This is a genomic window from Streptomyces sp. NPDC002785 (genome assembly GCF_040295565.1).
In the GTDB taxonomy this organism is placed as follows: Bacteria; Actinomycetota; Actinomycetes; order Streptomycetales; family Streptomycetaceae; genus Streptomyces.
On record NZ_JBEOVN010000035.1, the window covers coordinates 1 to 46,996 of the forward strand.

43 protein-coding genes, 1 tRNA gene and 5 pseudogenes are annotated in these 46,996 nt (G+C 69.8%); 15 read left to right on the forward strand and 34 right to left on the reverse strand.

Annotation, left to right across the window (positions count from 1 at the left end; translation table 11 throughout):
• Positions 1-41: 41 nt before the first annotated feature.
• From ABTZ94_RS11800 to ABTZ94_RS37820, 3 genes and pseudogenes are all read right to left on the reverse strand, one after another.
• Positions 42-328 (reverse strand): annotated as a pseudogene (locus tag ABTZ94_RS11800) (hypothetical protein).
• A 15-nt stretch (positions 329-343) separates the two neighbouring features.
• Positions 344-880: pseudogene (locus ABTZ94_RS11805) on the reverse strand (sodium:solute symporter family transporter); the annotation flags it as partial.
• Entirely contained in the window at positions 841-969 is a 129-nt protein-coding gene (locus ABTZ94_RS37820) for a hypothetical protein (protein WP_502967227.1), read from the reverse strand. The gene ABTZ94_RS37820 and the pseudogene ABTZ94_RS11805, both read right to left, overlap by 40 nt.
• Before the next feature lie 194 nt (positions 970-1,163).
• On the opposite strand from ABTZ94_RS37820, the gene galT reads away from it, so the two are divergent.
• Genes galT through galK form a run of 3 tightly spaced genes read left to right on the forward strand, consistent with a single transcriptional unit; the run spans position 1,164 to position 4,347 of the window.
• Entirely contained in the window at positions 1,164-2,207 is a 1,044-nt protein-coding gene (gene galT, locus ABTZ94_RS11810) for a galactose-1-phosphate uridylyltransferase (protein WP_351200011.1), read from the forward strand.
• Positions 2,204-3,184: a UDP-glucose 4-epimerase GalE gene (gene galE / locus ABTZ94_RS11815; RefSeq protein ID WP_351200013.1), complete on the forward strand. Its 981-nt coding sequence runs from the start codon at positions 2,204-2,206 to the stop codon at positions 3,182-3,184. The genes galT and galE overlap by 4 nt, the downstream gene beginning before the upstream one ends.
• Positions 3,181-4,347, forward strand: coding sequence for a galactokinase (galK, locus tag ABTZ94_RS11820; RefSeq protein WP_351200015.1), 1,167 nt, complete (start codon positions 3,181-3,183; stop codon positions 4,345-4,347). Before galE ends, galK begins: the two co-directional genes overlap by 4 nt.
• Here the strand turns inward: galK and ABTZ94_RS11825 are convergent.
• The gene (locus ABTZ94_RS11825) at positions 4,340-4,783 is read right to left on the reverse strand and encodes a GNAT family N-acetyltransferase (protein WP_351200017.1); all 444 of its coding nucleotides are present in this window, start codon (positions 4,781-4,783) and stop codon (positions 4,340-4,342) included. The two genes, galK and ABTZ94_RS11825, sit on opposite strands and share 8 nt — an antisense overlap.
• Positions 4,784-5,046: 263 nt before the next feature.
• On the opposite strand from ABTZ94_RS11825, the gene ABTZ94_RS11830 reads away from it, so the two are divergent.
• Positions 5,047-5,850, forward strand: coding sequence for a LuxR C-terminal-related transcriptional regulator (locus ABTZ94_RS11830; protein WP_351200019.1), 804 nt, complete (start codon positions 5,047-5,049; stop codon positions 5,848-5,850).
• Here the strand turns inward: ABTZ94_RS11830 and ABTZ94_RS11835 are convergent.
• On the reverse strand, positions 5,809-6,306 hold the full coding sequence (locus ABTZ94_RS11835; protein ID WP_351200020.1) for a MarR family winged helix-turn-helix transcriptional regulator: 498 nt from the start codon (positions 6,304-6,306) through the stop codon (positions 5,809-5,811). The two genes, ABTZ94_RS11830 and ABTZ94_RS11835, sit on opposite strands and share 42 nt — an antisense overlap.
• 87 nt (positions 6,307-6,393) lie before the next feature.
• Between ABTZ94_RS11835 and ABTZ94_RS11840 the strand changes: the two genes are divergently transcribed.
• Positions 6,394-7,191, forward strand: coding sequence for a trans-aconitate 2-methyltransferase (locus tag ABTZ94_RS11840; RefSeq protein WP_351200022.1), 798 nt, complete (start codon positions 6,394-6,396; stop codon positions 7,189-7,191).
• 109 nt (positions 7,192-7,300) lie between these two features.
• On the opposite strand, the gene ABTZ94_RS11845 is transcribed toward ABTZ94_RS11840, so the two are convergent.
• From ABTZ94_RS11845 to ABTZ94_RS11900, 12 genes and pseudogenes are all read right to left on the reverse strand, one after another.
• Positions 7,301-7,903: a Uma2 family endonuclease gene (locus tag ABTZ94_RS11845; RefSeq protein ID WP_351200086.1), complete on the reverse strand. Its 603-nt coding sequence runs from the start codon at positions 7,901-7,903 to the stop codon at positions 7,301-7,303.
• Positions 7,904-8,041: 138 nt separating this feature from the next.
• On the reverse strand, positions 8,042-8,545 hold the full coding sequence (locus ABTZ94_RS11850; RefSeq protein WP_502967228.1) for a DUF6247 family protein: 504 nt from the start codon (positions 8,543-8,545) through the stop codon (positions 8,042-8,044).
• 155 nt (positions 8,546-8,700) lie between these two features.
• On the reverse strand, positions 8,701-9,303 hold the full coding sequence (locus tag ABTZ94_RS11855; RefSeq protein WP_351200024.1) for a hypothetical protein: 603 nt from the start codon (positions 9,301-9,303) through the stop codon (positions 8,701-8,703).
• Positions 9,300-10,640 (reverse strand): DUF58 domain-containing protein, encoded by a 1,341-nt coding sequence (locus ABTZ94_RS11860; RefSeq protein ID WP_351200026.1) that lies wholly within the window; start codon positions 10,638-10,640, stop codon positions 9,300-9,302. Before ABTZ94_RS11860 ends, ABTZ94_RS11855 begins: the two co-directional genes overlap by 4 nt.
• Positions 10,637-11,644, reverse strand: coding sequence for an AAA family ATPase (locus tag ABTZ94_RS11865; RefSeq protein ID WP_351200028.1), 1,008 nt, complete (start codon positions 11,642-11,644; stop codon positions 10,637-10,639). The genes ABTZ94_RS11860 and ABTZ94_RS11865 overlap by 4 nt, the downstream gene beginning before the upstream one ends.
• Before the next feature lie 65 nt (positions 11,645-11,709).
• The gene (locus ABTZ94_RS11870; RefSeq protein ID WP_351200030.1) at positions 11,710-12,246 is read right to left on the reverse strand and encodes a hypothetical protein; all 537 of its coding nucleotides are present in this window, start codon (positions 12,244-12,246) and stop codon (positions 11,710-11,712) included.
• Positions 12,243-13,205: a DUF4129 domain-containing protein gene (locus ABTZ94_RS11875; protein WP_351200032.1), complete on the reverse strand. Its 963-nt coding sequence runs from the start codon at positions 13,203-13,205 to the stop codon at positions 12,243-12,245. The genes ABTZ94_RS11870 and ABTZ94_RS11875 overlap by 4 nt, the downstream gene beginning before the upstream one ends.
• A gap of 364 nt (positions 13,206-13,569) precedes the next feature.
• Entirely contained in the window at positions 13,570-13,998 is a 429-nt protein-coding gene (locus ABTZ94_RS11880; protein WP_351200034.1) for a hypothetical protein, read from the reverse strand.
• Positions 13,995-16,082, reverse strand: a complete 2,088-nt coding sequence (locus tag ABTZ94_RS11885) for a hypothetical protein (RefSeq protein WP_351200036.1) — start codon at positions 16,080-16,082, stop codon at positions 13,995-13,997. Before ABTZ94_RS11885 ends, ABTZ94_RS11880 begins: the two co-directional genes overlap by 4 nt.
• Positions 16,079-17,851 carry a hypothetical protein gene (locus tag ABTZ94_RS11890; RefSeq protein ID WP_351200038.1) on the reverse strand — a complete coding sequence of 591 codons (1,773 nt, stop codon included), beginning with the start codon at positions 17,849-17,851 and terminating at the stop codon, positions 16,079-16,081. The genes ABTZ94_RS11885 and ABTZ94_RS11890 overlap by 4 nt, the downstream gene beginning before the upstream one ends.
• 91 nt (positions 17,852-17,942) lie before the next feature.
• A complete protein-coding gene (locus tag ABTZ94_RS11895) occupies positions 17,943-19,280 on the reverse strand; it encodes a tyrosine-type recombinase/integrase (RefSeq protein WP_351200091.1) in 1,338 nt (445 codons plus the stop codon).
• A gap of 432 nt (positions 19,281-19,712) precedes the next feature.
• A pseudogene (locus ABTZ94_RS11900) lies at positions 19,713-20,174 on the reverse strand (nucleotide sugar dehydrogenase); the annotation flags it as partial.
• A gap of 64 nt (positions 20,175-20,238) precedes the next feature.
• Here ABTZ94_RS11900 and ABTZ94_RS11905 point away from each other — a divergent pair.
• The 3 genes and pseudogenes from ABTZ94_RS11905 to ABTZ94_RS11915 all read left to right on the forward strand — a co-directional run bounded on the left by ABTZ94_RS11905 (position 20,239) and on the right by ABTZ94_RS11915 (position 22,070).
• Positions 20,239-21,012, forward strand: a complete 774-nt coding sequence (locus tag ABTZ94_RS11905) for a glycosyltransferase family 2 protein (protein WP_351200040.1) — start codon at positions 20,239-20,241, stop codon at positions 21,010-21,012.
• 18 nt (positions 21,013-21,030) lie between these two features.
• Positions 21,031-21,450: pseudogene (locus tag ABTZ94_RS11910) on the forward strand (NsdA family TPR-like regulatory protein); the annotation flags it as partial.
• A gap of 14 nt (positions 21,451-21,464) precedes the next feature.
• Positions 21,465-22,070: a GNAT family N-acetyltransferase gene (locus ABTZ94_RS11915; RefSeq protein WP_351200044.1), complete on the forward strand. Its 606-nt coding sequence runs from the start codon at positions 21,465-21,467 to the stop codon at positions 22,068-22,070.
• A 178-nt stretch (positions 22,071-22,248) separates the two neighbouring features.
• On the opposite strand, the gene ABTZ94_RS11920 is transcribed toward ABTZ94_RS11915, so the two are convergent.
• Positions 22,249-22,935 (reverse strand): TetR family transcriptional regulator, encoded by a 687-nt coding sequence (locus ABTZ94_RS11920; protein ID WP_351200046.1) that lies wholly within the window; start codon positions 22,933-22,935, stop codon positions 22,249-22,251.
• Complete coding sequence (locus tag ABTZ94_RS11925; protein ID WP_351200048.1) at positions 22,932-23,918, reverse strand: acyl-CoA desaturase; 987 nt, start codon at positions 23,916-23,918, stop codon at positions 22,932-22,934. Before ABTZ94_RS11925 ends, ABTZ94_RS11920 begins: the two co-directional genes overlap by 4 nt.
• A 341-nt stretch (positions 23,919-24,259) precedes the next feature.
• Between ABTZ94_RS11925 and ppc the strand changes: the two genes are divergently transcribed.
• Positions 24,260-26,989, forward strand: coding sequence for a phosphoenolpyruvate carboxylase (ppc, locus tag ABTZ94_RS11930; protein ID WP_351200050.1), 2,730 nt, complete (start codon positions 24,260-24,262; stop codon positions 26,987-26,989).
• Positions 26,990-27,015: 26 nt separating this feature from the next.
• On the opposite strand, the gene ABTZ94_RS11935 is transcribed toward ppc, so the two are convergent.
• The 6 genes from ABTZ94_RS11935 to ABTZ94_RS11960 form a co-directional block, all read right to left on the reverse strand.
• A complete protein-coding gene (locus tag ABTZ94_RS11935) occupies positions 27,016-27,486 on the reverse strand; it encodes a hypothetical protein (RefSeq protein WP_351200052.1) in 471 nt (156 codons plus the stop codon).
• A gap of 111 nt (positions 27,487-27,597) precedes the next feature.
• Positions 27,598-28,191 (reverse strand): aminoacyl-tRNA hydrolase, encoded by a 594-nt coding sequence (gene pth, locus ABTZ94_RS11940; RefSeq protein ID WP_114244947.1) that lies wholly within the window; start codon positions 28,189-28,191, stop codon positions 27,598-27,600.
• Positions 28,192-28,469: 278 nt separating this feature from the next.
• Positions 28,470-29,048: a 50S ribosomal protein L25/general stress protein Ctc gene (locus ABTZ94_RS11945; RefSeq protein WP_351200054.1), complete on the reverse strand. Its 579-nt coding sequence runs from the start codon at positions 29,046-29,048 to the stop codon at positions 28,470-28,472.
• Between the two features lie 182 nt (positions 29,049-29,230).
• Positions 29,231-30,205: a ribose-phosphate diphosphokinase gene (locus tag ABTZ94_RS11950; RefSeq protein WP_351200056.1), complete on the reverse strand. Its 975-nt coding sequence runs from the start codon at positions 30,203-30,205 to the stop codon at positions 29,231-29,233.
• A 120-nt stretch (positions 30,206-30,325) separates the two neighbouring features.
• The gene (glmU, locus tag ABTZ94_RS11955; RefSeq protein ID WP_351200058.1) at positions 30,326-31,774 is read right to left on the reverse strand and encodes a bifunctional UDP-N-acetylglucosamine diphosphorylase/glucosamine-1-phosphate N-acetyltransferase GlmU; all 1,449 of its coding nucleotides are present in this window, start codon (positions 31,772-31,774) and stop codon (positions 30,326-30,328) included.
• Between the two features lie 109 nt (positions 31,775-31,883).
• Positions 31,884-31,954 (reverse strand) — tRNA-Gln (locus ABTZ94_RS11960).
• 458 nt (positions 31,955-32,412) lie between these two features.
• On the opposite strand from ABTZ94_RS11960, the gene ABTZ94_RS11970 reads away from it, so the two are divergent.
• Positions 32,413-33,726: a sensor histidine kinase gene (locus ABTZ94_RS11970; RefSeq protein WP_351200060.1), complete on the forward strand. Its 1,314-nt coding sequence runs from the start codon at positions 32,413-32,415 to the stop codon at positions 33,724-33,726.
• 161 nt (positions 33,727-33,887) lie between these two features.
• Here the strand turns inward: ABTZ94_RS11970 and ABTZ94_RS11975 are convergent, their stop codons facing one another.
• Positions 33,888-34,421: an SUKH-3 domain-containing protein gene (locus ABTZ94_RS11975; RefSeq protein WP_351200062.1), complete on the reverse strand. Its 534-nt coding sequence runs from the start codon at positions 34,419-34,421 to the stop codon at positions 33,888-33,890.
• Between the two features lie 10 nt (positions 34,422-34,431).
• Positions 34,432-34,956, reverse strand: coding sequence for a YwqJ-related putative deaminase (locus tag ABTZ94_RS11980; protein ID WP_351200064.1), 525 nt, complete (start codon positions 34,954-34,956; stop codon positions 34,432-34,434).
• A 302-nt stretch (positions 34,957-35,258) separates the two neighbouring features.
• On the opposite strand from ABTZ94_RS11980, the gene ABTZ94_RS11985 reads away from it, so the two are divergent.
• From ABTZ94_RS11985 to ABTZ94_RS11995, 3 genes are all read left to right on the forward strand, one after another.
• Positions 35,259-36,236 carry an HNH endonuclease gene (locus ABTZ94_RS11985; RefSeq protein ID WP_351200065.1) on the forward strand — a complete coding sequence of 326 codons (978 nt, stop codon included), beginning with the start codon at positions 35,259-35,261 and terminating at the stop codon, positions 36,234-36,236.
• A 5-nt stretch (positions 36,237-36,241) separates the two neighbouring features.
• The gene (locus ABTZ94_RS11990; RefSeq protein WP_351200067.1) at positions 36,242-38,764 is read left to right on the forward strand and encodes an SUKH-4 family immunity protein; all 2,523 of its coding nucleotides are present in this window, start codon (positions 36,242-36,244) and stop codon (positions 38,762-38,764) included.
• A gap of 185 nt (positions 38,765-38,949) precedes the next feature.
• Positions 38,950-39,849: a coiled-coil domain-containing protein gene (locus ABTZ94_RS11995; protein WP_351200069.1), complete on the forward strand. Its 900-nt coding sequence runs from the start codon at positions 38,950-38,952 to the stop codon at positions 39,847-39,849.
• Between the two features lie 273 nt (positions 39,850-40,122).
• Here ABTZ94_RS11995 and ABTZ94_RS12000 read toward each other — a convergent pair whose 3' ends face one another.
• From ABTZ94_RS12000 to ABTZ94_RS12015, 4 genes are all read right to left on the reverse strand, one after another.
• Positions 40,123-40,509 (reverse strand): PIN-like domain-containing protein, encoded by a 387-nt coding sequence (locus ABTZ94_RS12000; protein WP_351200071.1) that lies wholly within the window; start codon positions 40,507-40,509, stop codon positions 40,123-40,125.
• Complete coding sequence (locus tag ABTZ94_RS12005) at positions 40,499-41,155, reverse strand: DUF433 domain-containing protein (protein ID WP_351200073.1); 657 nt, start codon at positions 41,153-41,155, stop codon at positions 40,499-40,501. Before ABTZ94_RS12005 ends, ABTZ94_RS12000 begins: the two co-directional genes overlap by 11 nt.
• A 136-nt stretch (positions 41,156-41,291) precedes the next feature.
• Positions 41,292-41,519: a DUF397 domain-containing protein gene (locus tag ABTZ94_RS12010; RefSeq protein WP_351200075.1), complete on the reverse strand. Its 228-nt coding sequence runs from the start codon at positions 41,517-41,519 to the stop codon at positions 41,292-41,294.
• A complete protein-coding gene (locus ABTZ94_RS12015; protein WP_351200077.1) occupies positions 41,516-42,340 on the reverse strand; it encodes a helix-turn-helix domain-containing protein in 825 nt (274 codons plus the stop codon). Before ABTZ94_RS12015 ends, ABTZ94_RS12010 begins: the two co-directional genes overlap by 4 nt.
• Before the next feature lie 151 nt (positions 42,341-42,491).
• Here ABTZ94_RS12015 and ABTZ94_RS12020 point away from each other — a divergent pair, with 151 nt between their 5' ends.
• Positions 42,492-43,718 (forward strand): RNA-guided endonuclease InsQ/TnpB family protein, encoded by a 1,227-nt coding sequence (locus ABTZ94_RS12020; RefSeq protein WP_351200079.1) that lies wholly within the window; start codon positions 42,492-42,494, stop codon positions 43,716-43,718.
• 119 nt (positions 43,719-43,837) lie between these two features.
• Entirely contained in the window at positions 43,838-44,359 is a 522-nt protein-coding gene (locus ABTZ94_RS12025) for an ATP-binding protein (protein WP_351200081.1), read from the forward strand.
• 77 nt (positions 44,360-44,436) lie between these two features.
• Here the strand turns inward: ABTZ94_RS12025 and ABTZ94_RS12030 are convergent, their stop codons facing one another.
• From ABTZ94_RS12030 to ABTZ94_RS12040, 3 genes and pseudogenes are all read right to left on the reverse strand, one after another.
• Positions 44,437-46,026 carry a sodium/solute symporter gene (locus ABTZ94_RS12030; RefSeq protein ID WP_351200093.1) on the reverse strand — a complete coding sequence of 530 codons (1,590 nt, stop codon included), beginning with the start codon at positions 46,024-46,026 and terminating at the stop codon, positions 44,437-44,439.
• A gap of 26 nt (positions 46,027-46,052) precedes the next feature.
• Complete coding sequence (locus tag ABTZ94_RS12035; protein WP_351200083.1) at positions 46,053-46,517, reverse strand: DUF485 domain-containing protein; 465 nt, start codon at positions 46,515-46,517, stop codon at positions 46,053-46,055.
• Positions 46,518-46,686: 169 nt separating this feature from the next.
• Positions 46,687-46,869: pseudogene (locus ABTZ94_RS12040) on the reverse strand (MFS transporter); the annotation flags it as partial.
• Between the last annotated feature and the right edge of the window lie 127 nt (positions 46,870-46,996).

Consider the following 46,996-nt stretch of genomic DNA (forward strand, 5'->3'; position numbering starts at 1 on the left):
GCATCGGGTGATGCCGCCGGGCCCCTGCTGAAGGCGGTACGTCAGCCGTCGGCCGGGTCCGGGCCGTCAGCCGGCGCCTGCGCCGGGCGCAGCTTCAGCCAGACCAGGAAGAACAGCCCGAGGGCCAGCATGGCCAGGCCGGTCCACAGGTTGATGTGGACGCCCTGGGCCTTCTTCAGGTCCGATCGGACGGGTTGATCCCGGCGATGGTGACGATCACGCCGTAGACCACGAAGAGGCCGCCGATGATCCGCCGGATGTCGAAGAGACGGGCCGCGGTCGCGGACTTCTGCTCCAGTTCGGAGACTTCCTTGTGCAGGTCGGACATGGTGAGTTCCTCCGATCAGAACGAGTAGGGGACGTAGCACAGGGCGGCGAGGACGATCGCGCCCCAGCCCAGCAGGGCCGGCTTGCGGTACCAGGCGTTGTCGCCCTCGGCCGGTGCCTCCTCGGCGTCCGGGGACTCGGTTCCGTAGACCAGACCGGCCAGTTCGGCCTCGGGCTTCGGGGCCGTGAAGAATGTGACGGCGACCATGACCACCGCACCGGCGACGAAACCGACGATCGCGGAGACGAAGTTGGCGCCCTGGTCGGTGGGGATGTCGATGACGCCCTGCTTGTAGATCACGAAGTAGTTGACCATCGCGGCGGTGGTGCCCGCGACCAGGCCCCAGACACCGGACTTCATCGAGGCCCGCTTCCAGAACATGCCGATGATGAAGACCACGAACATCGGGACGTTGAAGAAGGAGAACAGCGTCTGGAGGTAGCTCATGATGTTGGAGAAGCTGGCGGCGATGAAGGCCGTGCCGATGGAGGCCAGCACCCCGATCGCCGTGATCAGCCGGCCGAAGCGCAGGTAGTACGCGTCCGACTGGTCCACGAGACACCGTACTGCGCGCCGGTCGCCGCCATGCCGAGGATCTCGGTGGCACCGAGGTTGGCCGCGACGAAGGCGAGCCCGGTCACCCAGGCGGGCAGTGACCGCTCTTGTGTTCAAAAAATGAACACTCTTCCTGGGGTTCTTTGTTTGATTGTGATCGCATCGCCGATAAATCCAGGCAGGAAGCGGGAGAGATCCTGCTCACATGTGCCCCGTTTGCGCCATTGACGGTCCTGTTGAGTTGTGATTCATTGTGTTTGGTTATGTTTGGAGGAATCTGGTGAAGAAGACGGTTACGACGCTCGCCGACGGCCGGGAGCTGCTCTACTACGACAGCCGCGACGACGTCGTGCGTGACGCCGTCGACCGACGGCCCCTCGATGCCGTCTCGACATCGTCCGAGATCCGCCGTGACCCGTTCCTCGGTGACAGCGTCGCCATCGCCTCGCACCGCCAGGGCCGCATCTACCACCCGCCGGCCGACGAGTGCCCGCTCTGCCCCTCGCGGGACGGCCGACTGAGCGAGATCCCCGACGCGGACTACGACGTCGCCGTCTTCGAGAACCGCTTCCCCTCGCTCGCCGGTGACTCCGGCCGCTGCGAGGTCGTCTGCTTCACCTCCGACCACGACGCGTCGTTCGCCGACCTCGGCGAGGACCAGGCCGCCCTGGTCCTGGAGGCCTGGACCGACCGCACCGCCGAACTCGCCGAGCTCGACCAGGTCGAGCAGGTGTTCTGCTTCGAGAACCGGGGCGCCGAGATAGGCGTCACGCTCGGCCATCCGCACGGGCAGATCTACGGCTACCCCTTCGTCACCCCGCGCACCGAGCTGATGCTGCGCTCGATGGAGGCCCACCGCGCCGAGACCGGCCGCAACCTCTTCGACGACGTGGTGGCCGGCGAGGAGAAGGACGGCTCGCGGATCGTCATCAGTGGTGAGCACTGGGTCGCCTTCGTGCCGTATGCGGCGCACTGGCCGTACGAGGTCCATCTCCACCCCCGCCGCCGCGTCCCCGACCTGCGCGGGCTCGACGAGGCGGCGCGCACGGAGTTCCCGCGGATCTATCTGGAACTCTTGAGGCGATTCGACCGGATCTTCGGCCCCGGCGAGCCGCCGACCCCGTACATCTCGGCTTGGCACCAGGCGCCGTTCCGTGCCTCCGGGCGGGAGGACTTCGGGCTCCATCTGGAGCTTTTCACCATCCGACGCACCTCGGGCAAGCTGAAGTTCCTCGCGGGTTCCGAATCCGGCATGAACGTGTTCATCAACGATGTGCCGCCGGAGGCCGCGGCCCAGCGACTGCGAGAGGTAGCGAGCGAGTGAGCAAGCCCCAGAAGAAGTACCTGGTCACCGGTGGCGCGGGTTATGTCGGCAGCGTGGTCGCCCAGCATCTGCTGGAGGCCGGTCACGCGGTCACCGTCCTCGACGACCTGTCGACCGGGTTCCTGGAGGGCGTCCCTGCCGGGGCCGAGTTCATCGAGGGCCGCATCCAGGACGCGGCCAAGTGGCTGGACGCCTCCTACGACGGGGTGCTGCACTTCGCCGCGTACTCGCAGGTCGGCGAGTCCGTCGTGGCCCCGGAGAAGTACTGGGTGAACAACGTCGGCGGCTCCGTGGCGCTGCTCGCCGCCATGCGGGACGCCGGGGTGCGGACGCTGGTCTTCTCCTCCACCGCCGCGACCTACGGCGAACCGGTCACCACCCCCATCACGGAGTCCGACGCGACCGCGCCCACCAACCCCTACGGCGCCACCAAGCTCGCTGTCGACCACATGATCACCGGCGAGGCGGCCGCGCACGGGCTGGCCGCCGTCTCGCTGCGCTACTTCAACGTGGCCGGGGCGTACGGCAGTTGCGGGGAGCGGCACAGCCCCGAGTCGCACCTCATCCCGCTGGTCCTCCAGGTCGCCCTCGGGCAGCGCGAGTCGATCTCCGTGTACGGCGACGACTACCCGACCCCCGACGGCACCTGCGTCCGCGACTACATCCATGTCGCCGATCTCGCCGAGGCCCACCTGCTGGCCCTGGACGCGGCCACCGAGGGCGAGCACCTGATCTGCAACCTCGGCAACGGCAACGGCTTCTCGGTGCGCGAGGTCATCGAGACCGTCCGTGAGGTCACCGGCCACCCGGTCCCCGAGACCGCGGCCCCGCGCCGGGCCGGTGACCCCGCCGTGCTGGTCGCCTCCGCCGCCACCGCCAGGGACCGGCTCGGCTGGACGCCGTCGCGCGCGGACCTGACCGGAATCGTCTCCGACGCCTGGACGTTCGCCCGCCGAGAGGAGCCCACCGCCCCATGACCGGGAACAGCGAGCCGACCGCCGCCTTCACCGAGCTGTACGGGAGTGCTCCCGAAGGAGTCTGGGCGGCGCCCGGCCGGGTGAATCTGATCGGCGAGTACACCGACTTCAACGACGGTTTCGTGATGCCTCTCGCGCTGCCGCACACCGCGCGGGCAGCCGTCGCCCGCCGCACCGACGGCGAGCTGCGGCTCCACTCGGCCGACGTACCGGGTGGTGTCGTCCGGCTCCGGGTCGACGAGCTGGCCCCGCATCAGGGGCACGGCTGGGCGGCGTATCCGGCCGGAGTCGTCTGGGCACTGCGCGAGGCCGGTCACCCCGTCACCGGGGCGGACATCCAGCTGACCTCCACCGTCCCCACCGGCGCCGGGCTCTCCTCCTCCGCGGCCCTCGAAGTCGTCACCGCGCTGGCTCTGAACGACCTCTTCGAACTGGGGCTCTCCGCCTCGGAGCTGGCGGTCATCGGCCAGCGTGCCGAGAACGCCTTCGTCGGCGTGCCGTGCGGGGTCATGGACCAGATGGCGTCCGCCTGCTGCACCGAGGGCCACGCCCTGTACCTCGACACCCGTGACCTGACCCAGCGCCAGGTCCCCTTCGACCTGGCCGCCCACGGGCTGCGGCTGCTGGTCGTCGACACCCAGGTCAAGCACGCGCTCGGCGACGGCGCGTATGCCGAGCGGCGGGCCGGCTGCGAGGCGGGGGCCGCCGTGCTCGGCCTGCGGACGCTGCGCGAGCTGTCGTACGAGGGGCTCGGCGCGGCCCTGGACACCCTGGCCGAGGCCGGTGTCGACGAGTCCGTGGTGCGTTACGTGCGCCATGTGGTCAGCGACAACGAGCGCGTGAAGCAGGTCATCGCGCTGCTCGACGCGGGCGATGTGCGGGCCGCGGGCCCGGTCCTGGACGCGGGGCATGCCTCGCTCCGCGACGATCTGCGGGTCTCCTGCCCCGAGTTGGACCTGGTGGTGTCGGCGGCGGGTGAGGCCGGGGCGCTCGGTGCCCGGATGACCGGCGGCGGCTTCGGCGGCTCGGCGATCGTGCTGGTGGACGAGGCGCAGGCGGACACGGTCGCCAAGTCCGTGCTGGAGGCGTTCGCTTCGGCGGGGTACGCGGCGCCGCGGATCTTCCCCGCCGTTCCCTCGGCGGGTGCCCGGCGTCTCAGCTGAGGTTCTTGATCAGGATGAACTCGGTCACTCCGGGCGGGTAGTTCTCGACCTGCCCGATCACCTCGTAGCCCCGCTTCCGGTAGAAGTCCGGAGCCTGGAAACCCCAGGTCTCCAGCCGGGAGCGGGTGCAGGCCCGGTCCGCCACGGCCACCCGTTCCGCCTCGGCGAGCAGCCGTGAGCCGAGGCCGCAGCCGCGGTGGCGGGCGTCGACCCAGAGCTGGTCCACATGGAGCCAGTGCCCCCAGGTGCGGCCGGTCAGACCACCGGCGACGGCGCCCAGCTCGTCCAGCACCCATACTTCCAGGGGAAGTTCCTGCCCGGCGGGATCGGTGCGCAGCGCGCGGAGCTCAGGGGAACCGGCTGTGTTCTCGTCGCGCAGTCGCCGGCTCAGCAGGGTACGCCGCCCTTTGTCCACTTCTGTCTCAAGACGGAACATGCACCACAGCCTACGGAGCAGAGCAGGTCAGTTCTGCGAATCGGCTTCCGTAGCGGCGCCCCGGCCGTACTCTGATGCACAGCACCGGTGGGGGCCGGTGCTGATTCAGGGGTACGAGACAGTCGGGTACGGCGCCCGGGGCGGGTTGCAGTCGAAACACGGCGGCGGCCGTGGGACTGCGGTCCATCTCCCCGATCCGGGCGGCCGTACCCGCGCCGTTCCGACCCTCGGCGGGCCGGGGGTGGCCCGGCAACAGACGCGGCATGGGGGTGCCTGTGGTTCGTATCCGGGTTCTCGTGGTGGATGACCACCGCATTTTCGCCGAGTCGCTCGCAACGGCACTCGCGGCCGAGCCGGACGTCGATGTGGCGGCGGCGGGCAGTGGCCCCGCCGCGCTGCGCTGTCTGGAGCGAGCGGCCGCCGAGGGGCGGGGCTACGACGTGATGCTGGTCGATGCCGAACTGGGCATCCTGGCCGCGGCGAGAGGCCGCCGGGCACCCGTCCCGGTCCCCCGCGGCGGTCAGGACGGCCCGGTGGACGGCATCTCGCTGGTCGCCGGGGTCCGTTCGGGTCGGCCTTCGGTGCGTACGGTGGTGCTCGCCGAGAAGGACGACCCGCTCCGGGCCGCGCTGGCGCTGCAGGCCGGGGCCTCGGGCTGGGTCGCCAAGGACTGCTCGCTGCAACGGCTGCTCACGGTCGTGCGGGGGGTGCTGCGCGACGAGACGCACCTGCCTCCGGCCCTGCTCACGGGCGTGCTGCGGGAGCTGACGGCAGCGCGCAAGCACCGCACCGAGAGCGAGGAGCTGGTCGAGTCGCTGACCCCGCGCGAGCGCGAGGTGCTGCGCTGCATGGTGGCGGGCCTGGGCCGCAAGGCGGTGGCGGAGCGGCTCTACCTCTCCCCGCACACGGTGCGCACGCATATGCAGAACGTGCTGGGGAAGCTCGGCGTGCACTCGACGCTGGCCGCGGTCGCACTGGCCCGACGGGCGGGTGTCGGACCGGTCGATCTGGAGCCGACCCGGGTCCTAGCCGGGGATGTTGTCGAACGGAGCGGTCAACTGGCGTAGCAGTCCGGCCAGTTCACCGCGCTGCTGGGTGGAGAGCTCGCCCAGGATGGCGCGCTCCTGGGCCAGCAGGCCGGCCAGCGACTGGTCGGCCTTGTCGCGCCCCTCGGCGGTGAGCCGGACCAGTACGCCGCGGCGGTCGCTGGGGTCGGGGAGCCGCTCGACGAGGTTCTTCTTGGTCAGCCGGTCGATGCGGTTGGTCATCGTGCCCGAGGTGACCAGGGTCTGGGTGAGCAGCTGACCGGGGGACAGCTGGTAAGGAGCGCCCGCGCGACGCAGCGACGTCAGTACGTCGAACTCCCACGGCTCCAGATTGTGCTCGAAGAAGGCGATCCGGCGGGCCCGGTCCAGGTGGCGGGCCAGGCGCGAGACGCGGCTGAGCACCTCGAGTGGTTCCACGTCGAGGTCGGGGCGCTCGCGGCGCCATGCAGCGACCAATCGGTCGACCTCGTCCTCCATGTGGATCAGTGTAGAGGGTCTGTCGACATGAAGTCTCTTGAATTCAAGTGTCTTGACATCAAGATACTCTCACGTGATCCTGGTCCCATGACCGCACCCACCTGGGATCCGCACCAGTACCTGCGCCACGCGGACCATCGCACCCGCCCCTTCCGCGATCTCCTGGCCCGCATCGCCGAGCCCCCGGCCGCCCCCGCACCCCGTGTCGCCGACCTCGGCTGCGGAGCGGGGAACGTCACCGTCCTCCTTGCCGACCGCTGGCCGAAGGCCCGGATCACCGGCTACGACAACTCCCCGCAGATGCTGGAGCAGGCCCGGGCGCACGCCGGCCCCCTCCTGGAATTCGCCGAGGCCGACGCCACGACCTGGACCCCCGCGGAGCCGTACGACCTGATCGTCTCCAACGCCCTGCTCCAGTGGGTCCCGGACCACGCCTCCCGCTTCCCGGTCTGGCTGGGCGCGATCACGCCCGGCGGTACGTTCGCCTTCCAGGTCCCCGGCAACTTCGACCAGCCCAGCCACGTCCTGATGCGGGAGCTCGCCGAGTCCCCGCGCTGGCGCGAGCGTCTGGCCGGCGAGCTGCGTCACGCCGACGCGGTACTCAGCCCCGCCGCCTACCTCGACGCGCTGACGGCCCCCGGCATCGTGGCGGACGTCTGGGAGACCACGTATCTGCATCTGCTGCACGGCGAGGACCCGGTGCTCGACTGGGTGAAGGGCACCGGCCTGCGCCCCGTCCTGAGCGCCCTGGCCGATGACCCCGAGGCCCGCGAAGCGTTCCTCGCCGAGTACCGCGATCTGCTCCGCGCCGCGTACCCGGCGGGCCCGCACGGCACGGTCTTCCCGTTCCGCCGCATCTTCGCCGTGGCCCGCAAGGAGAAGTGATGGCGCCGAGGTGAACTGGGACGACGACCTGCCGGGGCACCGGCGCTTCTTCAGCCACGACCCGGTGGGGAACCGGCTGGAGGTCCTGGAGCGGGTGGGCGGCTGAGCATCACAGCTCGTTCAGCGCGTCCAGAGTGATGTCGATGTCGACCGGAAACGGGACACCGGTCTTGAGCCGGTCGTGGTGGATCCCCGTCAGCGCGTACGCCTTGGTCACCGGGTCCAGCTCATAGACCCGCACCACCGGGTGCCGGTCGGTGCCGGCCATCTCGACCAGCCAGAAATTCGGGATACCGGCCGCGGCGTACTTCTGCGGCTTGGCGTTGCGGTCGCGGGCCTCGGAGTCGGGGGAGACGACCTCGACGGCGAGGAGGACGTCGGCGGCCTGGAAGCGGGTGAGGTCGGGCCCGGTGACGGCGTCGGCGCGGACGACGGAAATGTCGGGCTCGGGGCCGTTGCGCCGGTCGAGCACCACGGTCATCTCCCGGCGAATCTTCACCCCGGGCGACGCCGTGCTGCGCAGCCCGGCCATCAGCAGATCGATCACCGTGCTGTGGAAATCTCGCTGCGGACTCACGAAAACCAGGCTCCCGTCGATCAGCTCTGTGTGCGGCGGGAGATCGGGCAAGGTGAACAGGTCGTCCACCGTGTATCCGTCCTGGGGCGGCACCGGCCAGCGGCTGCTGTGCCCGGCGATCGGCTCGGCGGTCATGGTTCCTCCCATGGACGGGATTCTTGGCCTGCTCCCCCACGGTAGCGGCCGGAATCGAGCGGCGTCATCGCAAAGAGTGACGCCGGGCCGGTGTCGTGATGTGCTCAGCGCTGGGGTTGCAGTCCCAGGTCCAGTCAGTCACAGACTCGCCTCTGCCTCAGCTTCTTCTCGAATCAGACGGATCTTGGCAATGGCGTCCGTCGGGTCCTGTTCGCCCGCATCCACGATGTGTTCCAACTCGCGGAGTCGTGCGGCGCGCTCCGGGTGCCGCTCGATAGCGATGAACACCGCCCAGGAGTGGATGAACGCGCGTAGCGGGGCGAGGCTCTGGGTCTCCTGCGCGTTCGTCGTCGCTTCGAACAAGTGCTGGGTGAGTGCGGGCACCCTGCTCGGAGCGATGCGGGCGACGGTGGCCCGCAACGCGGCGGGGGTGAGTTCCGGCATAGGGATCAGAGGTCCGCACGGACCGCCGGGCTGCATGCTCACGGTGACCTCCGGTGCGGGTGGATCGGTCTTCGTACCGTACCGGCGGAGCCGTAGGCATGGTGCCTGCTGGCTGTTCACCGGATCGCGTCCGGTGATCCGGCTGCGTGCTGTCGCGCCTCGCTGCTGGTCCAGTGCGTCGCCCGCGTACGTCTCCAACCGTCGTTCTCCAGAATTCGATGTGTCTCATGAGACAGGTCGGCAGTTGGCTTCTGACAACGAGACCTGGCCCCCTGGCAGTGAGATTCGGTCCCACTTGACGATCTTTGGGGTGTCGCCGGGATAAGCGCCAAACCCGCCAGTGGTCTCGGCGGTCAGCCGGGCGGGCTGCGACGGGTGCGCAGCGCCAGTACTAGGCAAACCGTGGTCGCGGCGATGGCGAGTGAAGCGGGCAGACGTGCCCATGAAGTGCTCGCGACCGGCGCTTGGGCGGCGAGCAGCACCACTGCGGTCGCGGCGGCGGCCGCGAGTGCGGGTGTCGCCTGCGGGGGACCGGGCGGGGCGGTGACACCGGCTGTCCAGGCGTCGGTGACGAGCAGGTAGGCGAGCAGCAGGGCGGCGATGCAGGCGACTAGCCAGAGAGGGGGGCCGGTGGCCGCGGCGACCGCGATCGCCGTGGCCGGCAGCACGGTCGTCCTGCGGCGGGCCGCGACGGTCCGCCAGCGCATGGAGGTCGAGACGGGGCGGGCGTCGACCATCGGAGCGGCCCACCACGCGGCCGCCGCCGCCCCCAGGACCAGCATCCTGACCAGCAATGGTGCGTGCAGGGCGGCTGGCGGGTTGCAGGCGGCGACGGCAAGGGCCGTTCCGAGCAGTCGGTCGGTGATGCGGGAGGTGAGACGTGCGATGAGCAGGGCGGCTCGGCTGCCGGCGGGGCGGGGGCCGAGCCTGGCGATCCGGGCGGGGCTGGTGGTCATCGGGTCCCCCTGTGGATGCGGGTGCGGAGCAGCGGCGCGAGGGCGAGGTCGAGGGTCTCGCCGGGCTGGTGGATGACGACCGCGATGCCGCGTTCCATCAAGGCGAAGCGCATGGCGTCGCGGTCGGCCCGCCACAGCCGCAGCGCGAGTTCGGCTTCGGTGTCGCCGGGTTCCACGGCTGGGTCGCCGGTGGGGATCTCGACCACGATCATCGGGTTGGCCCGTCCGCGCACCTGGTGCAGGATGTCGAAAATCCGCTGGTCGGTCAGCGGCGTGATGACGTACACCAGCGCTCCTTCGGGCAACGCGGGCGGTGGGAGCAGGCTGAGTCCCTCCGTGCGGTACGCGCGGTCCTTGCGGACCTCCAGCACACTCTCGACGATGCGGTAGAAGTACCCCTGGCCGCTGCCCGGTTGCAGCCAGCGGGTCGCGCCACCAACCGATACGACGCCGACCCGGTCGTGGGTGCGCAGGTAGGCGCGGACCAGCCCGGCAGCGGCCCGAAAGGTCTCGTCGAGCGTGGACGCGCCGGTGACTGGGTTGACTACGTCGGCGAGCACATCCAGCAGCACCACGGTGTCGACGGTGCGCTCCGCGGCGAACTGGTGGACCTGCAGGGTGCCGCGGCGGGTGGTGGCCGGCCAGTGGATCCGCCGCTGTCGTTCGCCGCGCACATGCGGGTGCACGCCGGTGACCTCGACGCCCTCGCCGCGGTGCGCGGCGGTGTGCTCGCCGAGCCGTTGCGGCAGCCGGACCGGGATGGGCGTGAGACCGGCGTGTTCGGGCAGCGGGAAGACGGCGATCTCACCGAGTTCGGCTCGTACGGTGCGCCGGGCCAGCCCGCCGAGGTCGTAGACGTCGACGTCGACCGTGCCGAGCGTCCAGCGGCCCCAGCGCTGCACGGTCAGGACGAGATCGACTCGGTGCGGACCGACCGCGAGGTGGTCGAGCCGGACCCCGTGACCGAGGGTGACGCCGGGGTCCAGGCGGCCGGTCTCACCGTCGTAGGACACCGTGATCCGCACTGTCACCTGCTCGCCTTCGAAGCACCGCCGCGGCTCCACCTCGGCCTCGGCCGTCACCGCCTCCGGGCACGGCCCGCTCGGCAGGGCGAGGGCGAGCAGCACCAGGGGCGCGGCGGCGAGAGCAAGTACCCAGGGGCGCCCGGTGACCAGCGCGGCGGCCAGCGCGACGACGCCCAACGTGCCCAGCCGCAGGGCGCGTTCACCGGCGCGCCAGCCGGGCGGCGGCGGAGGTTGGGCGGTCACGTCGTGGCGGCCGTCCAGGGCCCGTTGAACGGCGGCGGCCGCTCTGCGGGCCAGCATGGGCTCTGTCATGACGCGATCGGCGTGCGCGGCAAGGTCTGCGGGGCGGGCACGGATTGCACGATCTCGCGCATCACGTCGTCGCCGTCGATCTGCCGGACCCACAGCTCTGGCTTGAGGGTGACCCGGTGCGCGAGAGCCGGCATCGCCACGGACTTGACGTCTTCCGGGGTCACATAGTCCCGCAGGTCCAGGACGGCACGGGCGCGGGCGAGCTGCACCAGGGCCAGGCCGCCGCGTGGAGAGGCGCCGACCTGGATATGAGGGTGGGCCCGGGTGGCGCGGACCAACGCGACGACGTACTCCAGCAGGTCGTCGTCTACCTCGACGCGTTCGACGGCGGCCCGCATGGCCAGCACCTCGCCCGGGCCGCTGAGCGTGCGCAGCACAGCCTCGGGCGCCGCCCGATCGACACGCGCGCGCAGCATGCCTGCCTCCTCGGACGCCGCCAGATAGCCCATGCGAACCCGCAGCAGGAACCGGTCGAGCTGGGCCTCGGGCAGGGTGTACGTGCCCTCGTACTCGATGGGGTTGGCGGTGGCGACGACCACGAAGGGCTTCGGCAGCGACCGGGTACTTCCATCGATGGACACCTGGGACTCGGCCATCGCCTCCAGCAGCGCGGCCTGGGTCTTGGGCGGGGTGCGGTTGATCTCGTCGGCGAGCAGCAGTTGGGTGAAGACCGGTCCGGGCCGGAAGACCATGTCGGCGGTCCGCTGGTCGTAGAACGGAGCTCCGGTGACGTCGGAGGGCAGCAGGTCGGGGGTGAACTGGATGCGGCGGAAGTCCAGGCCGAGAGTGGTGGCGAAGGAGCGTGCCAGCAGCGTCTTCCCGAGTCCCGGCAGGTCCTCGATGAGGACGTGGCCGCCGGCGAGGACGCCGAGCATCACCAGCGCCAGCGGTTCCGCCTTGCCGACCACGGCCGTGCGGATCTCGTCGAGCACGGCCGCAGCCCTTTCGCCCGCCTGTCGGGGAGTCAGGGTGTCGTGGTCCGGAATGGGTTGCGGGCTGGTCACGGTCGGTTCCTCACGGGGCAGGGGTCGGGGTGCGCGGGCTGCGGGGTCGGCCGCAGCGCCACCGGTCAAAGGGCTTCCAGGCGGTCGAGCAGGGAGCGCAGGACGGGCTCGGGGAGTGTGGGCTGCGGAGTGGTCGCCTCGGGATCGATCCACGGCCACAGCTCAGCTCCGACCAGTGCCCGGGCCCGCTGCGGGTTCCGGTACATCGCCACGCCGTGCCGTTCGGCCAGCCGGGCGGCGAACAGCCGCTGCAACTGGGGCCGCATGACGGTGTCGAGGTGCGCTGCGCCGTCGTCCGCGAAGGTGCTGGCAACGATGCGCTGCCATCCGTCGAGGGCCGGGGCCCGGCTGTCCAGCAGGCGCATCGGTTTGCGATAGCCGCTGTCTTGGGCGGCACCGCCCGCGGCATAGCACCCCAGGGCCAGCGCGACTGCGGTGATGAGGGCGAGGCCGGTGGCGGCCGCGGCGGCACCGTCGGCCAGGGCGAGCAGCACTTCACTCGCGACTGCGACGATGCCCAGTACGGCCAGCGAGTGCCGTAGCGAACCGGGCGTTTTGAGTACGGAGTTGACGATGGCCCGTATCCGGGCGGGCGCTTTCATGAGGTACCCGTCACGGCTTCGGGTTCAGGCGTCCGCGAGCGCAGGCCGTCGGCGATATCGGCGAGCGCGGCCGCGGCCCGGTCGCGGTGGCTGCCGTCCATCAGGTGTGTGGAGTAGCGGGCCTCGCGGAACAGCGCGGTGAGCGCGGCGGCGGCCGCCCCCGTGGGCAGGCCGCCGGCGACGGCCCGCTCCAGCAGATCCTGCGGGCTGTCCGAGGCGCGCCGGGTTACGCCGGAGTCGGCGAGCGACTCCTCCATGGCGGCATAGCAGGCGATGACGGCCGCGCGGGCGTCGGTTCCGTCCAGCAGGGCACGGCGCCCGGAGTCCACGGCCTGGGCCAGGCGTTCCCGCTCGTCGTCGAGCGTCGCGTACGTCGCCGGGGCCTCGGGCGCCGGCGGCCGGGTCAGATACCGCCACAGATGCAGCCCTGCGATCATGACGACCACGACAAGCAGGGCGATGCCGAGACCGAGCAGGATGCGCGTCAGCCCGAAGTGCATGCTGTGGCCAGCGTGCCCGGCATGCTGTGCGGGTGGCGGGGTGGGTACCGGGTCTTGCCGCGGGCTGGGAAGCGGTAACGACTCGTGGCCGCCCCCGTGGCTGCTGCCGGATGAACCGAACTGGTGCAGGACCATGACGAGCAGTGGGACGACCAGCGTCGCGGCCAGCAGGACGCGGCTCACGCCGTCAACCATCCGCTGTTCCACCGGGTTGAGTTCCCGGGCGGCGCCTACCTGCTCCTGGTACTTCTCGCGCAGCGCCAAGCCGCCAAGCAGTGACAGCAGGGCGAGGCCGACCACGAGGACGGGGTTGCCGCCGAGCGGCCCACGGCCCTTGGTTAACAGGCCCGTGTCGGGGTGCAGCAGCAGTGCTCCAAGGGCCACTCCGCCCACCACCAACACGGCCAACGCGGCCTGTGCGGCGCCGATCGTGCTGTGCCGCCGTCGCTGCAGCCGCACGCCACCCCCCTCCCTTGTGATCGGCCAGGCCATACGCGCCGTTCCCAGTCACCGGTCGCCGATCCCCGACTTGACGGAATCCTGACACGAGAGGCGCGCCGCTTCATTGCCGATTTACGGCAATCCTTACGGACCTTTTCCTGCCGTCTCTCGGCCACGGCCGGACGGGCACGCAGCGGCGGTGTCCGGCGTGAAGGCGACGCCACACCTGTGTGAGGAGGTGGGTGACCGGGTTGGTCATCATGACGAACAGGCCCGCGAAGAATGCGCGCGTTGCCCACGGAGAAGGCCCCCGAGTGCGCGCGTTGAGGTGTAGCTGAGGGCTGACAAACAAGCGCCTACGGCCTGTAGGGCCAAGGCGTCTTCACTCAGAAATGAAGTGGGCGCGGTCGAGGGGGGTGATGACGGCCGATTGTTTGGTGGCCTGCTCGCGAAGGGCTGTGTTCTCCGCAAGCAAGACGGCGATGACGGTAGCGGCTGCGTCGACCTGGTCCTGGAGTTGCTGTCGCTCTTGCCGGTTGTTCTTGAGTTGGCGGCGAAGGTCAGCGACTTCCCGAGTTTGCCGTTGGTCGTGGAGACTTGCCGGGCTCTGGCCGATATGGTCGTCCCAGTCAGCAAGCACGTCGGTGGCGCGGTTCATGGTGGCTCGGCTGACGCCGGCCTCCCGCCAGAGGTTGTTCTTTGTCAGCTTGCCGTCGGTACGGGCCGGTCGGCCGGTGAAAAGTCGCTCCATAGCTTCCCGCAGTGCCTTCTCGGCCCGTGCAGAGACCTTGAGCTGAGAGGCCTCCCTCATGCGCCCTCTGCCTTCCTGAGCGCGAGTTCGACGTCACGGATCTGTTCGTCGATGGCAGCTCGGCGGTTCGGGGGCAGCCGTGGCTGGTCACGGAGCCGGCTCAGCGAATCGCGCTCGGCCTTCCAGATCGGCAGGTGTTCGGGGGCGATGATGCTGTTGCTGCAGCGTGCGGGCTGGCAGCGGTCGATGAGTGGCCCTCGGTGCCCCGGAGGCACGATGGCATCTTCCAGGCACTTCGCGCCGACGGGGTTGTTCTCGTCCATGGTGCAGTGATTGAGCTTTCCGAACCGGATCGACAGGTGCGTGCGCTTGAGCAGGCCATGTTCGACGCGAACGTCCCCTCGCTGGGCCTTCCCACTCGCTCGGAGGGCTTCGGCCTTCTCCCGGACGGCAGCGAAGGCCAAACGCATCTGGTCAGCGCCGGGCCCGAAGCCGATAGCCTCGCCGCGGCTGTCGGCGTCGAAAAGGTCCCTCACCCGTTCCAACCGACGTTCGGCGATGGCGGTGGTGAGGAGACGGGCCCAGGAGGGATCGTGATCCATATAGCCCTGGGTCCAGCGATTGGCCAGGGCTCGGGTGGCTGCGTGCTTGAGCTGCATCCCGACAGCGATTTCCGATCCAGGATAGTCGCGGGTGAGCATGGCCATGGTCCGGCGGAACATGTGCGGAGTGACCTTGCTGGAAGGGATCTCGGCAAGGCCCGTGCTTCTCCGGTGACGGTTGACGTGCTGGATGAAGCACCTGATGGCGGTCTGGCTGGTGAAGCCACTGCCGTGGAAGCGCGGGGTGACCGCCGCGAAGGCGAGGGTGTCACTCATCGACAGGTGCATGGCGGTCTCGATGGCCTGGGCAACCGGTGCGATGATCCACCAGTGGGCGGTGGGCAAGTCGGGGTCGAGCTTGCGTTTGACCGACTTCACCGCCGGGGTGCCGAAGTACTCGGTGAGAGCCTCTTTGGTGATCTCGCGGATCTCGCGGATCTCGCAGTCACGCATCATCGACAGCGCGGCGACGAAGACGTAGCAGGCATTGCGCAAAGCCAGGCACTCGACCGCGAGTTCGCGGGGCTGGAGACTGTCGTGCCAGGGGCCGCGGCTGCCGTCCGGCTTGGACACCTCGCGCAGTCCGTCGACCAGATTGGTGCGGATGCGGCCCTCGGCAACGAGCCGTTCGGCGGTGGCCCGGCGGGCCAGGCCAGCGCGGTTCTGCTTGGTGAAGAAGGCCATCTTGCGGGACTCGAACCCGATCAGAAAGGTCAGCAGCTGCCAGTTCACGGTTGTTCTCCCCGTGAGCTGGTGCACTGGGACCTTGTTGCCGGGGTCGGCGACCCACGCGGTGAAGCGGGTGTCCGCCTCGGCCGTGGACAGCGGGCGGGCTTCGGCCTGAAGACGGCGCCAGTATTCGAGTGCTCGCAGGATGTCGGGGCCAAAGTCGTTGATGTAGGTCCATGCAGCGCGGACGAGCGGGAACCATGTCTCCGGCCCGATCACCGGGGTTTTCAGTTCGGGGACGGTGGGGTGGTCGACGACGGCGTTCGTGCTGGTGTCGGGCCAGGGATCGCGCATCAGCCCGCTGGCCAGTGTTCCCCGGAAGCGGTGCAGGGTCTTGATCACGTGGACGTGTCCGGTGGCGCTGGCCGCTTCGCCCTGCTGGCAGCGGTGCTCGATGTAGGTCTTGAAGTCGTCGTCGCGCCAGTCGCCGACCCATGGGGGAAGCTGTCGGGAGACGCCGTAGGCGTGCAGGGCTCGCAGGTGTCCGATGCGCTGGGAGACCGTGTGCGGTGCCACCGGGTCGGGCGGAAGATGCAGCCCGTGGGCGAGTACGGCTGGGTGGCGCGGGTTGAACCAGATCATGGCCATCTCGCGGGCCAGGAGATTCCAGTGAGGGTCCAGCTCGCGGAAGATCACGCGGAAGCCGGCGGCAGCCAGGTTCGGGGCCCTGCGGACGGTGCCGTTCAGGTCCCAGCAGCCGGTGTTGCCGAACAGTGGCGGACAGGCGCCTTCCAGGACGGGGTGGGACTGGATGACGGGTTCGTCGTCCCGGAAGATTGAGACGGGCAGGGCGAGCGGCAGGCGGCTGGTCATGCGTCGAACTCCACGTGTGCCGAGAGGGGGAGAGGCAGGGCCGCTGTGCCGTCGGCGATCTGGCGGCGGGCCTGAGCGATCTCTGCGTCGGTGCGGGCCTTGATCGCTTCGGTGACGTTGACGCGGCTCTGTCCCCAGAGCGTGTGGAAGAGCTGAGGCGACAGCCGCAGCTGGAGGCGTTCGAGATGGTCGGAGAAGAGCAGAAGCTGGGGCAGGTTCGAGGGCAGTACGAACGCGTTGCGGCATTCGAGGCAGCGGGTGGGGGCGACCGGGCAGAGCTGGCCGGCGCGTCCGTAGGGAGAGGCGAAGGGGTCCCTGCAACTGGAGACGCCCATGTCGAGCTGCCCGGTACGAAGCTGTTCGACCTCTTCCTCCGACAGCCCCAGGGCCTCGGCAGAACCCGGCTGGCCCAGCGACTGCTCGGCTTCCTCGCCCAGCACGACGGGACCGGCCACCGCTTTGTCGAGCCAGCACGTCTGCGCTGCGGTGATTACGCTGCCGGCGATCACCTTCAAGGTCGTGCCGTGCGCGTAGTGGCGGTGGAAGGTCTGGACCGAGTGGTCGTCGGCGATGTCACTAACGCGGCCCTTGAAGGTGATGGCCTTCTCGACCTTGCTGGACTTGCGCAGACGCCGGATGTCCGGCTGGCCGTCGACTGACAGCCCTCGCTCTCGCAGCCAGCCGGCGAAGGTCGACGTCCGGTCGAGCCTGGCGGGCGTGACCTGCGGCCAAAACATTGCCGCCCGCAGGAACAGCGGGATGGGGGAGATGCCGAACCGCTCGGCCAGCGGCCTGTTCAGTTCCAGCAGCCGACGGCAGATCTCCCCGGCATCGAGCCGGGGCCGGGCCGGGTGCAGCAGAGCCGGGCTCTCCGCCTCCGGTGTGCTGAATGCCTGGCGCATTCGGGCACGGGCCCGACCCTTGCTGAAGTCGATGGTCACGCTGGAGGAGCCGAACTCGATGTCGTGCTCGGTGAGCGCGGCCACTTCCTCCGGGGCCCGGCCAGTGGCTGCCATCAGCAAGATCCGATAAGCCTGCAGATCGGAGTTGTGCAGGAACAACTGCCTCACCAGGCCCCTGACGACAGCAACCTTGGCGGCGACCGGCTGGGTGCCGGCCGGTGCCAGCTGCCGCAGGCTCACCGGCATGTCCCGCCAGGACGGAAGAGCCTTGCTGATCTCCGTGCAGTTCAGGGCATCGTGGGCGATCACCCACAGGAGGTTGGCCTCCTCGGTCCAGCCGCCCTCGCGTGGATCACGGCCGCGGGCCACGAGGTCCCAGCCGCGAGCGAGGCGTCTCTCGACGTCCAAGCGGGCGGCCCATGCGGCCTGGACAATCTTCTTCCTGTCGGCCCGGGAGAACTCGTCCAGCTCAGTGGTCTCCCCCCGACGCAATCCCAGGGCGCCTTCGAGCCAGCCGTGCAAGTGCCCAGCAACCACACGCTCGGCGTGGAGCGACCGCCGCCCGATCAGTGTCCTCAGCCGACCCGCATGCCAGGCCGGACTTCGCGAGCCGGGCCTGTGCCGGGAGGGCAGCAGACGGACCCATTCCGTCACCGCGTGATGCAGGTCCGGTTCGGTTCCCGCCAGACTCGCCAGGTGCGGCCGGGGGACCGTGGCATCGACGTGCGTGCAGAACGCCTCGATCGTCTGACGGTAGTGCGTCGCCGACGTCGGCCCGTAACGGGCGTCCTCCACCAACTCCACCCACTCATCCGCGAGTTCCCCGGCCAGCTTCGCGCAGGTGAAGCGTGCCGGATCGAACGTCACCGTCCGAGGGCGGCCCTGACCGTCGACCGTCGACACCCCGCGAACGCCGACCCGGGCCGGGGCCGCAGGGCGAGGAACAGGAGCGGGGAAATCACGGGTGTAATGGCCGCGACGGGGCATGGCCAGCGTCCTCCAAGTCCATCAGGCTGCGGGCGATCGTGATGTAGGAGGCACCGCCGGCGGCCGTCCACTCGCGGAAGGCGTCATCGACCTCCCGTATCGGGTCCTTCAGGTAGCGGATGTAGCGGTAGGTGGTCGACGGGTGCGCGTGGCCAAGACGGCGCTGCACCACCAGCAGCGGATTGCCAGTCATGTGGTCCAGCAGCGTGGACATCGGCAGCCCCTGATCCTCAGCGTCGTTCAGGGCTTCCCGCGTCAGAAAGATCAAGAGCCGCAAGGCGAAGGTGTGCCGAAGGTCGTGATAGACCCAGCACCGCCTGGGCAGCACCGGCGCCTGCCGGTCGCCAGCCCACGCCTTTATCCGGTCCCAGGCCCTCCAGCGGGTCTTGTCCCAAGCCGAGAAGGTGAGCATCTTGCCGCCCTGACCGATGAACAGCGCCAGCGGATCCAGGCCGTCACCGGTCTCCAGCACCGCCAGACGTCGCAGGTCCGGCTTCATGTTCTTGATCGTGCGCGTGATCGTCCGGCCGTCGAGCACCCCGCGGACCCTCGTGCCGTCGGCCTCCAGGCGCTGGATCACGAACAGCTCTCGGTGCCGCCGTCGAAGTGAGCGCTGGGCCTTCGCCACGATCTCCGGACGTTCGAGCAGCAGGTAGGGATCGAGCAGTTCCATCGGGTCCGGCGCGACATAGACCGAGCGCGGCCGTCCGAACTTGGCGCAAGCCTTCAGCTCGACGTCCGCGAACGCCGGCCGCAGGCCATCTACCAGACCGACCTCGGGCAGGAGCAAAGTGGACCACTCCTGGATCCGCATCCCCGTCATCAGCGCCAGTTCGCAGGCAGCGCGGTTTCGGTGCGGCCGCCAGCCCCGGAACGAGACATCCAGCCCGGCGTCCGGAGCCAGTCCCCCGAATCCGACGTCCCTCAGGTAAAGGTACTGGTCAAGCTCCATGTGCCGTACGCGCAGGTCAGGGCGGATTCTGCTGGCGAGGTTGTCACGCTGCGGTGTCGCCCGCCAGGGCTGCCGGGTGACGACACCGATCCGGATCAGATACCGGTAAAGAGACTCGATGGCGGCCCAGTCCCGGTCCCAGGCGGCGTCACCGACCACCTCCTCTGCCTCGTCCTGCCGCCACAGACGAAACTCCCGAAGGTCTGTCTCCGTGACTGACTGCAGATCCCTCTCACGGGCCAGCAGGAAGTGCAGCAGCATCAGCACGGAGTACGCGTACGAACGCATCGTCTTGGCGTCCTTGCGTTCCAGCGCCAGCGACCGGAACCACGATGACACCGGCTCGACCGGTCGCATCGCCTCATCCAGCAGGATCGGCGTACCCGAAGGCACCAGACGCCGGGTGAACAGAGCTGACAGCTCTGCCTGACTCAATCCAGCGACCTGGCCGACCTTCCAGACCTTCCGCTGGTCGGTGAAGAACAGCTGCACGTGACCCCACAGGCATGCGTCACCACTCTGGCAACGTGCAGTCTTTCGGTGCCGGTCGGAGGTGTGCTGGGAGATGCCGCGATGTCACTCGGATGAGACAACTTCAAGTGTCTGGAGAACCGGTCGGTGATCACGTACGCCCCGGAGTAGAAGCCCTTCGGCGCGGCCGGGTCGGCCAGGCCGGCCCTCCAGCGCCGTCGCTCACAGCACATCGACGTTCGTGCCGGAGAGCCGGTTACGACAGTCGAGCACATACGGCGCGTGCTCAAGGACCGTCGCGTAGTCGAATTCCGCATGGTCGATGCGCTCGGGGCTGAAGCCGACGTGGAAGTCCGCGCCCGCGGTCAGGCCGGACGCCTTCTCCAAGATCGGTAACACCAGCTCCTCGGTGGTACCGGGGTAGGTCGTGGACTCCAGGACCACGGTCGCGCCGAGGTGCAGGTGCTCGCCCAGCGTCTGGGCGCAGGACTCGACGTAGGTCAGGTCGGGCACCCCGTCCCGGAGCGGGGTCGGCACGGTGATCGCCGCGATGTCGAACCGGGGCAGCGCGGCGGCTTCGGCGGTCACGGAGTAGGCCCCGGAGTCCAGCACTGCGCGGAGCCGCGCGGACGCCACGTCCTCCACGTACGACTCGCCAGTGGCGATCTGCTGGACGCGGTGCGGGTCCACGTCGTAGCCGACGACACGGTGGCCCACCTCTGCGGCGCGTACGGCAAGCGGCAGGCCCACGTAGCCCTGACCAGCGACAACAACATACATGGCAACTCCTCGTACGACCGCAGTGCTTGAATGGACCGTCGTCTCCGGCCAAGAAGGAGAAGCTGTGCCCCTGGTTTCTGTCGTGATGCCCGTGTACAACTCGGCAGCGACTCTCGGCGCAGCGATCCGGTCGGTGCTCACGCAGACCCACAGCGACCTGGAGCTTCTGGTCACCGACGACAAGTCTTCCGATGACTCCATGGACCTGCTCATGGAATTCGCTCGGCAGGACAAGCGCGTCCTGCCGGAGTCGGCACCCGAACGGGGCGGTGCAGGCCGGGCACGCAACCTCGCTGTCGAACGGGCCAGGGGGGATTACGTCGCCTTTCTTGACAGTGACGACATGTGGCTTCCAGAGAAGATTGAGCGGCAAATCGACTTCGCTGCGACGGCGAATGCGCCTTTGACGTTCACCTCCTACTACAAGATGGACGCCGACTACGACGGCGAGAGCACCGATTTCATCCCGAATGGGCGGATGGTCCGGGCGCGAGAACACGTGGACTACCGCGCGATGCTGGTCCAGGATCACATCGGGGCTCTGACCGCCATGTACGACCGCACCGTCCTTGGCAAGAGGCTGATGCCGGAGATGCCTAAGCGACAGGACTACGCCCTGTGGTTGTCGATCATGCGTGATGGCGTTGACGCCCGGGGCCTTCCCGAGCCGCTGGCGGTGTATAGGTCCCACCGTGCGGGATCGCTGTCCTCCAACAAGCTGTCGCTCGTCCCGTACAACTGGTCGCTGTACCGCGAACACGAGCGGCTGTCGGTTCCCCGGGCGTCGCGGGCGCTGGCCGGCGCTGTGTGGCACTCGCTGCGTAAGTCGCGGATCTAGGGCTCTCAGCGAGACCCGGCCCTGCGCGCCCTGGAGCGCGCACAGGCCGTGTACGACAAGGCCGACCCGGCAGAGTGGCGCCCGACATCGATGGACTTCTACACCCTCGGCGAACTGGACGGCCTGACCGGCATCGCCTACCTGAGGATCGGGCAGCCCGACAAGGCCGAGTATCACCTCTACCGCAGTCTGGCCGCGCTCCGCCGTGACCAACACCGAAACCGCGCGTACTACCTCGCGCACGTCGCCTTCGCGCAACTCGACCAGGGCGACGCCGAGCAGGCATGCGCCACCGCCGCCACCGTGACCCCGCCGCCCGGCTCTACCTCGGCGGGCCGCATCCCCCACCTGCTCGACACCTTCACCGACCGGTTGGGCGCCATGGCACCCGGCGCCGCCGTCACCCGCGAATGGAACGCCCGCCGCGCCGCCGCCTGATCTGGAAGGAACCCGTGACCACCACGCCCGCCGTCGAAATGCGCCGCTACGGCCTCGACGACCTGACCGACGACCTCCGCCAGACGCTCACCGACGTCTATGCGGAGGTGTACGCCGACCGGCTGTCAGACCCGTTCTTCGACATCCCGCGCTTCCTTGACCGACTGGAAGGCCACACCTCCCGCCCCGGCTGGGAGGTCGTCATGGGCTACGCGGACGGCGAACCCGTCGGATACGCCTACGGCTCCCCACTGCCCGAGCGCACCCGCTGGTGGGCCGGAATGCTCAAGCTCCTGCCCGAGGAGATGACCGACGAGACAGGCGGCACGCGCACCCTCGCTCTGTTCGAACTGATGGTGCGCCAGTCATGGCGCAAGACCGGCACCGCCCACCGCATCCACGAAGAGCTGCTGTCCGGGCGCCCCGAGGAACGCGTGACCCTCCTCGTCGAGCCCACCCACCCCAAGGTCAAAACCCTGTACGAGGCATGGGGGTACGAGGACATCGGCGACCAGCAGCCGTTCCCCGACGCACCCGTATACGCCACGATGCTCCGTCAGCTCCGTCAGCTCCGTCAGCTCCGCACAGCACAGCCGCACGCATCTGGGACGACTTCCTGAACACCACGTGGAAGAGGGCCGCCATGCCGCTGACCGGCCGCGACCATGGCGGGCCGCTCCTCAGGGGACGGCCGTCTGGGCCGCTCCCGGAGACCCGGACCTGAGGACGGCGCTACAGCTGCCCCGTTCGAACTGTTCCGGCCGACCGGTCGGGCCAGCCCTCGACCGCCCGCCCCCCTCAACTCTTGCGGTGCCCCATCAGCCGCGGCTTCGATTCCAGGTTCTCCAGGCCGTGCCAGGCCAGGTTCACCAGATGGGCGGCGACCTCCGCCTTCTCCGGCTTGCGGGCGTTGACCCACCACTGGCCGGTCAGGGCGACCATGCCGACCAGTGCCTGCGCGTACAGCGGGGCCAGCTTCGGGTCGAAGCCGCGGGCCTTGAACTCCAGGCCCAGGATGTCCTCCACCTGGGTGGCGATGTCGCTGATGAGGGAGGCGAAGGTGCCCGTCGACTGGGCGACGGGGGAGTCGCGGACCAGGATGCGGAAGCCGTCCGTGTACGTCTCGATGTAGTCGAGCAGGGCGAACGCGGCCTGCTCCAGGAGTTCGCGGGGGTGGCCGGCGGTCAGGGCGCTCGTGACCATGTCGAGGAGTTGGCGCATCTCGCGGTCGACCACGACGGCGTACAGGCCCTCCTTGCCGCCGAAGTGCTCGTAGACGACCGGTTTGGAGACGCCGGCCCGGGTCGCGATCTCCTCGACCGAGGTGCCCTCGAAGCCCTTGTCGGCGAAGAGGGTGCGGCCGATGTCCAGCAGCTGCTCGCGGCGTTCCTTGCCGGTCATCCTCACCCGGCGGGTACGCCGGGCAGAGGGGGGACGGTTGTTCTCGCTACTGGTGCTGGAGTTGGTCGCCACGTCGTCAATCATGCCGCGTCGGCGCGCGCGGGGTCGCGCCGGGAGTCGATGCGGGCGGAGTCGGGCCAGCGCACGTCGTATGCCCAGCCCAGTTTCTCGAACCAGCGGATCAGTCGGGCGCTCGAATCGATCTGGCCCTTCATCACGCCGTGGCGCGCGCTCGTCGGGTCCGCGTGGTGCAGGTTGTGCCAGGACTCGCCGCAGGACAGGACCGCGAGCCACCACACATTTCCGGACCGGTCGCGGGACTTGAAGGGGCGCTTGCCGACCGCGTGGCAGATGGAGTTGATCGACCAGGTGACGTGGTGCAGCAGGGCCACCCGTACGAGAGAGCCCCAGAAGAAGGCGGTCGCCGCGCCCCACCACGACATCGTCACCAGACCGCCGACCAGCGGCGGAAGCGCCAGCGACATGATCGTGAAGGTGAGGAAGTGGCGGGAGATCCCGCGGATCGCGGGGTCCTTGATCAGGTCGGGGGCGTACTTCTGCTGCGGGGTCCGCTCCTCGTCGAACATCCAGCCGATGTGCGCCCACCAGAGACCTTTCATCAGGGCGGGGAGGGTCTCGCCGAAACGCCACGGCGAGTGCGGGTCGCCCTCCGCGTCGGAGAAGCGGTGGTGCTTGCGGTGGTCGGCCACCCAGCGCACCAGCGGGCCCTCCACGGCCAGTGAACCCGCGACGGCCAGGGCGATGCGGAGCGGGCGCTTCGCCTTGAAGGAGCCATGGGTGAAGTAGCGGTGGAAGCCGATCGTGATGCCGTGGCAGCCGATGAAGTACATCGCCACGAGCAGACCCAGATCGAGCCGGCTCACGCCTCGGCCCCAGGCCAGCGGCACCGCGGCGACCAGAGCCACGAACGGCACCACGATGAACAGCAGAAGGGCGATTTGTTCGATCGACCGTTTGCTGTCCCCGCCGAGCGTGGCGGAGGGAAGGGCCTGACCGTCGGCCGTCGATGGCTGAGTGTCGTCGATCACAGCGGGGCTGGTGTTCATGGGGAGTCCCCTGAGGATGAGGAATGCGACGGATAGCTTTGACTACGCATCCGTAACCTACGGCTACGTAAGTACAGCAGCGCGGAGGCCCGCTGCACGAGAGCGTGACGGGCCGCCCGTGACAGGGAAACCCGATCGGGGCACCAGCGGCGCCGACGGCGTGGACACCTATCCTGGTGGGGTCGGACAGCGCGGTCCGCACTCTGCTTTCCCGGGGTGGCGTCAGCACCGCTGCCGGCCGCGGCCCGGGAGATCCACGTGCCCGCCCGTCTCCCACCGCCACCCCTGCTGGGAGTCGCTACGCGACACACCTCCTCATTCACTGCAAGGAGCCGCACACTGTGAGCAGTGCCGACCAGACCCCCGCCGCCAGCCCCGAGCTGCGCGCCGACATCCGCCGCCTCGGTGATCTGCTGGGCGAGACCCTCGTACGCCAGGAGGGCCAGGAACTCCTCGACCTCGTCGAGCGGGTGCGCGCCCTGACCCGCACCGACGGTGAGGCCGCGGCCGAACTCCTCGGCGACACGGACCTGGAGACCGCCGCGCAGCTCGTGCGCGCCTTCTCCACCTACTTCCACCTCGCCAACGTCACCGAGCAGGTCCACCGCGCCCACGAAATGCGTGACCGGCGCGCCGCCGAGGGCGGTCTCCTCGCCCGTACCGCCGACCGGCTGAAGGACGCCGACCCGGTCCACCTGCGCGAGACCGTCAAGAACCTGAACGTAAGGCCCGTCTTCACCGCGCACCCGACCGAGGCCGCGCGGCGCTCCGTGCTGAACAAGCTCCGCCGCATCGCCGAGCTGCTGGAGACGCCCGTCATCGACGCCGACCGGCGCCGCCAGGATCTGCGACTCGCCGAGAACATCGACCTCATCTGGCAGACCGACGAGCTGCGCGTGGTCCGGCCCGAGCCGGCCGACGAGGCCCGTAACGCCATCTACTACCTCGACGAACTGCACATGGGCGCCGTCGGGGACGTACTGGAGGACCTGGCGGCCGAGCTGGAGCGGGTCGGTGTCGAACTGCCCGCGGGCACCCGTCCCCTCACCTTCGGTACGTGGATCGGCGGCGACCGCGACGGCAACCCCAATGTGACGCCCGCCGTCACCCGGGAGGTGCTGATCCTCCAGCACGAGCACGGCATCACCGACGCGCTGGAACTCGTCGACCACCTGCGCGGACTGCTCTCCAACTCCATCCGCTACACCGGTGCCACCGACGAGCTGCTGACCTCGCTCCAGGCCGACCTGGAACGCCTCCCCGAGATCAGCCCGCGCTACAAGCGGCTGAACGCCGAGGAGCCGTACCGCCTCAAGGCCACCTGCATCCGGCAGAAGCTCGTCAACACCCGCGAGCGCCTCGCCGGCGGTACCCCGCACCGTCCCGGCTGCGACTACCTCGGCACCGCCGAGCTCATCGCCGATCTGAAGCTCATCCAGACCTCACTGCGCGAGCACCGCGGCGGCCTGTTCGCCGACGGGCGGATGGACCGCACGATCCGTACGCTCTCCGCGTTCGGCCTGCAGCTCGCCACCATGGACGTACGCGAGCACGCGGACGCCCACCACCATGCCCTCGGCCAGCTCTTCGACCGGCTCGGCGAGGAGTCCTGGCGCTACGCCGACATGCCGCGCGACTACCGGCAGAAGCTGCTCGCCAAGGAGCTGCGCTCGCGCCGCCCGCTCGCCCCGACCCCGGCCCCGCTGGACGCCGCGGGCGAGAAGACCCTCGGCGTCTTCCACACCGTCAAGGAAGCCTTCGAGCGGTTCGGCCCCGAGGTCATCGAGTCGTACATCATCTCGATGTGCCAGGGCGCCGACGACGTCTTCGCGGCCGCAGTCCTGGCCCGCGAGGCCGGACTGATCGATCTGCACGGCGGCTGGGCCAAGATCGGCATCGTCCCGCTCCTGGAGACCACCGACGAGCTGCGCGCCGCCGACGTCATCCTCGACGAGATGCTCGCCGACCCGTCGTACCGCCGTCTCGTCTCGCTGCGCGGCGACGTCCAGGAGGTCATGCTCGGGTACTCCGACTCCTCCAAGTTCGGCGGCATCACCACCTCGCAGTGGGAGATCCACCGGGCGCAGCGCCGACTGCGTGACGTCGCGCACCGCTACGGCGTACGGCTGCGGCTCTTCCACGGCCGCGGCGGCACCGTCGGCCGCGGTGGCGGCCCCTCGCACGACGCGATCCTCGCGCAGCCATGGGGCACCCTCGAAGGCGAGATCAAGGTGACCGAGCAGGGCGAGGTCATCTCCGACAAGTACCTCATCCCGGCGCTCGCCCGGGAGAACCTGGAGCTGACCGTCGCGGCCACCCTCCAGGCCTCCGCGCTGCACACCGCACCCCGCCAGTCCGACGAGGCCCTGGCCCGCTGGGACGCGGCGATGGACACCGTCTCCGACGCCGCGCACGCCGCATACCGCAGGCTGGTCGAGGACCCGGACCTGCCCGCGTACTTCTTCGCCTCCACCCCGGTCGACCAGCTCGCCGAGCTGCACCTCGGGTCGCGTCCGTCGCGGCGTCCGGACTCGGGCGCCGGTCTGGACGGCCTGCGGGCCATCCCGTGGGTCTTCGGCTGGACCCAGTCGCGGCAGATCGTGCCCGGCTGGTACGGCGTCGGCTCCGGGCTCAAGGCGCTGCGCGAGGCCGGTCTGGACACCGTTCTGAACGAGATGCACGAGCAGTGGCACTTCTTCCGGAACTTCATCTCGAACGTGGAGATGACGCTCGCCAAGACCGACCTGCGGATCGCCCGCCACTATGTCGACACACTTGTCCCGGACGAGCTGAAGCATGTCTTCGCCGACATCGAGGCCGAGCACGCGCTCACGGTCCAGGAGGTTTTGAGGGTCACCGGCGGCTCCGAACTGCTCGGCACCAGCCCGGTGCTCCAGCAGACCTTCGCCATCCGGGACGCCTACCTGGACCCGATCTCCTATCTGCAGGTCTCGCTGCTGGCCCGCCAGCGCGAGGCGGCGGCACGCGGTGAGGAAGCCGACCCGCTGCTCGCCCGGGCCCTGCTGCTCACCGTGAACGGTGTCGCCGCGGGTCTGCGCAACACCGGCTGAGCCCCCGGACACGGGTGCGGCCCTGCTCAGAGGGCGAAGAACGTCGCCACCAGCAGGGTCGCGCCCGCGATCCCGGTGCCCCAGGCGATCCGGGGCAGCCGCAGACCGCCGCCGATGACCAGGGCGGCCAGCAACAGCGCACCGCCCAGCGGCACCCAGGCATGCAGGAAGCCGGCGGTTCCGGTGCGCACGACGTCGTCCGTGCCGGGCTTCACGACGACGGGGAAGCTGTCGCCCCTCCCCGCCGCGACGGAGTTCTCGATCGTCACCCGGCCACGCGCGGCGGCCTGTCCGGACGGTGCGAACGGTCCGGTGCAGACATCGGCGCCGCAGCCCGTGACGGTCATCGTGCCGTGCTCGCGGCCCTTGGCCAGAACGATGTGGTGCGCCGAACTCCAGGAGGACAGCACACCCGCGACGAGCAGCAGCAGGACGACACAGCTCATGGCGGCGCTGCGGGCGTAGACCAGGGCGCGGTGGGAGGATCTCCGCTTCATGGGGAGCGATCCTTGGGCAGAGCGACGCCCCGGGTCAACTTATGGCCGAAAAACGCCGGGGTACCGGCGGGAATGCCAGAGTTGTGTGCGCCGCGACCGTGGTTGCGGATGTCAGGAGTTGTACGCGCTCTGCGCGCGCTCCAGACCCTCCGCGAGCAGGCACTCCACCGAGTCGGCGGCCCGGTCCACGAGGTAGGCGAGCTCCTTGCGCTCGGTGGACGAGAAGTCCTTTAGCACGAAGTCCGCGACCTGCATCCGGCCCGGCGGCCGGCCGATCCCGAACCGGACCCGGTGGTAGTCGGCGCCCATCGACTTGGTCATCGACTTGAGCCCGTTGTGCCCGTTGTCGCCGCCGCCCAGCTTCAGCCGGAGCGTCCCGTAATCGATGTCCAGCTCGTCATGGATCGCCACGATGTGGTCGGTCGGCACCTTGTAAAAGTCGCGCAGCGCGGTGACGGGGCCGCCGGACAGGTTCATGTACGACATCGGCTTGGCCAGGATCACCCGGCGGTTCTCCGGTCCCGGCGGGCCCATGCGGCCCTCGACGACCTGTGCCTGGGCCTTCTGCGCCCGCTTGAACTTCCCGCCGATCCGCTCGGCGAGCAGGTCGGCGACCATGAAGCCGACATTGTGCCGGTTCGCCGCGTACTCGGGACCGGGGTTGCCGAGGCCCACGATGAGCCAGGGTTCGGTGGCGTCGGACATCTGCGCTCGGTCTCCTCGCGTACGGATGGTTCCGGATGGCCCGGTTAAGACCGACCGGCACATGGGGGGCGGCGTCGCGGGGCTGGGCACGCACATCTGCCGCGTTGTCGTCAATCACCAACACTCCGCGTTGGCTCAATCCTCCGCCTTGCAGCTGCACGCACCCAGCCCCGCTCCTACTCCCACCCCCCATGTGCCGGTCGGTCTGAAGGGAAACGGGGCGGCGGGCCCCCGAAGAAGGAACCGCCGCCCCGTCAGTGAAGCAGGGAAGGCGAGGCTCAGGCCTCGGTGCCCTCGCCCTCGGCGGTCGGCTCCTCGGCCTGCGCGGCGACGACCTGGAGCACGACGGCGTCCTCGTCACCGGCCAGCACGGAGCCCTTGGGCAGCGGGATGTCCTTGGCGAGGACGGACGCACCGGCGTCCAGGCCCGCGACGGAGACCGTGACGGACTCGGGGATGTGGGTGGCCTCGGCCTCGACGAGCAGGGTGTTCTGCACGTACTCCAGGAGGTTGCCGCCCGGGGCCAGGTCGCCCTCGGCGTGCACGGCGATCTCGACGTTGACCTTCTCGCCGCGCTTGACGGTCAGCAGGTCGACGTGCTCGATGTTGCCCTTGAGCGCGTTGCGCTGAATGGCCTTCGGGATGACCAGGGCGTCCTTGCCGTCGATCTCCAGGCTGATCAGGACGTTGGCGGTCTTGAGCGCCATCATCAGCTCGTGACCCGGCAGGGTGATGTGAGCCGGCTCGGCACCGTGGCCGTAGACGACCGCGGGGACCAGGTTGGCGCGGCGGGTGCGACGGGCAGCGCCCTTGCCGAACTCGGTACGGGCCTGGGCGGCGAGCTTGACCTCAGCCATGACTGCACTCCTCGTATGGTGACGAAATCTGGACGGTCACCCGGCCCACGACAGGCCTGCTACGAAGAGCGCGTCGATAACGGATCGCCGTACACATGAGTACGGCCTCCCTCGCCGAGCAACTCGCTGAGTCTACCCGGCGGGGAGGCCGCACCCAAAGTGGATCTTCCGTGCTGTGCTGCTTACTGCTCTTCGAAGAGGCTGGTGACCGAGCCGTCCTCGAAGACCTCGCGCACCGCGCGGGCGATCATCGGGGCGATCGAGAGCACCGTGAGCTTGTCGAGCTCCAGCTCACCGGGGGTCGGCAGGGTGTCCGTGAAGACGAACTCGCTGACCTTCGAGTTCTTCAGACGGTCCGCGGCCGGGCCGGAGAGCACACCGTGGGTGGCCGTCACTATGACGTCCTCGGCGCCGTGCGCGAACAGGGCGTCGGCGGCGGCGCAGATGGTGCCGCCGGTGTCGATCATGTCGTCGACCAGGACGCAGACCCGGCCCTTGACGTTGCCGACGACCTCGTGGACGGTCACCTGGTTGGCGACGTCCTTGTCCCGGCGCTTGTGGACGATGGCGAGGGGGGCGTCCAGGCGGTCGCACCAGCGGTCGGCGACGCGCACGCGGCCGGCGTCCGGGGAGACGATCGTCAGCTTCGAGCGGTCGACCTTGGCACCGACGTAGTCGGCGAGGATCGGCAGCGCGAAGAGGTGGTCGACCGGGCCGTCGAAGAAGCCCTGGATCTGGTCGGTGTGCAGATCGACGGTGAGGATGCGGTCGGCACCCGCCGTCTTCATCAGGTCGGCGATCAGGCGGGCCGAGATCGGCTCGCGGCCACGGTGCTTCTTGTCCTGGCGGGCGTAGCCGTAGAACGGCACGATCACCGTGATGGAGCGGGCTGACGCGCGCTTCAGCGCGTCCAGCATGATCAGCTGCTCCATGATCCACTTGTTGATCGGAGCCGTGTGGCTCTGCATCAGGAAGCAGTCGGCGCCGCGGGCGGACTCCTGGAAGCGGACGTAGATCTCACCGTTGGCGAAATCGAAGGCCTTCGTCGGCACGAGGCCGACACCCAGTTGGTGTGCAACCTCCTCGGCCAGCTCGGGGTGGGCGCGGCCGGAGAAGAGCATCAGTTTCTTCTCGCCGGTCGTCTTGATCCCGGTCACAGCACAGTCTCCTCAGACGTGTTTCTGGCGCTGCACGCATGTGTCCCGATGTGCAACGAGCCAGCCGAAATGGGGTGAGCATCTATCACGGTACGCCGTGCACGGCGTACCTGTTTCCGGTCAGCTTTCGCCGTCGTGCTCCGACGCGGCGGACTGAGCCGCCTGTGCGGCGGCGCTTCCCGGACGCTTGCGGGCCACCCAGCCCTCGATATTCCTTTGCTGGCCACGGGCGACGGCCAGCGAACCGGGCGGCACGTCCTTGGTGATGACTGAGCCGGCCGCGGTGTAGACGCCGTCCCCGACCGTGACGGGCGCCACAAACATATTGTCCGACCCGGTACGGCAGTGGGAGCCGATCACGGTGTGGTGCTTGGCCACACCGTCGTAGTTCACGAAGACGCTGGCGGCACCGATGTTGGTGTGGTCGCCGATCGTCGCGTCGCCGACGTAGCTCAGGTGCGGGACCTTGGTGCCCTCGCCGATCGTGGCGTTCTTCATCTCCACGTACGTACCGGCCTTGGCTTTCGGGCCGAGCTTGGTGCCGGGCCGCAGATAGGCGTACGGGCCGACCGTCGCGCCCTCGCCGACCTCGGCCCGGTCCGCGACCGTGTTGTCCACGCGTGCGCCCGCGTGGACGACGGTGTCCGTGAGCCGGGTGTTGGGGCCGACCTCGGCGTCCTCGGCGAGATGCGTGGTGCCGAGCAGCTGGGTGCCCGGGTGCACGATCGCGTCCCGCTCGTAGGTGACGGTGGCGTCGATCAGAGTGGACGCAGGGTCCACGACGGTCACACCGGCCAGCATGGCCCGCTCCAGCAGCCGCTGGTTCAGCAGACGCCGGGCCTCGGCCAGCTGGACCCGGTTGTTGATGCCGAGGATTTCGCGGTGGTCGTCGGTGACACAGGCGCCGACCCGGTGTCCGGCCTCGCGCAGGATGGAGAGCACATCGGTGAGGTACTCCTCGCCCTGGCTGTTGTCGGTACGGACCTTGCCGAGGGCGTCCGTGAGCAGCCGGCCGTCGAAGGCGAAGACCCCGGAGTTGATCTCCCGGATCGCGCGCTGGGCGTCGGTGGCGTCCTTGTGCTCGACGATCTCGGTGACCGCGCCACTGGCCGGGTCGCGGACGATCCGGCCGTAGCCGGTGGAGTCAGGGACCTCGGCGGTCAGCACGGTGACGGCGTTCGAGTCGGCCGTGTGGGTGGCGGCGAGTGCGGTGAGCGTCTCGCCGGAGAGCAGCGGGGTGTCGCCGCAGACGACGATCACGGTGCCCTCGACGGTCCCGCCGAGCCCGTCGAGACCGACGCGCACCGCGCTTCCGGTGCCCCTCTGCTCGGCCTGGTAGGCGGTCCGCAGGCGGTCGTCGACGGCGGTGAGATGCGCGGTGACCTGTTCGCTCTCGTGGCCGACGACCACGACGAGGTGCTCTGGGTCCAGTTCGCGGGAGGCGGTGACGACATGTCCGACGAGCGAGCGCCCGGAGATCTCGTGCAGAACCTTGGGGGTCTTCGACTTCATACGGGTGCCCTCACCCGCTGCGAGGACGACGACGGCTGCCGGGCGTTCGGAGCTCACGGAAATGCCCTTCGGCTTCGGGTGGTGGACACCCGAAGGATACCGGGGCACCTGTGGGCCGACATGGGTGCGGGCCCCGACCGTGGTAGTCGGGGCCCGCAACCGTGGGCTCCCGGGGAAGGAATCGAACCCTCATTCAATGGACCAAAACCATTTGTCCTGCCTTTAGACGACCCGGGATGGTCTGCCCTTTATGTCCGAGTTCGATGATCGACTCGTTCGGCAGCCCCTACTATGCCGTACCACCAGCCTTCGATGCGACGCTACGGGTCGGCGTTTTTGAGAACACGCACGACAAGGCAACCTCGGTAGTCCTCACCGACGTTCTTGCGGTTCGTCCTCGGACGGTGTGTCTTGACCGTGGTCCTGCCGGACGATGCGCTGCCGGCGCCGGTGAGATCGATCCAGTACCACTCGGCTTCAGTCACGTCCGCCGTAAGCGCCGGTCTCCTCCGCCGCGTCCTTGCCTGTGGTGTCCGTCATACGACGAGCGTTGTTCGGAATACGGACGTCCGGGTTGAAAGCGCGGCCGATTCGCTATTTCGGGCGATCAAGGATCGTTTCGTCTCGGTTCGAACGCGGCACGTGGTGCAGCGGTCGCCCGAAAATGAGGTGCGCCCGCCCGTAGGCTGGACGGCATGACCGCAACGGGGGCATACCGGGAAGCCGCGGGTACGACCACCCGCGGCTATTGGTGGTGGGAACGGCGGCGCAGTGTCGTCCTGGACGTGGGGCTGGCGCTCCTGTCGGCGCTGGAATGCGCACTGGAGGGGGTGGGGTTCGCCGGGGGTACCGGGCTGCCGGTGCCGGTCGGCGTCGTGTTCGGGCTGCTCGCGGGGGCCGTACTGGTGGTGCGGCGGCGCTGGCCGATCGCCGTGGTGCTGGTGTCGATCGCGATGACGCCCGCCGGGATGGGCTTCCTGATGGGCCTGGTCGGCCTCTACACGCTGGCCGCCTCCGACGTACCGCGAAGAATCACCGCGGTGCTGATGGGGATGTCCTTCACGGGAACGTTCATCGTCACGTACGTACGGCTGTGGCAGAGCGTCTCCCAGCAGACCGACTTCGGGCGCGACGACTGGTACGTACCGCTGATGTCCCTGTTCATGTCGCTCGGGCTCACCGCACCGCCCGTGCTGTTCGGCCTCTACATAGGGGCCCGGCGGCGGCTGATGGAGAGCCTTCGGGAGCGGGCGGACTCGCTGGAGCGGGAGCTGTCGCTGCTCGCCGACCGGGCCGAGGAACGGGCCGAGTGGGCGCGTACGGAGGAGCGCACCAGGATCGCCCGCGAGATGCACGACGTGGTCGCCCACCGGGTCAGCCTGATGGTCGTGCACGCCGCCGCGCTCCAGGCCGTCGCGCCGAAGGACCCGGCGAAGGCGGTACGGAACGCCGCCCTGGTCGGTGACATGGGCCGCCAGGCGCTGACCGAGCTCCGCGAAATGCTCGGGGTGCTGCGGAGCGGGGAGCCCGCGACACCCCGGTCCGCGAACGTGCCGCTCGCCTCGGTCGGCCAGGTGGCTGCGGCCGCAGCCACCGTAGCCACGGAGGACGGGCCCCGGCTGCACGAGGTGGTGACCCTGGTCGGGGAGTCCAGGGCGGCCGGCATGACCGTGGAACTCTCGGTGGACGGCGAGGTCCGCCCGTACGCCCCCGAGGTCGAGCAGACCGCGTACCGGGTGGTGCAGGAGGCCCTGACGAACGTGCACAAGCACGCGGCGGGCGCGAAGACGTGGGTGCGGCTCGCGCACCGGGGCTCGGAAGTCGCGATGCAGGTGGAGAACGGCCCGTCGGACGCCGCCACGGCGGACGTGAGGCTGCCGAGCGGGGGCAACGGTCTGGTCGGCATGCGGGAGCGGGTGCTGGGGCTCGGCGGCGTCTTCGTCTCAGGGCCGACGGATGCGGGCGGCTTCCGGGTGTCGGCGGTGCTGCCGGACCGTGGGGTGGCCTGACTCGGCCTGCGGCCTCGCTCTGCCCTCGATCGCCGGACGGGCTTGATCGTGCCGGGGCGGGCAAGTCCAGCCCGTCCGGCGTTCGAGGACGGAACCCGGTGTGCCTGAGACCGGCCGACCGGACGGATGGGGGAAAGGGTTCGGTCCGGGACGGCGGCCGCTCAGCCCGAGACGAGGCGCTCCGGCTGGATGCCTGCGACCAGCGTCGCCAACGCCTGGTCGATGTCCGGGCCGAGGTACCAGTCCCCGGTGTGATCGATGCTGTACACCCGCCCCTGCGTGTCGATCGCGAGGACCGCCTGCCCGTCCCCCTCCTCGCCCAGCGGACTGACCTCGGTCTCCAGCGCCCGGCCGAGGTCACCGAGTGTCCGGGCGAGATGCAGCCCGCTCATCGGGTCGATGCGCACCGGGGCCGGTGCGATCTGCCGGCCCGGCGCGGACGCCGTGATGTGCAGTCCGCCGAACTCCGCCCACGCCTCCACGGCCGCCGGGAAGACCGCGTGCTGATGACCGGCCGGCGACGCGTGCGAGCGCAGCGCGTCGGCCCACTCCTCGGCCTGCCGGATGTCCCAGCGGCCGGGCTGCCAGCCCGCGGCGCGCAGGGCGGCGTCCACGGAGACGGGGAAGCGGGTCGAGGAGTGGCGGTCGCGGTCCGCGGGGCCCGCCTGTTCGGGTAGGTCGGTTCGGTCATGCATCGGCGCGTGGTCAGCCCTTCTCGGCGGTGGTCGCCGACCCGGTGGTCGTGAGGTCGACGGGACGTACGCCGAAATGGGCGAGCATCACCTCGCAGGAGCGGCACGGCGGCGCGTAACTGCCGTGCATCGGGTCGCCGTCCTCACGGATGCGCCGTGCGGTGAGCCGCGAGTGCTTCAGGGCGCGACGGGCCTCGCCGTTGGTCAGCGGCTTGCGCTGAGCCCGCTTGGAACGGCCGGCTTCGGCCGCGGTGAGCTGCCGGGACAGCAGTATCGCCTCGGGGCAGCGGCCGGTGAAGCGTTCGCGCTGGCCGCTGGTGAGGGTGTCGAGGAAGTCCTGGACCAGTGGGTGCAGTACGGGCGGCCGGTCGCCCTTGCCCGCCGTGCAGGTGAGCGTCTCACCGCGTACGGACAGCGCTGCGGCCACCGCGGGCAGGATGCCGTCGCGGCGGTGGTGCAGACGGGGTGTGCGGCTGGTTTCGGTGCTGCTCCAGCTGAGACGCGGATCCCCGGATGTGACTGTTTGTGCGCTGTGCATGGTGCTTTCCCTCCCGTGCCCGCAGCGGTAGCTGCGCGATGTGCACGCCCCCGAGTTGCGGTGACAGCCTGCCAAATGTCCCGGCTGGTGGGGAAGCTGGGGCAGGGAAACGCGCCTGCGTGTCACCCGGCAGTGGCAGGACCATTGCTCTTCCGTCACGCCGTTGTGACGGTTCGTGACGGAAGAGAAGAGGGGTGGCGTAGGGGCGAGACCCGCTCTTGCGCCACCGCATAGGCTGTGCCCGGACCGTCCCCTTGAGCAGGCCGGTCCTCACCAGTCAGACGCAGCAGGGGGCAACCGCCATGACGACAGGTCGGCTCGGGCAGCAAGCCGCGCCACCGAACGCGGCCTACGCCGGGCAGCTCGTGCATTTCCCGGACCCGGTCCGGGCGTCCCGCCACCCCAGAGGCGTGCGCATGGACGAGAACGGCAGCCCGGACTTCGCGCCGTACGCGCGCGCCGCCGCCGAGGTCGCCGAGCCCCCGCAGGGCTTCGGCGTCGACGAACTGCGGCTCACCGACTACGTCTCGGCCAACGCGGCGCTGGCGGCGAGCGGCCATGAACTGTGGGACACGATTCCCGCGGTCGCCACCCCGCACGGCTGGACCTGGCATCACGTACCAGGCGGCCGGCGCATGGTGCTGATACCGGTCGAGGTCAAGGCGCTGCTCAGGCACCACGGCGGCCTGGCCGCCACCGCGGTCGACCAGGACAAGCGCGGCACCCGCCCGCTGCAGGAGACCCGGCCCGCGCACTTCCGGCTGCCCAAGGGCGCCGTCGCGGTGAGCGAGCAGCAGATCCTGGGCATCGAGGAGGACCTCGGCTACCGGCTGCCCGGCGCCTACCGCTCCTTCCTCAAGGCTGCGGGCGGCTCGGCCCCGGTGGGCACGGCGCTCGACGCGGAGCTCGGTCTCCTGGTCGACCAGCCGTTCTTCACGGTGCGCGAGGAGGCCGCCGTGAACGACCTGGTGTACGTCAACAAGTGCCTGCGGGACCACCTCACCAAGGACTACCTGGGCGTCGGCTTCGTCCAGGGCGGCATCCTCGCGGTGAAGGTGAAGGGCAACGGTGTCGGCTCGGTCTGGTTCTGCGTGTACGACGACGCCCGGGACCAGGACGGATGGAACGTGCAGGAGCGGGTGGACCGGCTGCTGCTGCCGTGCGGCGGCGACTTCGACGCCTTCCTGCAGCGTCTGGCGGGCAATCCGCCGGAGCTGGAGACCGTGGCGAACCTGATGGTGGACGGCGGCTTCGCGCGGGCCGTCCCGGTGGAGGGGTGAGCGCGATGGTGACCTTTGCACAGGCGCAGGAACGCGCGGACGAGTGGATCAACGGCGACGTGCCCGCATACCAGCACCGCGAGGTGCGGGTACGGGAGTTCGAGCTGGGCTTCGTGGTGTGGGGCGAGGACCGTGCCGAGGGCCCGGTCTCGGACGGCGGCCGGCAACGGCTGGTGATCGCCAGGGACAGCGGTGAGGCGACCCTGTGGCCCGGACTGCCGGTGGGCGAGGTGATCCGACGGTACGAGGAGGAGTACGGCGCACATGATGCGGCCCCGGCCGCTCCGGAGCCGCCGCAGCGCATCGATCTGAACCAGACGTCGTTCCTGCTGAGCCCCCCGGAGTGGCTCCAGGAAGCGGCCGACAAGCTGGGTATCCCGGACCGTCGGGCGGACCGGGACGGGGACGCGGCTCCTTCGGCCCCTCCTTCGGAACCCTCGACGCCCTCGGCTCCTTCGACCGCTCCGCCTCCCGCCGCCCCTGCTGTTCCCGCACCCGCGGCTGCGCAGGGTTCGCAGGGTGGGCCGGTCGCGTACGAGCCCACCGCCAACGACGGCGTTCCGGCATCCCCGCCGAACGTGCCGGCCGGGTCCACCCCCTGGGCCGGGACCGACACCAACGCGGGCTCCGACGACGGTGCGGTGCCCCTGCCTGCCACGGTGTTCGCACCGCCGCTCTCGGGCGCCGACGACGAGGGCACCCCGCCGCCGGTCGTACCGGCCGATGCGCCGACCGCCCTGATGTCCGGTGGCAGCCAGTTGCCCCGGACGGCGCTCGTCCCCGGCACGGACCAACAGCAGGGAATCGGCACACCGGCACCCGGAACACCTGCCCCGAGCGCCCCGAGTGCTCCTGGCCCCGGTGCCGGTGACATCGCGGACGCGGCCACCAGCAAGGCCGTCGTGCCGCCGCGCGGTGCGCGCGGGGGCGGTTCGACGACCCCGCCGCCGCCCGGTGCCCCCGGCACCCCGGGCGCCAGGCCGGGTGGGCCCGTGCCACCGCCCTCGGGACCGGGTGCGCCCGGTGCTCCGGCGGGCGGCTACCTGCCGACGCAGCTCGTCTCCCAGCTGGGCCCGCCCGGCGCCCCGCAGCCGCCCGGCCCCCCGGCGCCGCCCGCTCCCCCCGGTTCGACGCCTCCGCCGCCCGGTGGCGGTGTTCACCATGCGGCGACGATGCTCGCGGACCCGAGCATGGGTGGCCCGGGTGCGCCGCAGCCTCCGGGTCCGCCCGGAGCCCCCGGAGCCTCGCAGCCGCCAGGTCCACCCGGAGTCCCCGGAGCCTCGCAGCCGCCGGGTCCGCCCGGCCCTCCTGCTCCTCCCGCTTCGACGCCTCCGCCGCCCGGTGGCGGGGTGCACCACGCCGCGACGATGCTCGCGGGCCCCGGTCAGGTCGGGCCGTCCGCGCCGCAGCCGCCCGGTCCGCCCGGTCCTCCCGGTCCGCCCGGTCCTCCCGGCCCGCCGGGAATGCCGCAGGGCGGCGCCCCCGGCCCCGTACCGCCGAATCCGCACACCCCGCCGCCTCCGGCGAACGGATATCCGCAGGCGCCGACCGGGCAGCCGACCGTCGGCCCCGGCTACCAGGCCGTGCTGCGCTACCGCGCGCCCGACGGCAGCGAGCAGCAGCTGATCCGCCGCTCGGCGCCCGGTACCCCGCACCCCGAGTGGCAGATGCTGCACGAGCTGCGGGCCATGAACGTGCCGCCGCAGCAGGTCATCGAGCTGCACACCGAGCTGGAGTCGTGCGAGCTGCCCGGTGGCTACTGCGCGCGGATGATCCGCGAGACCTGGCCACAGGTGCGGATCACCAGCGTCGCCCCGTACGGCACCGATCACGCCAGTCGCCAGCAGGGCATGCAGCATCTGCTCACCCATCAGGGTGAGCTGCATCAGGTGGCCGACGGGCCGGCTCGTCCCGCGCCGGTTCGGGCTCCGCTGCCGCAGATGCCGCTCGCGCCGCCGGTGCCGCCGGAGGTCATCGCCCAGGAGCTGCTGCAGACCTTCGGGCCGCAGGGCATCCTCCGCTTCGACCAGCGCGCGGTGTCCCGTCAGGGAGTGCCCGAGGCCGTGGCACGGACGCTGGTGTGGGCGGGGCTGCCCGCCGACTTCGGGCCGTTCTTCTGGGCGCAGCCGGGCCAGCCGGTGGTGCCGACGCTCGGCGAGCTGGCCGCACAGCGGCAGGTGCAGGCCGCCCCCGACGCGGGGTCGTACCTCGTCATGGGGTCCGACTTCGGGCGGGCGATCTGTGTCCAGTACGGCACCGCGAACATCGTGGCCGTGCCCGTCGAGGCGGGCCCTGGCGGGCAGTCGGTGGCGCCGCAGTTCGTGAACACCGGGCTGCCGGAGTTCCAGCGGTCGATGGCGCTGCTCGGCCGGATGTGGCGGCTGCGCTTCGGGCTCAATCCGGAGCAGGCGGGCCGCTGGACCGTCGACTTCCAGGCTCAGCTGGTGGCGCTGGACGCGGCGGCGCTGGCGTCGCCGGAGAGCTGGTGGTCCGTACTCCTTGAGCAGATGTGGGACGGGCTGATCTGATCGGGCCCGGCAGGTTCTGCGGATGGCGCCCGCTCCCGTGACAGGGGCCGGGCGCCACCCCTTGTGCTGTCTGTGAGACCGGTCGCTTCCGCCCGGAAAGCAGCCAATCGATTCCGGCTTCTGCGTCAATTGCCTCATCCTTGACTTATTGCTGGTGGCCGGAGAGTCGGAAAGAGGCGTCAAGGATGAGTTCTGCACCGTTGTCCGCGCATGGCTTCGTCGTGGTGCGAGGGCGTGGCTACCGCCCGGAGCAGGTGGACGCCAAGGCGTCCGACCTGTCGGCGGAGCGGGACGAGGCGTGGGACAAGGTGTCCCGGCTGATCGCGCTGGTGGAGGAACTCTCGGCCCAGTCGGTCCGGCTGAGCGAGGCCGTCGCCAAGCTCGCGCCGCAGAACTATGAATCGCTCGGTGAGCGCGCCCAGCAGATCCTGGCGCTCGCCGAGAGCGAGGCCCGGACCGTACGGGGCGCCGCCCAGGAAGCGGCGCAGGCGCTGCGGGACGCGACGGACGAGGCGGGCCGGGGGCTCCGCGAGTCGGCGCGCGCGGACTCCGAGGCGATGCGGGCAGCGGCCGAGAAGCACGCCGACGGGACGCTGACCACGGCCAGGGGCACCGCCGAGGAGACCGTGGCCGAGGCCCGCAAGGAGGCCGTGGAGGCGCGGGAGCAGGCGGAGTCCGTGATGGCCGAGACGCGTCACCGTACTGCGAGCGTCCTCGCGCACCAGGAGCAGGAGCATTCTGAGCGGTGGAAGACGGCCGAACGTGAGCTGGCGGAGGCCGAAACCGCGCAGGCCGCGCGCCACGACGAGCTGACCGAGCAGGCGGAGGCCCGCCTGGCCGAGGCGCGGCGGGCGCTGGCGGAGACGGAGGAGGCCGCACGGCACAGCCAGGAGGACTCCGAGGCGCAGGGTGCGGAGCTGATCGCGGCGGCCAGGGTCCGTGAGGAGCGCGTGGTCCGTGAGACGGAGCGGATCCTGCGGGAGCACGAGGAGGGCCGCGAGGAGGTCCAGGCGCACATGACGCACGTACGGAACACACTCGCGGCACTCACCGGGCGGGTGGCCCCGGATCCGGCGGAGGACTGATCGGTCCCGCTGCAACGACGATCTGCCGCAGAGCTTGGACCCGGGAACCGAACGCGCGATTTGCCCCGTGCTGGCAGCCCCAGTAGCTGTAAGGCGTCGTTGCCGGTGGTGTTGATCCTGGTCTTGGGCCGGGTGGGGTTCTTGCCCAGACGGACGGGACGGCCGTAGCGGCGTCCCCATTCCTCGTCCACCAGGCCGGCCAGCAGTGAGGCGCGAGGGCGGGCTGCCACCCGGCAGTCCGCCCTCACACTCGGTGCCACGGAAGCCGGGCCGTCACGGCCAGGTGTTCTCGATGCAGTCGTGCCTGATCGCATAGGCGGCCGGACCGCCCTTCTCGACCGCCCGGTAGACAGCGGAGCGATGGGTATCGAGGCGCTGCACCATCTCGATACTGCGCAGCTGCTGGTTGTCGAGGTAGAAGCGCACGGCCGACCGGTCCAGGACGGGCTGAATCTCCCGGTCGCGTGTCTTGATGCGGCCGTCCTTGGTTAACGGAACCCACGAACGGTCGAGGCCGTGGGTGATCCACTCCTCGTCGGGGATGTGCTGTCCGTCCTCGGGAAACACGTCCGCGATGCGGTGGACGACCCAGCCCCGCGCCCGCAGCTCTTCCGCCACGCGACGCCCGAAGTTCCGGTCGAGGAAGAATTCAGGCTGCAAGATGCACCACTGCTTCGCACAGCGTGTCCACCTGCTCCGGAGTCATGTCGAAGTCGTAGGCGATGTCCTCGACGGTTTCCCCGGCCTCCCACAGATCGGTGATGGCTTTGACGGAGACGTGGTTCGCCGCGACGACCGGCAGTCCGCGTCCGAACCGGGGGTCGATCACGACCGGGACTTCCTCCCCGTACTGCCTGAGTTGCAGGCTCGACGGGAAATCGTCATCAGCTTCCCAGGTGAGGTAGCGGAGGTATTCGGCCACGACCTCGTGGATGGGCGCCTGACCGTCCCTCGCCCTGCGCAGATCTCCGAGACCGTGCTCGACGAAGATGTCTACGCCGTCCGTCGCAATGCGCTTCGAGACCAGGCCGTACGGGGTGTCGAAGGCATCCCGTACCGCGGCTGCGGCCTCTCTGATCTCGCTCATGCGCAGCCCGAGGGTGCGCAGGGACCGCAGGACGTGGGCCTCGGCCACTGCGATGAACGGTACGGAGGGCTGTCCCTTGCGTGCCGGTTCGACCGCGTGCACCAGGGGGGCGCCGGCGGCCTTGCCGTTCAGCCAGGCGGCGAGGGTCGAATACGGAATCTGCAGGTACGAGGACGTCTCCGCGGGCGTCAGGAAGCCGTCCGTAAATCTGTCGACCATGGTCCACCTCCCGTGGCGTCGGCCCGCATCGTTGCACATCACCCCGCCCGCCGCTCGCAGGCGGCGTATCCGGGTGTCCGCCCACGCGCCGACCCTTGGATGCGGCAGCGTGTCGGCCGGTCCGAAGGCTTGCCGACTACCGGCCGGGGTGGAAGCGGCGGTCTCTCTTCAACTCGGCTATGAACGAGGTCCAGGAGTGCGCGGGGAAGGTCAGTGCCGGGCCGTCGGCGGTCTTGCTGTCACGGACGGGGACGACTCCGGGGAATCCGTCCGCCACTTCCACGCAGTCTCCCCCCTCCTGATTGCTGTAGCTGCTTTTGCGCCAGGCGGCGTCGGTCAGATCGGGACGGGACACTCGCGTCATGGTGGTTGTCCTCCCATCGCGGATCGGATCATTTCGAACGACATGAGGGGAGGCAGAGCTGCCGCCCGGAGCTGATCGTAGGTCACCGCGAAGCGCCTGACTTCCTCCGGATCCTCGATCAACTGGCCGTAATGCGCGCCTTCTGTATAGCTGACCTCTGTGCCGTCCGGCAGGACCAGTACGGTCAGGGAGCCGCCCATGGCGGCATGCTCGCCCTGTGCGAACGGCAGTACCTGCACGGTGATGTGGGGTTCCTCGGCCGTGGCCAGCAGGTGGGCCAGTTGGGAGTGCATGACTGCCGGGCCACCCACCGGGCGTCGTAGCACCGCCTCGTCGAGGACCACCCACAGCTCGGGACGATCGGCGGACCGCAGGCGCTTCTGGCGGTCCAATCGTGCCGACAGCCGCTCTTCCAGGTGTTCCTCACTCTTGAGTGTGCGTCCGACACTCAACACCGCCCGTGCGTAATCCTTGGTCTGCAGCAGGCCCGGCACCACGTGTGCGGCGTATTGCCTGATCGCCGCCGCACGCGCCGAGAGGTTCATGAACGCCTGCACCCAGTCCGGGAACGCCTCCCGGTGGACGAACGGCCACAGGTCGACCAGCAGGTCGTCCGCCACCAGCGCGGTATCCAGGGCCTGTGCCAGCTTCTGGGTCGGCTTGGCCCCGGACGACCGCTCGATCTGGGTGATCCGGGTGCTCACGACGTGCGTCATCCTGCCCACCTCCGCCTGGGTCAGCCCGGCCGCGGTACGGAGTTTGCGTACGCGTGAACCGAACAGGGCGGCCATCGAATGCTGGGGGTCGATTGCTTTGGCCATGGCGTCACAGGATTTCTCCCAGGATGCCCCGGGCTTCAGCCTGGGGAGGAATGGGTGCTTGGGGCGGAGCCGTATAGCGGCGGAGTTCGTTGCGCATCTGCTCTGACCTGTTTTTCTTTCGTTGTCAGTGGGGGTGGCTAGGTTGGGGGTCATGACGGCAGGAGTGCGGAGCGGGGAGAGTGCCGGGCATGCCCGGTATACCTACCGGCTTCGTGTGTCGTCCACCGCGGCCGCCGCGCTGGAAGCGGAGTGGGCGCGGTGCCGGTGGATCTGGAACGAGAGCTGCGCCCGGTCGAAGAGGGCCCATGCCGAGGATGAGAAGTGTGGCCCGGCCAGGCTGGACAAGATGCTGACCGAGGCCCGGACCGCGATGTCCTGGCTGCGTGAGGGCAGCAGCGTTCCGCAGCAGCAGTTGATCCGCGACTTCGGCAAGTCCCGGGCCAAGGCGCTCAAGGACATCAAGGCTCGGTTGCCGGTGCGGCAGCGTGCCGGGATGCCGAAGTACAAGAAGAAGCACGAGACGGACCCCACGCTCAACTACACGCAGCGCGGCTTCCGGTTGAAGGACGGTCGCCTGCACTTGGCCGGGGGTATCAGCTTGACCGTGGTGTGGTCGCGCGATCTGCCCAGGCCGCCGTCGTCGGTGCGCGTGTACCGGGACAGCCTCGGGCATTGGTATGCCGGCTTCGTCGTCCCCACCGTCATCGGGACGCTGCCCTCCACGGGCGCGGTGATCGGGATCGACTGGGGTGTGAAGGAGACGGCCACCACCACGTCCGATGACCATGACCTGCCCCACGCCGAGTACGGCAGGAAAGCCGTCGGCCGCCTCGCGCGCTATCAGCGGATGATGGCCCGACGCCGCGCGCCCCGGGGCAAGGCCCAGTCGAAGGGCTACCGCGAAGCGCGGCGGCAGGCCGCCAAGCTGCACAAGAAGGTGGCCCGGCAGCGGCAGGACACTGCCCGTAAGTGGGCCAGGACCGTGGTCCGCGACCACGACGCGCTGGCGGTCGAGGACTTCAAGCCGAAGTTCCTCGCCAAGTCCACCATGGCCCGGAAGGCCGCCGACGCCGCGATCGGCGCGACCAAGACGGCCCTGATCGAGATGGGCCGAAAGTACGGCCGGCCCGTGCACCTTGTCCATCCCGCGCACACCACCATGGACTGCGCGCAGTGCGGAGCGAGAACCAAGCACGCACTACCTCTCTCAGAACGAACCTACTCGTGCACCGCGTGCGGAGCCGTATCCCCCAGGGATAAGAACTCCGCCCGCGTGATGCTCGTCCGGGCTGGTCTCAACCCGGCTGGTGCTGATCGTGTAAGAGCTGACGGACCGCCGGTCCGCAGCCAACGTGAGCCAGGAATCCCTTCCCTTTAGGGAAGGGAGGATGTCAACTTCCGACCCTACGCACGCCCGTCGACTCTTGACTGCGGAACGTAGCGCATTCCGCACTCTGTGGGACGCGTGAGGAACGACGGGATGGGATGGATCGCACCATGCTCAAGGCAGTGACTGTGCCGGAGGACGGGCCGGAGCGAGAGCCGGACGGGGCTCTGCTTGCGGACGGACGGAAGACGGAGGCGCTTCAGAGCACCCAACGGCACTTCTTCTCAAGGCAGTTCTTCTCCACTTCCTGCGGCGCCCAGCTCGCCCGACTGGCGGCGGTGAGGCATCTCGACCAGTGGGGGTTGCCACCGGCGTCGGAGGCCTCCTGCACCGTTGCCCTGGTGGTCGCCGAGCTCGCCGCCAACGCTGTGCGTCATGGCAGGGTCCGTGGCCGGAACTTTCTCCTGAGCGTGACGTACGAGAGGGGAGCTCGGCGTATCCGGATCGAGGTCTCCGATGCCTGCCCGGAGCTACCGCCGGTCGGCCCGTCCATGCCGGCCGACGATGAGGAGTCGGGGCGCGGTCTGGTCCTCGTCGACGTGCTCGCCGCCCGGTGGGGGGCGGTTCCCCGTACTCCCCTCGGGAAGACGGTGTGGGCGGAGTGCATCGTTGAGTCAACTGCCGTGGATTAGCGGATAATTGGCGGGGTTCTCTTGGGTATCTGATCGCCAATCACCAGCCGATGCCTGCGGACTCCGCGCCCCCGTCCTCAGGTGCGGTCCACCGGCGCCGTGCCCGCCAGTATCCGCGGCTCCTCCCCGTCGTACCGGCGGCGTGCCTCGGCTGCCGTGTAACGCGGCAGCACCGTTCCCAGCCAGCCGGCCAGGAAGCCGGCCGGGATGGAGACGAGCCCGGTTGTGGTGAACGGGAACCAGTTGAAGTCGTACTCGGGGAAGACCGAAGAGGGCGAGCCCGAGACAAGATTGGTGCCGGTGATCAGCACCATGACGGTGACGGTGCCGACGATCAGGGTGCTGAGCAGTCCGGTACGGGTGAAGCGTCGCCAGAACATGCTGTAGACGAGCGCCGGGGCCAGCGCCGACGCACCGACACAGAACGAGAGCGTCGCCAGCGCCTGTACGTTCCAGTGCCTGGCCACAACGGCCAGCGTGATGGCGAGCAGCCCGACGACGACCGTCGAGGCCTGTGCCGTACGCATTTCGGACAAGCCCGCCAGCGGCTTCCTGTCCGGGGCGCGCACCCCGTGCAGGCCGTGGGCGAAGAGATCGTGCGCGAGGGAGTTCGCGCAGGCCAGGATCATTCCGGCGACCGAGGCGAGCAGGGTCAGGAAGATCGCCGTAGTCATCGTCGTGACGACCAGCGCGCCCAGCCTGCCGCCGCCCGCGACCACTTCGCTGACCTGGAGGATCGAGCTGTTTCCGGACGCCCCGGCGGCGGTGATGCGGTCGTGGCCGACGAGCGCCCCCGCACCGAAACCGATCACGACGAGCAGCAGACAGACGCCGGCGACCACGGCGACCGCCCAGGACAGCGAGCGGCGGACGGCCTGCGTGGAGCGAGCGCTCGTCATGCGCATGGTGACGTGCGGCAGACAGGCGGCGCCGAGCACCACGGTCAGTTCGGAGCTGACCATGTCGAGTCCGCTGCCGTCGAACTGGAGCCCCGAGCGCAGATACGCGGCCCCCGCGCCGCTGCTGTACCGGGCGGCCGAGAGCAGGGCGCCGGTGTCCCAGTCGAAGCGGTTCAAGATCAGTACGGCGATGGTGAACGCGGCGACCAGGAGGACCACGGTCTTCACGATCTGGATCAGCGAGGTGCCCTTCATACCGCCGATCGCCGCGTAGCCGATCATCAGGGCGCCGAGCCCGATGATGGCGCCGGTGCGGAACCCGGAGCTGTCGAACCCCAGGACGAAGGCGAGCAGATCGCCGCTGCTCGCGAGCTGGACGACCATCATCGGAACGAGCGCGGCGATGGTCGCCGCGCTGGCGGTGATACGGACCGCGCGGCCGGGGGCGCGGCGCACGAGCAGGTCGCCCATGGTGAACCCGCCCGCGTTGCGCAGCGGTTCGGCCAGCAGGAACATCAGCAGGACGAGCGAGAGGGTGATGCTCAGGGCGAGGATCATCCCGTCGTAGCCGGTGAGGGCGATGATGCCGGTGGTGCCGAGAACCGTGGCCGCGGAGAGATAGTCGCCCGCGAGCGCGAGGCCGCTGCGCAGGGGCGAGAGCGAGCGGGAGCCGGTGTAGAACTCGTCGAGGTCGTCGCGGTCCGGGCCGGTCATCACGCAGAGCAGCAGGGCCACGGTGGCCACGGCGAGGAAGGCCACCAGGGACATCGACTTCGCGGAATCGTCGAATCCGTTCACTGGGTCGCTCCCGTTCCTCGGAGCCGGGCGGCGAGCGGATCGACCTTGCTCCGGGCGGTCCGCTCGTACAGGACGATGGCGAGCAGTGTCACGGGGAGCTGGCAGAGCCCCAGCGCCAGGCCGATGTTGAGACCGCCGAACAGGGGACGGTCCATCAGGCCCTTGGCGAATCCGGAGAGCAGCAGGAAGACGACGAAGTAGCCGAGTGCGGTCAGGGTCGTGATGCGCCGCAGCAGCCGATACGCGGTGCGCAGCCGGCGCAGATCGCCGTGACGGCCCGGAACGGACACGGGTGCGGTGGGCGCGCTCGGCCGTTCCGGGGGTGGTGAGAGCTCCGCGCTCTGCCAGGGCAGCAGGTATTCGGGGTGATGCGGAGGCGGGGGCTGATGCCGCCGAGGCGGCTTCGGCAGCCGTCCGGGCCAGGAGGAGTACGGGGACGGGGGCGGGCTTCCGTACGACATCTGGGTGCTGCTCCTTGCATGGCTCGGGTCCTGGGCTGGACGGCAAGGCAGGAGTGCGGGTGCGCTGTCGGAAGCGCGAACATTACTCGCGGGTATGGCAGTTGGGGAGAGATTGGCCGGAACTACTCACGGTAATGGCTCAGTTGCGTGAGTTCTTGCCGAATGGAGTCCCTCTGCCCCACAGCCCGAAGAGCGCGGCGCCGACGCTCTGGCCGACCTGGCGGCACAAGAGTACGGAGGCGGTCGTCGTACCGCGCTCGGCCCGGCCGGCCGGCGACCGGACCCCGAAGATCAGCGGCAGCTGGAACAGCCCGAGCGCCGCGCCGAGCAGCAGCATGATCAGGGCGGGCTGCACCTGTTTTCTCGGGACGCCGTCTCACCCGTGAGCTGCGGCGGGGAGGTGCCGCTGCTGGGGGACGGGTACGAAGACCTCTGCGGACCTCAGGGACTGCACCCATGGGTGCAGTCCCTGAGACGGG

Coding starts and splice junctions, on each gene's coding strand:
- ABTZ94_RS11880 (WP_351200034.1), bottom strand. CDS start 13,998: ATGAGGGAGGCCTCTCAGCTCAAGGTCTCTGCACGGGCCGAGAAGGCA.
- ABTZ94_RS12015 (WP_351200077.1), bottom strand. CDS start 42,340: ATGGCCAAAGCAATCGACCCCCAGCATTCGATGGCCGCCCTGTTCGGT.
- ABTZ94_RS11975 (WP_351200062.1), bottom strand. CDS start 34,421: ATGCATGACCGAACCGACCTACCCGAACAGGCGGGCCCCGCGGACCGC.
- ABTZ94_RS12030 (WP_351200093.1), bottom strand. CDS start 46,026: ATGTCCCTGGTGGCCTTCCTCGCCGTGGCCACCGTGGCCCTGCTGCTC.
- ABTZ94_RS11840 (WP_351200022.1), top strand. CDS start 6,394: ATGACCGCACCCACCTGGGATCCGCACCAGTACCTGCGCCACGCGGAC.
- ABTZ94_RS11830 (WP_351200019.1), top strand. CDS start 5,047: ATGGGGGTGCCTGTGGTTCGTATCCGGGTTCTCGTGGTGGATGACCAC.
- ABTZ94_RS11835 (WP_351200020.1), bottom strand. CDS start 6,306: ATGGAGGACGAGGTCGACCGATTGGTCGCTGCATGGCGCCGCGAGCGC.
- pth (WP_114244947.1), bottom strand. CDS start 28,191: ATGTCCGACGCCACCGAACCCTGGCTCATCGTGGGCCTCGGCAACCCC.
- ABTZ94_RS11985 (WP_351200065.1), top strand. CDS start 35,259: ATGACGACAGGTCGGCTCGGGCAGCAAGCCGCGCCACCGAACGCGGCC.
- ABTZ94_RS11860 (WP_351200026.1), bottom strand. CDS start 10,640: ATGACAGAGCCCATGCTGGCCCGCAGAGCGGCCGCCGCCGTTCAACGG.
- ABTZ94_RS11845 (WP_351200086.1), bottom strand. CDS start 7,903: ATGACCGCCGAGCCGATCGCCGGGCACAGCAGCCGCTGGCCGGTGCCG.
- ABTZ94_RS11935 (WP_351200052.1), bottom strand. CDS start 27,486: ATGAAGCGGAGATCCTCCCACCGCGCCCTGGTCTACGCCCGCAGCGCC.
- ABTZ94_RS11885 (WP_351200036.1), bottom strand. CDS start 16,082: ATGACCAGCCGCCTGCCGCTCGCCCTGCCCGTCTCAATCTTCCGGGAC.
- ABTZ94_RS12005 (WP_351200073.1), bottom strand. CDS start 41,155: ATGGTCGACAGATTTACGGACGGCTTCCTGACGCCCGCGGAGACGTCC.
- ABTZ94_RS11855 (WP_351200024.1), bottom strand. CDS start 9,303: ATGACCACCAGCCCCGCCCGGATCGCCAGGCTCGGCCCCCGCCCCGCC.
- ABTZ94_RS11990 (WP_351200067.1), top strand. CDS start 36,242: ATGGTGACCTTTGCACAGGCGCAGGAACGCGCGGACGAGTGGATCAAC.
- ABTZ94_RS11895 (WP_351200091.1), bottom strand. CDS start 19,280: ATGCGACCGGTCGAGCCGGTGTCATCGTGGTTCCGGTCGCTGGCGCTG.
- ABTZ94_RS11825 (WP_351200017.1), bottom strand. CDS start 4,783: ATGTTCCGTCTTGAGACAGAAGTGGACAAAGGGCGGCGTACCCTGCTG.
- ABTZ94_RS12025 (WP_351200081.1), top strand. CDS start 43,838: ATGCTCAAGGCAGTGACTGTGCCGGAGGACGGGCCGGAGCGAGAGCCG.
- ABTZ94_RS11945 (WP_351200054.1), bottom strand. CDS start 29,048: ATGGCTGAGGTCAAGCTCGCCGCCCAGGCCCGTACCGAGTTCGGCAAG.
- ABTZ94_RS12010 (WP_351200075.1), bottom strand. CDS start 41,519: ATGACGCGAGTGTCCCGTCCCGATCTGACCGACGCCGCCTGGCGCAAA.
- ABTZ94_RS11920 (WP_351200046.1), bottom strand. CDS start 22,935: ATGATTGACGACGTGGCGACCAACTCCAGCACCAGTAGCGAGAACAAC.
- ABTZ94_RS11870 (WP_351200030.1), bottom strand. CDS start 12,246: ATGAAAGCGCCCGCCCGGATACGGGCCATCGTCAACTCCGTACTCAAA.
- ABTZ94_RS12020 (WP_351200079.1), top strand. CDS start 42,492: ATGACGGCAGGAGTGCGGAGCGGGGAGAGTGCCGGGCATGCCCGGTAT.
- ABTZ94_RS12035 (WP_351200083.1), bottom strand. CDS start 46,517: ATGTCGTACGGAAGCCCGCCCCCGTCCCCGTACTCCTCCTGGCCCGGA.
- ABTZ94_RS11970 (WP_351200060.1), top strand. CDS start 32,413: ATGACCGCAACGGGGGCATACCGGGAAGCCGCGGGTACGACCACCCGC.
- ABTZ94_RS11980 (WP_351200064.1), bottom strand. CDS start 34,956: ATGCACAGCGCACAAACAGTCACATCCGGGGATCCGCGTCTCAGCTGG.
- ABTZ94_RS11995 (WP_351200069.1), top strand. CDS start 38,950: ATGAGTTCTGCACCGTTGTCCGCGCATGGCTTCGTCGTGGTGCGAGGG.
- ABTZ94_RS11925 (WP_351200048.1), bottom strand. CDS start 23,918: ATGAACACCAGCCCCGCTGTGATCGACGACACTCAGCCATCGACGGCC.
- galK (WP_351200015.1), top strand. CDS start 3,181: ATGACCGGGAACAGCGAGCCGACCGCCGCCTTCACCGAGCTGTACGGG.